56 protein-coding genes and 1 pseudogene (2 of these 57 cut by a window edge) are annotated in these 55,467 nt (G+C 72.9%); 28 read left to right on the top strand and 29 right to left on the bottom strand.

Features of this window, described 5'->3' with window-relative positions:
• On the top strand, positions 1-955 hold the 3' portion of the coding sequence (locus tag BMW85_RS19620; RefSeq protein ID WP_245774937.1) for a PP2C family protein-serine/threonine phosphatase. 347 nt of this gene lie to the left of the window's left edge; 955 of the gene's 1,302 nt are visible here — the last part of the coding sequence; its start codon lies beyond the left edge, outside the window; its stop codon occupies positions 953-955.
• A 22-nt stretch (positions 956-977) separates the two neighbouring features.
• Here BMW85_RS19620 and BMW85_RS19615 read toward each other — a convergent pair whose 3' ends face one another.
• From BMW85_RS19615 to BMW85_RS19590, 6 genes are all read right to left on the bottom strand, one after another.
• Positions 978-2,363, bottom strand: coding sequence for a xylan 1,4-beta-xylosidase (locus tag BMW85_RS19615; protein WP_245774936.1), 1,386 nt, complete (start codon positions 2,361-2,363; stop codon positions 978-980).
• 101 nt (positions 2,364-2,464) lie between these two features.
• On the bottom strand, positions 2,465-3,448 hold the full coding sequence (locus tag BMW85_RS19610) for an endonuclease/exonuclease/phosphatase family protein (protein WP_091083207.1): 984 nt from the start codon (positions 3,446-3,448) through the stop codon (positions 2,465-2,467).
• A gap of 72 nt (positions 3,449-3,520) precedes the next feature.
• Positions 3,521-6,148: a glycoside hydrolase family 78 protein gene (locus BMW85_RS19605; protein WP_091083204.1), complete on the bottom strand. Its 2,628-nt coding sequence runs from the start codon at positions 6,146-6,148 to the stop codon at positions 3,521-3,523.
• Position 6,149: 1 nt separating this feature from the next.
• Positions 6,150-6,980, bottom strand: a complete 831-nt coding sequence (locus BMW85_RS19600) for a carbohydrate ABC transporter permease (RefSeq protein WP_218155857.1) — start codon at positions 6,978-6,980, stop codon at positions 6,150-6,152.
• The gene (locus BMW85_RS19595) at positions 6,977-7,855 is read right to left on the bottom strand and encodes a carbohydrate ABC transporter permease (RefSeq protein ID WP_218155856.1); all 879 of its coding nucleotides are present in this window, start codon (positions 7,853-7,855) and stop codon (positions 6,977-6,979) included. The genes BMW85_RS19600 and BMW85_RS19595 overlap by 4 nt, the downstream gene beginning before the upstream one ends.
• Positions 7,849-9,156, bottom strand: coding sequence for an ABC transporter substrate-binding protein (locus BMW85_RS19590; RefSeq protein ID WP_218155855.1), 1,308 nt, complete (start codon positions 9,154-9,156; stop codon positions 7,849-7,851). The genes BMW85_RS19595 and BMW85_RS19590 overlap by 7 nt, the downstream gene beginning before the upstream one ends.
• A gap of 194 nt (positions 9,157-9,350) precedes the next feature.
• On the opposite strand from BMW85_RS19590, the gene BMW85_RS19585 reads away from it, so the two are divergent.
• Genes BMW85_RS19585 through BMW85_RS19575 form a run of 3 tightly spaced genes read left to right on the top strand, consistent with a single transcriptional unit; the run spans position 9,351 to position 12,608 of the window.
• Positions 9,351-10,403: a LacI family DNA-binding transcriptional regulator gene (locus tag BMW85_RS19585; protein WP_091083201.1), complete on the top strand. Its 1,053-nt coding sequence runs from the start codon at positions 9,351-9,353 to the stop codon at positions 10,401-10,403.
• 13 nt (positions 10,404-10,416) lie between these two features.
• A complete protein-coding gene (locus tag BMW85_RS19580; protein ID WP_091083198.1) occupies positions 10,417-11,133 on the top strand; it encodes a response regulator transcription factor in 717 nt (238 codons plus the stop codon).
• Positions 11,130-12,608 (top strand): sensor histidine kinase, encoded by a 1,479-nt coding sequence (locus BMW85_RS19575; protein WP_177240768.1) that lies wholly within the window; start codon positions 11,130-11,132, stop codon positions 12,606-12,608. Before BMW85_RS19580 ends, BMW85_RS19575 begins: the two co-directional genes overlap by 4 nt.
• 10 nt (positions 12,609-12,618) lie before the next feature.
• Here BMW85_RS19575 and BMW85_RS19570 read toward each other — a convergent pair whose 3' ends face one another.
• Complete coding sequence (locus BMW85_RS19570; RefSeq protein WP_091083194.1) at positions 12,619-14,064, bottom strand: amidohydrolase family protein; 1,446 nt, start codon at positions 14,062-14,064, stop codon at positions 12,619-12,621.
• 161 nt (positions 14,065-14,225) lie between these two features.
• On the opposite strand from BMW85_RS19570, the gene BMW85_RS19565 reads away from it, so the two are divergent.
• From BMW85_RS19565 to BMW85_RS19540, 7 genes are all read left to right on the top strand, one after another.
• Entirely contained in the window at positions 14,226-15,404 is a 1,179-nt protein-coding gene (locus BMW85_RS19565) for a CaiB/BaiF CoA transferase family protein (protein WP_177240767.1), read from the top strand.
• Positions 15,401-16,234: a citryl-CoA lyase gene (locus BMW85_RS19560; RefSeq protein WP_091083193.1), complete on the top strand. Its 834-nt coding sequence runs from the start codon at positions 15,401-15,403 to the stop codon at positions 16,232-16,234. Before BMW85_RS19565 ends, BMW85_RS19560 begins: the two co-directional genes overlap by 4 nt.
• Positions 16,227-17,093 carry a DODA-type extradiol aromatic ring-opening family dioxygenase gene (locus BMW85_RS19555; RefSeq protein ID WP_091083191.1) on the top strand — a complete coding sequence of 289 codons (867 nt, stop codon included), beginning with the start codon at positions 16,227-16,229 and terminating at the stop codon, positions 17,091-17,093. Before BMW85_RS19560 ends, BMW85_RS19555 begins: the two co-directional genes overlap by 8 nt.
• Entirely contained in the window at positions 17,090-17,452 is a 363-nt protein-coding gene (locus tag BMW85_RS19550; protein WP_091083189.1) for a hypothetical protein, read from the top strand. Before BMW85_RS19555 ends, BMW85_RS19550 begins: the two co-directional genes overlap by 4 nt.
• Positions 17,453-17,467: 15 nt before the next feature.
• Positions 17,468-18,457 carry a quinone oxidoreductase family protein gene (locus BMW85_RS19545; protein WP_091083186.1) on the top strand — a complete coding sequence of 330 codons (990 nt, stop codon included), beginning with the start codon at positions 17,468-17,470 and terminating at the stop codon, positions 18,455-18,457.
• Positions 18,458-18,849: 392 nt separating this feature from the next.
• A complete protein-coding gene (locus tag BMW85_RS48515; RefSeq protein WP_143082334.1) occupies positions 18,850-19,050 on the top strand; it encodes a hypothetical protein in 201 nt (66 codons plus the stop codon).
• 167 nt (positions 19,051-19,217) lie between these two features.
• Positions 19,218-19,685, top strand: coding sequence for an NUDIX hydrolase (locus BMW85_RS19540; RefSeq protein ID WP_091083185.1), 468 nt, complete (start codon positions 19,218-19,220; stop codon positions 19,683-19,685).
• On the opposite strand, the gene BMW85_RS19535 is transcribed toward BMW85_RS19540, so the two are convergent.
• From BMW85_RS19535 to BMW85_RS48510, 8 genes are all read right to left on the bottom strand, one after another.
• Complete coding sequence (locus tag BMW85_RS19535; RefSeq protein WP_091083182.1) at positions 19,673-20,503, bottom strand: aminoglycoside adenylyltransferase domain-containing protein; 831 nt, start codon at positions 20,501-20,503, stop codon at positions 19,673-19,675. The two genes, BMW85_RS19540 and BMW85_RS19535, sit on opposite strands and share 13 nt — an antisense overlap.
• On the bottom strand, positions 20,500-21,303 hold the full coding sequence (locus BMW85_RS19530; protein WP_091083180.1) for an IclR family transcriptional regulator domain-containing protein: 804 nt from the start codon (positions 21,301-21,303) through the stop codon (positions 20,500-20,502). The genes BMW85_RS19535 and BMW85_RS19530 overlap by 4 nt, the downstream gene beginning before the upstream one ends.
• A 184-nt stretch (positions 21,304-21,487) precedes the next feature.
• Complete coding sequence (locus BMW85_RS19525) at positions 21,488-23,131, bottom strand: GMC oxidoreductase (protein ID WP_177240766.1); 1,644 nt, start codon at positions 23,129-23,131, stop codon at positions 21,488-21,490.
• A gap of 10 nt (positions 23,132-23,141) precedes the next feature.
• Positions 23,142-23,657 (bottom strand): carboxymuconolactone decarboxylase family protein, encoded by a 516-nt coding sequence (locus tag BMW85_RS19520; protein ID WP_091083178.1) that lies wholly within the window; start codon positions 23,655-23,657, stop codon positions 23,142-23,144.
• Complete coding sequence (locus tag BMW85_RS51960) at positions 23,654-24,736, bottom strand: NAD(P)H-dependent amine dehydrogenase family protein (protein ID WP_091083175.1); 1,083 nt, start codon at positions 24,734-24,736, stop codon at positions 23,654-23,656. The genes BMW85_RS19520 and BMW85_RS51960 overlap by 4 nt, the downstream gene beginning before the upstream one ends.
• Before the next feature lie 308 nt (positions 24,737-25,044).
• Positions 25,045-25,551 (bottom strand): hypothetical protein, encoded by a 507-nt coding sequence (locus BMW85_RS19510; protein WP_091083173.1) that lies wholly within the window; start codon positions 25,549-25,551, stop codon positions 25,045-25,047.
• Positions 25,552-25,630: 79 nt separating this feature from the next.
• Entirely contained in the window at positions 25,631-25,897 is a 267-nt protein-coding gene (locus BMW85_RS51175; RefSeq protein WP_091083171.1) for a hypothetical protein, read from the bottom strand.
• Positions 25,858-26,463: an alpha/beta hydrolase family protein gene (locus tag BMW85_RS48510; protein WP_245774935.1), complete on the bottom strand. Its 606-nt coding sequence runs from the start codon at positions 26,461-26,463 to the stop codon at positions 25,858-25,860. The genes BMW85_RS51175 and BMW85_RS48510 overlap by 40 nt, the downstream gene beginning before the upstream one ends.
• Before the next feature lie 96 nt (positions 26,464-26,559).
• On the opposite strand from BMW85_RS48510, the gene BMW85_RS19495 reads away from it, so the two are divergent.
• Positions 26,560-27,036, top strand: coding sequence for an SRPBCC family protein (locus BMW85_RS19495; protein ID WP_091083166.1), 477 nt, complete (start codon positions 26,560-26,562; stop codon positions 27,034-27,036).
• A gap of 12 nt (positions 27,037-27,048) precedes the next feature.
• On the opposite strand, the gene BMW85_RS19490 is transcribed toward BMW85_RS19495, so the two are convergent.
• Positions 27,049-28,239 (bottom strand): CoA transferase, encoded by a 1,191-nt coding sequence (locus BMW85_RS19490; RefSeq protein ID WP_245774934.1) that lies wholly within the window; start codon positions 28,237-28,239, stop codon positions 27,049-27,051.
• Positions 28,240-28,392: 153 nt separating this feature from the next.
• On the opposite strand from BMW85_RS19490, the gene BMW85_RS19485 reads away from it, so the two are divergent.
• The 8 genes from BMW85_RS19485 to BMW85_RS19455 all read left to right on the top strand — a co-directional run bounded on the left by BMW85_RS19485 (position 28,393) and on the right by BMW85_RS19455 (position 36,159).
• Entirely contained in the window at positions 28,393-28,809 is a 417-nt protein-coding gene (locus BMW85_RS19485) for an STAS domain-containing protein (RefSeq protein WP_091083163.1), read from the top strand.
• 29 nt (positions 28,810-28,838) lie between these two features.
• Positions 28,839-29,387 (top strand): DUF2243 domain-containing protein, encoded by a 549-nt coding sequence (locus BMW85_RS19480; protein ID WP_091083160.1) that lies wholly within the window; start codon positions 28,839-28,841, stop codon positions 29,385-29,387.
• Entirely contained in the window at positions 29,351-30,151 is an 801-nt protein-coding gene (locus BMW85_RS19475; protein WP_245774933.1) for a cytochrome c oxidase assembly protein, read from the top strand. Before BMW85_RS19480 ends, BMW85_RS19475 begins: the two co-directional genes overlap by 37 nt.
• 71 nt (positions 30,152-30,222) lie before the next feature.
• Entirely contained in the window at positions 30,223-30,990 is a 768-nt protein-coding gene (locus BMW85_RS19470; protein WP_091083158.1) for an ABC transporter ATP-binding protein, read from the top strand.
• Positions 30,975-32,798, top strand: a complete 1,824-nt coding sequence (locus tag BMW85_RS49625) for a hypothetical protein (protein ID WP_177240765.1) — start codon at positions 30,975-30,977, stop codon at positions 32,796-32,798. Before BMW85_RS19470 ends, BMW85_RS49625 begins: the two co-directional genes overlap by 16 nt.
• A gap of 29 nt (positions 32,799-32,827) precedes the next feature.
• Positions 32,828-34,048 carry a sensor histidine kinase gene (locus tag BMW85_RS19465; RefSeq protein ID WP_177240764.1) on the top strand — a complete coding sequence of 407 codons (1,221 nt, stop codon included), beginning with the start codon at positions 32,828-32,830 and terminating at the stop codon, positions 34,046-34,048.
• Positions 34,045-34,665: a response regulator gene (locus BMW85_RS19460; protein WP_091083153.1), complete on the top strand. Its 621-nt coding sequence runs from the start codon at positions 34,045-34,047 to the stop codon at positions 34,663-34,665. Before BMW85_RS19465 ends, BMW85_RS19460 begins: the two co-directional genes overlap by 4 nt.
• A gap of 117 nt (positions 34,666-34,782) precedes the next feature.
• On the top strand, positions 34,783-36,159 hold the full coding sequence (locus tag BMW85_RS19455) for a glycoside hydrolase family 6 protein (RefSeq protein WP_091083150.1): 1,377 nt from the start codon (positions 34,783-34,785) through the stop codon (positions 36,157-36,159).
• A 34-nt stretch (positions 36,160-36,193) separates the two neighbouring features.
• Here the strand turns inward: BMW85_RS19455 and BMW85_RS19450 are convergent, their stop codons facing one another.
• Complete coding sequence (locus BMW85_RS19450) at positions 36,194-36,454, bottom strand: hypothetical protein (RefSeq protein ID WP_091083147.1); 261 nt, start codon at positions 36,452-36,454, stop codon at positions 36,194-36,196.
• A 187-nt stretch (positions 36,455-36,641) separates the two neighbouring features.
• Here BMW85_RS19450 and BMW85_RS19445 point away from each other — a divergent pair, with 187 nt between their 5' ends.
• Both BMW85_RS19445 and BMW85_RS19440 read left to right on the top strand, forming a co-directional pair.
• Positions 36,642-36,962 carry a helix-turn-helix transcriptional regulator gene (locus BMW85_RS19445; RefSeq protein WP_091083145.1) on the top strand — a complete coding sequence of 107 codons (321 nt, stop codon included), beginning with the start codon at positions 36,642-36,644 and terminating at the stop codon, positions 36,960-36,962.
• A gap of 248 nt (positions 36,963-37,210) precedes the next feature.
• Positions 37,211-37,981, top strand: a complete 771-nt coding sequence (locus BMW85_RS19440; RefSeq protein WP_020546016.1) for a SigB/SigF/SigG family RNA polymerase sigma factor — start codon at positions 37,211-37,213, stop codon at positions 37,979-37,981.
• Between the two features lie 47 nt (positions 37,982-38,028).
• On the opposite strand, the gene BMW85_RS19435 is transcribed toward BMW85_RS19440, so the two are convergent.
• A complete protein-coding gene (locus BMW85_RS19435) occupies positions 38,029-38,667 on the bottom strand; it encodes a DUF418 domain-containing protein (RefSeq protein WP_245774932.1) in 639 nt (212 codons plus the stop codon).
• Positions 38,668-38,820: 153 nt separating this feature from the next.
• Here BMW85_RS19435 and BMW85_RS19430 point away from each other — a divergent pair, with 153 nt between their 5' ends.
• Positions 38,821-39,444 (top strand): flavin reductase family protein, encoded by a 624-nt coding sequence (locus tag BMW85_RS19430; protein WP_091083141.1) that lies wholly within the window; start codon positions 38,821-38,823, stop codon positions 39,442-39,444.
• A gap of 4 nt (positions 39,445-39,448) precedes the next feature.
• Here the strand turns inward: BMW85_RS19430 and BMW85_RS19425 are convergent, their stop codons facing one another.
• The 5 genes and pseudogenes from BMW85_RS19425 to BMW85_RS19410 form a co-directional block, all read right to left on the bottom strand.
• On the bottom strand, positions 39,449-40,513 hold the full coding sequence (locus tag BMW85_RS19425; RefSeq protein WP_091083138.1) for a trypsin-like serine peptidase: 1,065 nt from the start codon (positions 40,511-40,513) through the stop codon (positions 39,449-39,451).
• Positions 40,514-40,575: 62 nt separating this feature from the next.
• Entirely contained in the window at positions 40,576-41,523 is a 948-nt protein-coding gene (locus tag BMW85_RS19420; RefSeq protein WP_245774984.1) for an FAD-dependent oxidoreductase, read from the bottom strand.
• A 92-nt stretch (positions 41,524-41,615) separates the two neighbouring features.
• Positions 41,616-41,825, bottom strand: a pseudogene (locus BMW85_RS51170) (NAD(P)-binding protein); the annotation flags it as partial.
• Positions 41,726-41,935 (bottom strand): hypothetical protein, encoded by a 210-nt coding sequence (locus tag BMW85_RS49620; RefSeq protein ID WP_177240759.1) that lies wholly within the window; start codon positions 41,933-41,935, stop codon positions 41,726-41,728. The gene BMW85_RS49620 and the pseudogene BMW85_RS51170, both read right to left, overlap by 100 nt.
• Before the next feature lie 105 nt (positions 41,936-42,040).
• Positions 42,041-42,673 (bottom strand): TetR/AcrR family transcriptional regulator, encoded by a 633-nt coding sequence (locus BMW85_RS19410; protein WP_245774931.1) that lies wholly within the window; start codon positions 42,671-42,673, stop codon positions 42,041-42,043.
• A gap of 245 nt (positions 42,674-42,918) precedes the next feature.
• Between BMW85_RS19410 and BMW85_RS19405 the strand changes: the two genes are divergently transcribed.
• Positions 42,919-43,140 carry a hypothetical protein gene (locus tag BMW85_RS19405; protein ID WP_091083130.1) on the top strand — a complete coding sequence of 74 codons (222 nt, stop codon included), beginning with the start codon at positions 42,919-42,921 and terminating at the stop codon, positions 43,138-43,140.
• A gap of 195 nt (positions 43,141-43,335) precedes the next feature.
• Positions 43,336-43,893, top strand: coding sequence for a calcium-binding protein (locus BMW85_RS19400; protein ID WP_091083128.1), 558 nt, complete (start codon positions 43,336-43,338; stop codon positions 43,891-43,893).
• 79 nt (positions 43,894-43,972) lie between these two features.
• On the opposite strand, the gene amaB is transcribed toward BMW85_RS19400, so the two are convergent.
• Genes amaB through BMW85_RS19385 form a run of 3 tightly spaced genes read right to left on the bottom strand, consistent with a single transcriptional unit; the run spans position 43,973 to position 49,479 of the window.
• Positions 43,973-45,499, bottom strand: a complete 1,527-nt coding sequence (gene amaB / locus BMW85_RS19395) for an L-piperidine-6-carboxylate dehydrogenase (RefSeq protein ID WP_218155854.1) — start codon at positions 45,497-45,499, stop codon at positions 43,973-43,975.
• Between the two features lie 20 nt (positions 45,500-45,519).
• Positions 45,520-46,674: an NAD(P)/FAD-dependent oxidoreductase gene (locus BMW85_RS19390; RefSeq protein WP_177240763.1), complete on the bottom strand. Its 1,155-nt coding sequence runs from the start codon at positions 46,672-46,674 to the stop codon at positions 45,520-45,522.
• 3 nt (positions 46,675-46,677) lie between these two features.
• Positions 46,678-49,479 carry an FAD-binding and (Fe-S)-binding domain-containing protein gene (locus BMW85_RS19385; protein ID WP_245774930.1) on the bottom strand — a complete coding sequence of 934 codons (2,802 nt, stop codon included), beginning with the start codon at positions 49,477-49,479 and terminating at the stop codon, positions 46,678-46,680.
• A gap of 63 nt (positions 49,480-49,542) precedes the next feature.
• On the opposite strand from BMW85_RS19385, the gene hglS reads away from it, so the two are divergent.
• Complete coding sequence (gene hglS / locus BMW85_RS19380; RefSeq protein ID WP_245774929.1) at positions 49,543-50,937, top strand: 2-oxoadipate dioxygenase/decarboxylase; 1,395 nt, start codon at positions 49,543-49,545, stop codon at positions 50,935-50,937.
• Here hglS and BMW85_RS19375 read toward each other — a convergent pair.
• Positions 50,934-51,731, bottom strand: coding sequence for a GntR family transcriptional regulator (locus tag BMW85_RS19375; RefSeq protein ID WP_091083123.1), 798 nt, complete (start codon positions 51,729-51,731; stop codon positions 50,934-50,936). The genes hglS and BMW85_RS19375 overlap by 4 nt on opposite strands.
• A gap of 175 nt (positions 51,732-51,906) precedes the next feature.
• On the opposite strand from BMW85_RS19375, the gene BMW85_RS19370 reads away from it, so the two are divergent.
• Positions 51,907-52,614 (top strand): hypothetical protein, encoded by a 708-nt coding sequence (locus tag BMW85_RS19370; RefSeq protein ID WP_143082332.1) that lies wholly within the window; start codon positions 51,907-51,909, stop codon positions 52,612-52,614.
• Between the two features lie 295 nt (positions 52,615-52,909).
• Positions 52,910-54,907, top strand: coding sequence for an FHA domain-containing protein (locus BMW85_RS19365; protein ID WP_091083118.1), 1,998 nt, complete (start codon positions 52,910-52,912; stop codon positions 54,905-54,907).
• A gap of 18 nt (positions 54,908-54,925) precedes the next feature.
• Here BMW85_RS19365 and BMW85_RS19360 read toward each other — a convergent pair whose 3' ends face one another.
• Together BMW85_RS19360 and BMW85_RS19355 are read right to left on the bottom strand one after the other, a co-directional pair.
• On the bottom strand, positions 54,926-55,345 hold the full coding sequence (locus tag BMW85_RS19360; protein ID WP_091083116.1) for a CoA-binding protein: 420 nt from the start codon (positions 55,343-55,345) through the stop codon (positions 54,926-54,928).
• Between the two features lie 38 nt (positions 55,346-55,383).
• Positions 55,384-55,467, bottom strand: partial view of an alpha/beta fold hydrolase gene (locus BMW85_RS19355; RefSeq protein ID WP_091083113.1) — the 3' end only. 777 nt of this gene lie beyond the right edge of the window; only the last 84 of its 861 coding nucleotides appear in the window; its start codon lies beyond the right edge, outside the window — the gene reads right to left on this strand; the stop codon is at positions 55,384-55,386.

The following is a 55,467-nucleotide window of genomic DNA, read 5'->3' as shown; positions in this document are numbered from 1 at the left end:
CGTCGCGGCCGAGCCCGCCGAGCCCGTCACGGAGGAGGGGCCGCGCCGGCTGTGGGCGCCGCTGCTCAGCGGCACCGAACGCCTCGGCGTGATCGGCGTGATCGTGCCGCACTCCGACGCGGACGTCCTCACGCGCCTCACCCGGCTGGCCGGCCTGGTCACCCTGCTCGTACAGAGCAAGCGCGCGTTCAGCGACGTCTACGCCCAGCTCGTCCGCACCCGGCCGATGGCCCTGTCCGCCGAGGTGCTGTGGAACCTGATGCCCGGCGGGACCTTCGCCAACGACCGGGTGGTGGTCAGCGCGGCGCTGGAGCCCGCGTACGAGGTGGGCGGCGACGCCTTCGACTTCGCGCTCAACGGCGACGTGCTCCGGCTGTCGATCTTCGACGCGATGGGCCACGACACCTCGGCCGGGCTGACCGCCACCATCGCGGTCGGCTGCTGGCGCAAGCACCGCCGCGAGGGCGCCGACGTGCTGGCCGCGGGGGAGGCCGTGGACGACGCCATCGCCCGGCAGTTCGTCACCACCCGCTTCGCGACCGGCGTCCTCGCCGACCTGGACACCCGGACGGGCCGGCTGGTGTGGGCCAACCGGGGGCATCCCCCGCCGGTGGTGCTGCGCCGCGGCCAGCTCGTCGCCACCCTCGACGCCGCGTTCGGCACCCCGATGGGGCTCGGCCTGGGCCTGCCCGCCGAACCGGGCCGCTACCAGCTCGAACCCGGCGACCGGCTGCTCCTCTACACCGACGGCGTCATCGAGGCCCAGGACCCGCAGGGGGAGCGGTTCGGGCTGGAGCGGTTCATCGACTTCGTCATCAAGCGCGAGGCCGACGGCGTGTCCGCGCCCGAGACCCTGCGCCGCCTGATCAACGCGATCCTCGACCACCAGCGCGGCTGGCTCCAGGACGACGCGACGGTCCTGCTCGTCGAGTGGCGCCCTCAGTCCCCGCCCTGACGTCCGCCGCGACCGCCGAAGGTCAGCGGGAGCTCCACCTGACCTCGTACGGCTTCAGCTCGTACTCCTTGCCGTCCACCTCCGTGGTGGCCGCCGCGTTCGAGGTGTTGACCAGCACCACCTGCTCCGGCTGGGCCAGCACCCGGACCTTCGGGTCGGAGGAGGCGACCTCGTCCAGCTTCGCCCCGGCGGGGAACCACTTCACGAAGTTCTCGACCAGCCGCTGCGTGGCGGACGGCGCGCCGGTGCGCGGGTCCCACAGGCAGCCGTTGCAGGCGGCGTCCTTGGTTTGCGGGTTCCAGTAGAGGGCGGTGGCGGCGCCGCTGCGCGCGAACTCCATCATCGAGGCGGCCTGCACGGCAAGGCGCTTGTTCTCCGGCCAGGTGGTGCCGTCCTCGGGCTGGAAGTACCACTCCGACCACCAGATCGGCATGTCGCCGGTCTTCTCGCGCAGCCAGGTGGTGACCGCGCTGAACTTGCTCAGCGCGCCGAACTCGTCGGGCATCAGCTCGTGGGCGTCGGTCGGGGAGGCGCCGTCCACGACGATGAAGTCGGCGCCCTTCTTGTGCTCGAACCAGTAGTTGAAGGCGTCGAGGACGTTCTGGTTGACCACGCCCCAGTCGCCGCGCAGCTCCGAGCGGCCGCCCTTGTTGCTGTCGAAGCCGAGGTACGGGCCGCCGACCTTGGCGTCGGGGCGGACCGCCTTCACCGCGTCGTAGACCTTGTTGTAGAGCTGCGTGTAGCCCTTGTAGTCGGCGGGCTTGGAGTGGTTCTTCCAGAAGCCCTTGAACTCGTTCCAGACCATGAAGTACTCGACGTCGCGGTAGCGCTCGGCGACCGTGGCGGCCAGTCTGGCGAAGTCGTCGAAGTGCTCCGGGTAGGGGGCGTCCTCCAGGTGCTCGGCCCAGCCCTCCTCGGAGGTCGGGCCCTCGGGGCCGCCCTTCATCCAGTCGGGGGCGCAGCACAGGGTGATGACCTGGGTGCCGCCGGACGCCTTCATGAAGCCCGTGCGGCTGTCCAGGTCCTCCCAGAAGAACTCCTGGCGGCGGGGCTGCGGGTTGAGCGCGCCGAAGCCCATGATGTGCTGGTTCTGCAGCATGGGGGTCTGCGAGAGCGAGCGGGCGACGGCCTGCTCGAAGCGCGGGTTGATGTTGTTGGCGCTGGTGCCGGTGTGGGTGAAGCCCCAGCGCGGCCAGCCCGGGTCCACCGCCGGCGGTTTGGCCTCGCCGGACGGTTGCGGGGGCGCGCTCGCCTCGGCGGTCGCTCCCGGCCTGGGCTGCCCGGTCTCGGGGGCCGCGCCGTCGCCGCCGTCGCCGGAGCCGCATCCGGCGACGATCACCGCCAGCGCGACCGCGGCGATCACCCCTGCCGGCCGCCTCCACATCGTCTTCCCGCTGTCCGCAGCCACCTAGATCCACCCGTTTCTGATGATTTGTCGTTGAGAGCATCGCACGGCGGAGCCCGTGCGGGGATCCCGGATCTGCTCGGCGGCACGCACCGGTGGGCGGCTCATCCGCGCACCCGCAGGTCCGCGAAGAGCGCACGGTGGTCGGAGCCGGGAAGATCGTGGATCCGTACGGCGACCGCCCCCGCGCGGCCGTCGGTGAGCACGTGGTCGATGGCCACGAGCGGCGGGATCCGGCGCATCGGCCAGGTCGGCACGAGCCCCTGGCCGGTCGCCGCGGCGGCGTCGGTGTAGCCGGTGTCCAGCAGCCCGCGGAACACCGCGTGGTCCAGCGTCGCGTTGAAGTCGCCGGCCAGGATGCGCGGCGGCCCGGTGGACGGCGCGGGCGGCAGCGTGGCCACCCCCGCGTGCCACTCGGGCACGGTCGAGGGGACCGGCGCGACCGGGTGCACGACGACCACCTCGACCGCCTGGCCGCCGGGCAGCGCCACCTCGGCCACCGGCATGTGGTGCCCGACCGGCTGGAACAGCCCGGTGCGCTCGCGCAGTGGGTAGCGGGCGTACAGGCCGCTGCCCACCGGCCCCCAGGTCGCCGGCCTGGCCACCTGGTACGGCAGCAGGCTCTCCAGCCCGGCCGCCCGCAGCCGCTCCTGCTCGGCGAAGGTGAGCTCCTGGAGGCTCAGCACGTCCACGTCATGGGCGCGGACCAGGCCGACGACCGTCTCGGCGTCGGCGCGTCCACCGTTGAGGTTGGCCGTCAGCAGCCGCAGCGGCCGCCCCTCCGCCGGCGCCGCCGACGCGACGGCGCGCGGGAGGACGCACCAGGCCAGGCAGACGCACACGGCCAGCATGACGGCGATCGCCGTCCTGCTCCGTACGGCCGCCGCCAGCCCCAGCGTCAGCAGCGCGGCCGGCGCGAAGTACGGCGTGAACGAGACCAGCGGCACCAGCAGCGCCCCGGACTCCAGGCCGCCGAGCCGCACGGCCGTCCCCGCCGCGAACACCAGGGACACCGCCGCGACCAGCCGTCCCGCCCACCGCCGGCGGGGCCGGGACGGCGCGGCGGCCCCGCCCGTCACCTCTTGCATTAACACAGGGACGCACTCTAAGCGGCCTTCATGAGATTTCCATGATGGGCGGGGCAGTGGGTGACGGGGTTTTTACGGCAGGCGGGCGGGCGGCGCGGGCGGCGCCGGGTCGTCGGCCGGATCGCGGAAGGCGCAGGAGAAGACGTGCTCGCCGGAGCCGACGACGATCGGCCCGCCCTCCTCGTCGTCCTCCGGGAGGTGGACGGTGGCGGTCGTGTTCGGGGGGACGACCACGCGCAGCTCCAGGCGGCCGGCCGCGCGGGACCAGCCGGCCTCGGCCCGCCCGTACGGCGTGTCCAGCGTGGCCCGCGCCCGCGACAGCCCGCCGCCCGGCTGGGGCCGCACCAGCAGCTCCCGGTAACCGGGCGCGCCCGGGGCGAGGCCGGCGACGGTGCGGTGCAGGAAGTCGGCGACCGCCCCCAGCGCGTAGTGGTTGAAGGAGGTCATCTCGCCCGGGTTGACCGATCCGTCGGGCAGCAGGCTGTCCCACCGCTCCCAGATCGTGGTCGCCCCCATCGTCACCGGGTACAACCACGACGGGCAGCTTCTCTGGAGGAGCAGCCCGTAAAGGCCGGCGTACGCGCCCACCGAGGCCAGCGCGTCGCAGATCAGCGGCGTCCCGACGAACCCGGTGCCGATCCGGTGGCCGTCGGCGGCGACCAGCTCGGCCAGCCGCCGCCCGGCCCGCTCCCGCTGCCCGGCCCCGTCGAGCAGGTCCAGGCGGAGGGCCAGGGCGTAGGCGGTCTGGGTGTCGCAGGCGAGCCGGCCCGACGGGGTGACGAACTCGCGGCGGAAGGCCGCCCGCACCTCCTCGGCCAGCTTCCCGTAGCGGTCGGCGTCGCCGTCGTGGCCGAGCAGCGCGGCCGTGTCCGCGACCACCCGCGCCGACCAGGCGTGGTACGCGGTCGCCACCAGCGCGTGGTCCGTGCGCGCCCGTCCCGGGTCGTCCGGCGGCGCGGCCGGGTCGAGCCAGTCGCCGAACTGGAAGCCCTCGTCCCACAGGTGGTCCTCGCCGGCGAGCCCGGTCACCTGGTCCACCCAGGCCGTCATGCTGGCGTATTGGGCGCGCAGCACGCCGAGGTCGCCGGTGCGCTCGTACAACGTCCACGGCACGAGCACCGCCGCGTCGCCCCAGGCGGCGGTGGGCTCGGGCGGGAACATCAGCGGCACCCACGGCACGTACGGCGGCACGGTGCCGTGCTCGGCCTGCTCGGCGGCGAGGTCGGCGAGCCAGGAGGACAGCGCCCCCGCGCAGTCGTAGAGGAAGGCGGCGGCCGGGGCGAAGACCTGGATGTCGCCGGTCCAGCCGAGCCGCTCGTCACGCTGCGGGCAGTCGGTGGGCAGGTCGACGTAGTTGCCGCGCATGCTCCAGCGCACGTTGGCGTGCAGCCGGTCGAGCAGCGGGTCCGAGCTGTCGAAGTCGCCGATGGGCCGCAGGTCGGTGTGGCAGACCACGGCCACGACGTCGCCCGGGTCCAGGTCGCCGGGCCAGCCGTCGATCTGCGCGTAGCGGAAGCCGTGGGTGGTGAAGCGCGGCTCCCACTCCTCGCCGCCGGCGTCGCCGCGCAGCGTGTAGCGGTCGAGGGCGGCGGCGTTGCGCAGCGGGCGCAGCGCGAGCGCGCCGTCCTCCAGCACCTCGGCGTGGCGCAGGGTGACGGTGTGCCCGGCCGGGCCCTGGACGCGGATGCGCAGCCGGCCGGCGAAGTTCTGGCCGAAGTCGAGGATGGTCTCGCCGGACGGGCCGGTCAGGACCTCGGCCGGGGCCAGCGTCTCGATGCGGCGCACGGGCGGGCCCGTGGGGGCGACCAGCAGCGAGGCGTCGTGGGGGAGCGCGTCGGCGGGCGTCCAGGCCGAGTCGTCGAAGCCGGGCCGCGACCAGCCGGCCGGCTCCAGGCGGGCGTCGTGGTGCTCGCCGTCGTACAGGCCGGCGGCGGTGACCGGGCCGGGCGCGCAGCGCCAGGAGCCGTCGGTGACCACGGTCTCCGTGCCGCCGCCCGCGTAGGTGATCTCCAGTTGGGCGATGAGGGCGGTGCGGTCGCCGTAGAGGCCGGTCCTGCCCTCGCGGAAGCCGACGCGCCCCCGGTACCAGCCGTCGGCGAGGGTGGCGCCGATGGCGTTGGGGCCCTCCTGGAGCAGGGCGGTGACGTCGTGCGTGCGGTAGCGCAGGCGGTGGCCGTAGCTGCTCCAGCCGGGGGCGAGCACGTCGTCGCCGATCACCTGGCCGTTGAGCTCGGCCTCGTACAGGCCGTGCGCGGTGACGTACAGGCGGGCCCGCTCGACCGGGCCGCGCAGGGTGAACTCGCGGCGCAGCAGCAGCGCGGGGCCGTCGGGCGGGCCCAGGAGCTCCGCCGGCGGCGCGGCGGCCGAGGCCCGCCAGTCGGCCGGCTCCAGCAGCCCGGCCTCCACGTACGACCACTCGCTCCATTCGCTGGCCGAGCCGTCCGCGCCGTGCACGCGCACCCGCGCGCCGCGCCGCTGCCGCGAGCCGAGCGCCGGCCCAGGCCAGGGCACCAGCACCGACTCCGCGGACTCGACGCGGCCGGTGGTGAAGCCGTCGCCGAGCTCGATCTCGTACGCCCGCTGGACCCAGTCCCGCAGGTCCGTGGTGACGGTCCAGGACAGGCGCGGCTCGGGCTCGCCGACGCCGAGCGGGTCGCGGTGGTGTTCGAAGGAAGGTGCGGAAACGTGCAGAGAGGTCATGTCATCCCTTGATGGCGCCGGCCGTCATGCCGGCGACGATCTTGCGGTTGAAGAAGACGAACAGCAGCAGCGGCGGGATCGTGATCAGCACGATGTCCATGAACAGCAGGTTCCACTGCGTGTTGTACTGGCTCTGGAAGTTGTAGAGGGTGACCTGCACGGTGGCGTTCTCGTCACCGGGCAGCAGGTAGAGCGGGTTGACGAAGTCGTTGAAGATGTTGACCGAGCTGACCAGGATCACGGTGATCGTCACCGGCCGCAGCAGCGGGAAGATCACCCGGAAGAAGAGCCGGAAGCCGGTGCAGCCGTCGATCTGGGCGGCCTCGTCCAGCTCGCGCGGGATCGCCGCGACGAACGCCCGGAACAGCAGCATCGCGAACGACAGGTGGAAGGCCACCTCGGCCAGGATCATCCCGGGCAGCGTCTTGAACAGGCCGAGCGCCTGCAGCAGCCAGATGGTCGGCACCACCGCGGGCGGGATGATCAGCCCGGACAGCACCAGGAAGTCGGCGGCCCTGGCGACCCTGCCCGGCCGGCGCTGCAGCACGAACGCGGCCATCGCGGCGAAGATCACCAGCAGCGTGACCGAGGCGACCGTGATGACGGTGCTGTTGACGTAGGCGCGCAGCAGCACGTAGTCGCGGGCCTCGACGACCGCCATGAAGTTCTCCACGACGGGCCAGCTCGTCGGCCAGGCGAAGTCGAGATCGACGGCCTGCGTCTGGTCCTTGACCGCGGTCAGCAGCATGAGCGCGAAGGGGATCAGGAAGATCACGGTGGCCGCGACCAGCACGACCGCCTCCACGCCGAGCCTGCGAATGCCCTCTCTCACATCGCCACCTGCCTCTTGCCGAGGTAGTGGTTCAGCGGCACGGCGATGGCCGTGACGATGAGGAACAGCAGCACGTTCCCGGCGGTGGACAGGCCGAAGAAGCCGGCCTGGTACTGCTTGTAGATGATCGAGGCGATGGTGTCGCTGGTGAAGCCGGGCCCGCCGCGGGTCATCGTCCAGATCAGGTCGAACGAGCGCAGCCCGCCGATGAACGACAGGATGATCACCGAGTAGGTGGCCGGCCAGCTCAGCGGCAGCGTGATGTGCCGGAAGCGGTGCCAGGCGCTGCCGCCGTCCACGGCGACGGCCTGGTAGAACTCGGTCGGGATGGACATGATGCCGGCGATGTAGATGACGGTCGCCAGGCCGACGCCCTTCCACACGTCCACCAGCGCCACCGACAGCAGCGCGGTGGCGGCGTCGCCGAGCCAGTCGCGCCCGTCGATCCCGACCAGGGCGAGGGCCTGGTTGACCAGGCCGGTCTGTGGCTTGAGCAGCATGCTGAAGGTGATGCCGACCGCGACCGTGGACACCAGCGTCGGGAAGAACACCACCGAGCGCAGGAAGCCGCGCAGCCGCAGCTTCGAGGTGAGCAGCACGCCTAGCAGCAGCCCGAGCACCACCTTCAGCCCGCTGGTGAGCACGGCGTAGACGAGGGTGTTGACGAAGCCGACGCGCAGGTTCTGCTCGGCGAGGAAGTCGCGGAAGTTGTCCAGGCCGACGAAGGTGCTGTCGAACAGGGTCCAGCGGGTCAGCGCGAAGTAGAACGCCATCACCGTCGGCACCAGGAAGATCACCAGGAACACGACGGCGGCCGGCAGGTACAGCGCGTACGGATACGCCGACCTGCGCCTGGCGGCCTGTCCCGTCACCACCCCGCGAGCCCCAACTGCTTGGCCTGCTTCTCGACGTCCTTGTCGTACTGGGCGGCGCCCTCCTCGGGCGTGGTCAGCCCGGAGCCGACGGCGACGGTGATCTGCTCCAGCGACGGGCCCTTCACCGGGGAGACGAACTCCAGGGCGGGCGCGGTGCGGCCCTCGTCCACGTACGTCTGGAGGTCCTTGGCCACCTGGATGGCGTCGTCGGGCAGCTTGGCGCCCTCGATCCGGTAGGGCCCGGCCGGCTGGACGGCCTTGTTCATCGCCTCGGCGGCGGCCGGCGAGGCCACGAAGGCCAGGAACTTCTTGGCCGCGTCCAGCTTCTCGGTGGTCTTCGGGATGTAGACGCCGGCCGGCTCCCAGAGCGTGGCGCCGTTCTTGGCGGCGTCGGCGCCGGGGATGCCGAAGAAGCCGATGTCGGTGGCGGCGGCCGGCGTGGTGGCCACCAGCGGCGGGACCTGCGCGCTCAGCATCGGGTAGTGCGCGCCCTTGCCTTCCACCAGCAGCTTCATGCCCTGGTCGGCGGTGGCCGAGCCGAAGCCCTCCTGGAGGAGGCCCTTGGCGTGCACCTCGGCCAGGTGGTCGAAGCCCGCGCGGGCGGCCGGCGTGGTGGCGAACTTGGCCTTGTTGGCCGTGTAGTCCTGCGCGAAGGCCGGCGCGGCGGCCTGCACGTTGTAGTAGTCGCCGAGCACGAAGAGCTGCGAGGTCCAGGTGTCCTTGAACGTGGAGATCACCGGCGCGATCCCGGCGGCCTTGATCTTGTCGTTGTTGGCCATGAAGTCGGCCCAGGTCTTGGGCACCTCCAGGCCGAGCTTGTCGTAGACCTTGCGGTTGTAGAGGATGCCGCCGCCCATGGCGGTGCCGGCGGGCACGCCGTACGCCTTGCCGTCCTGGCTCACGACGGGCAGGAAGTCCTTCTGCACGTTGGCGAGCGCCGGGTCGCCGGTCAGGTCGACCAGGGTCTGGCCGGGGTTGAGCGCCTGGAGGAGCGAGCCGGAGTTGTACCAGAACACATCCGACATGTCGCCCGTGGAGAGCCGGGTCTTGATGATGTTGTCGCCCTCGCTGCCTCCGGGGCGGATCTCCGTCTCGATCTTGATCGTGGGGTCGGCCCGCATGAAGGCGTCGGTGAGCGCCTTGGCGGTGCTCACGGTGGCCTGGCTGTTGTCGACGAGGAACTTCAGCGTGACCGTGCCGTCGGCGGACGGGCCGGCGTCCGAGCCCGAGCCGCAGGAGGTCAGGGCCGCGATCGTGAGAACGGTCAGCGCCGCTCCCATGGTGCGGTGAGAGGTCTTCACAACGCCCCTCCGGGTTCGTTGAAACGTTTTAACAACCCCCGATGCGAGTTAACGTAGGCGTCATCCGCCGACGTCGTCAAGGGCGATTTTGGGGAACGATCCTCAATCGTGATCCTGCGAGGGGCCGGGAGATCGGCACAATCGGACCAAGGAATGGGTAACGTTACCCACGACTGCGGAGGGGAGGGGATCACATGGTCGCAGCCGGTGGCCGCGGACGCCGGGTGACGATCGCCGACGTCGCCGACCACGCCCAGGTCTCCACCACCTCGGTGTCGAAGGTCCTGCGCAACGCCTACGGCGTCAGCCCCGCCATGCGCCTGCGCGTCCAGGCCGCCATCGACGAGCTCGGCTACCGGCCGCACAACGCGGCGCGGGCGATGCGCGGGCGCACGTTCACCATCGGCGTGCTGCTGCCGCACATCAGCAACCCGTTCTTCGCCGAGATCCTCGACGGGCTCACCGAGCAGCTCGGCGGCACCGACTACCAGGCGATCATCATCCAGGGCGGCCTGGACGACGCCTCCGAGCGCCGCGCCGTGGACGCCCTGGTCGACCGGCAGGTGGACGGCATCCTCATGGTCGCGCCGCTCAGCTCCAAGTCGCGCCTGGAGGAGGTGGCCGCCGGCACGCCCACCGTCGTGCTCGGCCCGCACGAGCGCTCGACCGTCTACGACTCGGTGAACGACGACGACGAGGCGGGCACCGAGCTCGTCGTCGAGCACCTGATCAGGCTCGGCCACCGCCGGGTCGCGCACATCGCCCAGCGGGACCTCGGCCGCGGCCGGCCGGCCACGACGCTGCACGTCATCAGGGAACGCACCTACCGGCGGGTCATGACCGAGCACGGCCTGGCCGACGGGATCGCCGTCGCCACCACCTCCTACACCGAGGACGGCGGCCACCGGGGCGCGTACGAGCTGCTGGCCCGCGACCCGCGGCCCACCGCCATCTTCGCCGGCGCCGACCTCGCGGCCTTCGGCGCGCTCGCCGCGCTGCACGAGGCGGGCCTGGCCGTCCCCGCCGACGTCTCGCTCGCCGGCTACGACAACACCCGCTCGGCCGGGCTCGCGCACATCGCGCTCACCACCGTCGACCAGGACGGCGTCATGATGGGCCGCACCGCCGGACGGCTGCTGCTCGAACGCATCGGTGGCCGTACGTCGTCGGTGCGCTTCTCCGTCACGCCGGCCCTGATCGTCCGCCGTACGACGGCGCCGCCCTCAGATTCGTCTCAGGTGACCTGAGTACAACAGAGGCATGAGCCGAGCCGTCCCCGCCGCGAAGGTGCTGGTCGTCGACGACGAGCCGAACATCCGTGACCTGCTGTCCGAGGCGCTGGAGCTGAACGGCTTCGCCGTCCGCACCGCCGCCTGCGGCCGGCAGGCGCTGGAGGCGGTGGCGCGTGAGCGGCCCGACCTGCTCGTGCTCGACGTGATGCTGCCCGACCTGGACGGCTTCGCCGTGGCCCGGCGGCTGCGCGCGGCGGCCGACGGGCCGCTGGTGCTGTTCCTGACCGCGAAGGACGCCGTCTCCGACCGCATCGCCGGGCTGACCGCGGGCGGCGACGACTACGTCACCAAGCCGTTCAGCCTGGAGGAGGTGGTGCTGCGCATCCGGGCCATCCTGCGCCGCGCCCGCCCGCCGGAGGAGCAGGCAGGCGACGGCGTGCTCCGCTACGCCGACCTGGAGCTGGACGAGGAGGCCCACCTCGTGCGGCGGGCCGGGCGGCAGATCCACCTCTCGCCCACCGAGTTCAGCCTGCTCCGCTACCTGATGATCAACGCCGAGCGGGTGGTCAGCAAGGCGCAGATCCTCGACCGGGTGTGGGAGCACTCCTTCGACGGCGACAGCCGCATCGTCGAGTCCTACATCAGCTACCTGCGCCGCAAGATCGATCAGGACGGCCCGCCGCTCATCCACACGCTGCGCGGCGTCGGCTACCGCCTCCAAGAGGCTTCGCGGGGGGCGTCGTGAGGGCGGCGGGCGCGCGGGGCGCCTGGCCGTTGCGGCACCGGCTGCTGGCCGCGCTGCTGGGGTTGTGCGCGGCCGGGCTGGCGGTGTTCGCGGTGGCCGGGGTGCTGCTGCTCGACCGGTCGCTGCTGTCACGGGTGGACGCGCAGCTCGCCGAGACCGTCCGGTCCTTCGCCTTCCGCCCGCCGCCCGCGCCGCCGCCGGTGCCGCCGTCCGGCCGTCCCGGCGAGGTGGAGCTGCCCACCCAGTTCAGGATCGGCTTCTACGCCCCCTCGGGGCTGCTCCTCCGCGAGCTGCCCGGCGGGGTCGCCGACCGGCCGGACGTCCCCGCCGGGCTGGTCGCGCGGGCGCCGGCGGGCGCGGTCACCGTCGCGGGGCGGGACGGGAGCGGCGACTGGCGGGTGCTCGTCAGGGCCCTGCCGGACGGCGGCCGGGTGACGGTGGCCATGTCGCTGGAGCCCGGCCGGACCACGGTGCGGCAGTTCCTCGTCATCGAGCTGGTCGCGGGCGTGCTGGTGCTGGCCCTGCTCGGCGCGGTCGCGCTGGCCGTCGTACGGCTCGGGCTGCGCCCGCTGACCAGGATGGAGCGGACCGCCGAGGCCATCGCCGCCGGGGAGATCGACCGCCGGGTCGGCGACACCGACCCGCGCACCGAGACCGGCCGGCTCGGCCGCGCGCTCAACACCATGCTCGAACGCCTGGCCAGCGCCCTGCGCGAGCGCGAGGGTTCGGAAGAGCGGCTGCGCCGCTTCGTCGCCGACGCCTCCCACGAGCTGCGCACTCCGCTCACCTCGATCCGCGGCTTCGCCGAGCTCTACCAGCACGGCCAGGCGCCGCGCGACCCGGCCGTCGAGCGGCTGCTGCGCCGCATCGAGGGCGAGGCCGGGCGGATGGGCGTTCTGGTCGAGGACATGCTGCTGCTGGCCCGCCTGGACCGCGAGCCCGCGCTGGAGCCGGCCGCCGTGGACCTGCGCGTGCTGGCCGGGGACGTGGTGCACGCGGCGCAGGCGCGCGAGCGCGACCGGCCGATCCGGCTCGCCGTCTCCGAGGAGCCGGTGTTCGTGCTGGGCGACGAGCACCGGCTGCACCAGGTCATCGCGAACCTGGTCGGCAACGCCATGACCCACACCGCCGCCGGCACGCCGGTCCTGGTGCGGGTCGAGCGGCGGGACGCGGCCGGGCCGCCGCCGCCGGGCGTGGCGCGCTCGGGCGACGGCCCCGCGCCCGACGCCGAGGCCGCGCTGGTCGAGGTGCGCGACGAGGGCCGGGGCATCGACCCCGAGCACCTGCCGTACGTGTTCGACCGGTTCTACCGCGCCGACCCCGGCCGGGCGCGGCACCACGGCGGCACCGGCCTGGGCCTGGCCATCGCCGCCGCGCTGGTGAGCGCCCACCGGGGCCGGATCGAGGCCGGCGGCGCGCCGGGCGGGGGGACGACGTTCCGCGTGCTGCTGCCGCTGCACCACCCCGACGACTGAGGGGCTCCCGTCAGAGGCGGTGGGTGGCGTCGCTGCGGTAGTCCGTGTACGTGTACGGGTTGTCCAGGATCTTCGTCTCCGGGATGTCCGGGTTCATGCCCTGCCGCCACGCCTCCTCGCCCATGTCGGCCCGCAGATAGGCGACGGTGTCCTCGACCTGGCGGCGGGCGGCGGCGAGGTCGATCCCGACCAGCTCGTGCTCGTGCTTGACCACCCGCCCGTTCACCAGGACGGTGTGCACGTCGCCGCGCTGCGCCTGGAACACCACGTGCCCGAACGGGTTGAGCACCGGGAACGACACCGGCGAGCGGTCGTTCTTGATCAGCACGAGGTCGGCCTTCTTGCCCGCGGCCACCACGCCGAGGTCGTCGCGGCCGAGCGCCCGGGCGCCGCCCCTGGTGGCCCACTCCACGACCTGGTCGGCGCGCAGGCCGGCGTGGGTGACGGTGCCGCCCTCGGCGTGCGCCTCCAGGTGCTCGCGCGAGCGGTCGGCGCCGAGCGTGGCGCGCATCGCGGAGAACAGGTCGCCGCTCCACCACACGCTGGTGTCCATGGACAGCGAGACCGGGATGCCGTGCGCGCGCAGCGCCCACGTGGGCGGGTAGCCCTGGCCCGCGCTCTGCTCGCTCTCCGTCGAGACCGACACCGAGCCGCCGGTGGCCGCGATGCGGTGGTAGGAGTCGGCCGACAGCGAGGCGGCGTGCACGTAGATCGTCTCTGGGGTCATGAAGCCGTGCTCGTGCATGAGCCTGATGCCCTCGTCGCTGGTCGCGCCCCACACGCCGGCGTGGGTGCTGACCGGGACGCCGAGCTCGCGGGCCACCTCGAAGGCGGCCTTCTCCGGGAAGGCCGGGTCGCCCAGCACGTCGAAGGCGAGCTGGAAGCCCAGCAGGTCGTCGCCGGTGATCCGGCGGCGGACGAAGTCGCGGAACTCGGGGGCGGAGGCCCACTCGGCGGGCGGCTGCTGGATGTTGCCGTAGGCGAGCACGTAGCGGCCCGGCACCGAGCGCAGCGCGTCCACGGCGGCGTCGGCGTGCTCCACCGTGCGCAGCCCGTGCGACCAGTCGACGACCGTGGTGACGCCGGCGTCCAGCGCCTCGATGGCGGCCAGCACGTTGCCCGCGTGCACGTCCTGCGGCCGGAACAGCTTGCCGTGATCCAGGTAGAACCAGACGAAGTACTGGGTGAGCGTCCAGTCGGCGCCGTAGCCGCGCAGCGCGGTCTGCCACATGTGCCGGTGGGTGTCGATCATGCCGGGCAGCACGATGCCGCCGGTCGCGTCGATGACCAGGGCGTCGTCCGGCGCCCGCAGGCCCGGGCCGACCTCGGCGATCCGGTCGCCGGTCACCAGGACGTCGGTGTCCTCCAGCACCGTGCGGACGCCCTCCATCGGCAGCACGGTGCCGCCGCGCAGCAGTACGGGCCGTCCGGCCCCGGCTTCGTTCCGCTCGCTCATCCTGGGCTCCTAGATCTTCCGAACGGTTGTCCGCTACACGGTCATGCTGTTCGCCGTAACTCTACGATCGCGCGTTCGGCTGTCAAGGGCCTATGCCGCGTCGGCCCGGATGTGCCAGAATCCCCGTTACGGACAACTGTCCGCACAACGGAGGGAGACTGATGGTGGACGACGGAGTCGGACCGCTCGACGGCGTGCTGGTCGCCGACTTCTCCCGCGTCCTGGCCGGGCCCTACGCCACGATGCTGCTGGCCGACCTGGGCGCCGACGTCGTCAAGGTCGAAGGCCCCCAGGGCGACGACACCCGGAGCTGGACGCCGCCGGTGCGGGGCGAGGTCTCGACGTACTATCTGGGCGTCAACCGCGGCAAGCGCTCCATCGCGCTCGACCTGCGCGACCCGGACGACGCCGCCGCGGCCCGCGAGCTGGCCCGGCGCGCCGACGTCCTCATCGAGAACTTCCGGCCCGGCGGGCTGGCGAAGTACGGCCTCGACCACGCCTCCGTGCGCGCCGCCAACCCCGGTGTCGTCTACGCCTCCATCAGCGGCTTCGGCTCCGGCCCCGGCGCCCGCGTGCCCGGCTACGACCTCATGGTGCAGGCCATGTCCGGCCTGATGAGCCTTACCGGCGAGCCCGACGGGCCGCCCTACCGGGCCGGGATCTCCGTCTTCGACGTCATGGCGGGCAACCACGCGGTGATCGGCATCCTCGCCGCGCTCCGCCACCGCGAGGCCACGGGGGAGGGGCAGCACGTCGAGGTCAACCTGCTGTCCTCGGCCCTCACGGGGCTGGTCAACCACAGCTCCGCGTACGTGGCGGGCGGCGTCGTGCCGTACCGGATGGGCAACGCGCACCCGAGCGTGTTCCCGTACGAGCCGCTGCCGACCGCCGACGACGACCTCATCGTGGCCGCCGCCAACGACGGCCAGTTCCGGAAGCTGTGCGAGGTGCTCGGCATCCCGGAGACCGCCGACGACCCGCGCTTCGCCCGCAACGCCGACCGCACCGCCCGCCGCGAGGAGCTCCGGCCGATCCTGGTCGCGGCGCTGGCCGCCAAGGGCGCGGTCGAGTGGTTCGAGCTGCTGGTCGAGGCCGGGGTGCCGAGCGGGCCGATCCAGACCATCGACGGCGGCTTCGCCATGGCCGAGCGGTTCGGGCTGGACCCTGTCGTCGAGGTGGGCGAGGGCGAGCGGGCGGTGCCGACCACCCGCCACCCCATCCGCTTCTCCGCCACGCCGGCCCGCTACCCGCTGCCGCCGCCCGAGCTGGACGAGCACGGCGCGGAGCTGCGTGCCTGGCTGGCCGGCCCGGACCGGCCGCTCGGAGAGGAGAAGCCGTGAGCGACCACGATCACGCGAGTGGGCGCGACTATCCGACGGCGCTCGGGGCGTCCTCGCCGACCACCATCACCCTGCTCGGGCAGGACCTCGCCGCGGACGTCATGGGCCAGGTGGGCTTCGGCGAGCTGGCGTTCTGGCTGGCCGCGCAGCGCAGGCCCACGGCGGGCGAGGCCCGCGTGTTCGAGGCGGTGCTCGCCGCGCTGGCCGACCACGGGTTCACGCCGACCGCGATCGTGACGCGGCTGACGTACCTGTCGGCGCCGGACTCCGTGCAGGGGGCGCTGGCGGCCGGGCTGCTCGGCGGCGGCTCGCGCTTCCTCGGCGTCACCGAGGACTGCGGCCGCTTCCTCGCCGACGTGCTGCGTGCCCGCGAAGGGCCGCTGCCTGCCGACGACGCCGGGTGGGACGCGCTCGCGCTGGAGACCGTACGCGCCCGCAGGGAGCGCCGCGAGCTCATCCCCGGCCTCGGCCACCACGTGCACAAGGACGGCGACCCGCGTACGCCCCGGCTGTTCGCCATCGCCGCGGAGGAGGGACTGGTGGGCCCGCACCTGTCGCTGTTCGCCGCCGTCGGCCGGGTCCACCCCCAGGTGCTCGGCCGGACGCTGCCGCTGAACGGCGCCGGGGTGTGCGGGGCCGCGCTCGCCGACCTCGGCCTGCCGCTGGAGCTGCTGCGCGCCTTCGCCCTGCTGGCGCGGACCGCCGGGCTCATCGGGCAGCTCGCCGAGGAGCTGCGCCACCCCGTGGCCAACGACATCTTTTTGTCCGTGGACCTCAACAACCGGTCCATCCCCCCCGAGCCGTACGCCGACGGAGGTCTGCATGGCTGAGCTCGTCGCGGTCATCGCGTCCACCCACCATCCCTTCTACTACCGGGCGTCCACGGCGACCGGCGCCGACCGGCCGCCGTTCGCCGACGAGTGGGTGCGCAAGGTCATGGCCTTCCGCGAGACCCTGACCAGGGCGAACCCGGACGTGCTCGTCATGGTGGGCTCCGACCACTTCCACCAGCTGTGGCTGGACAACATGCCGCAGTTCCTGGTCGGCAAGGCCCCCTTCTACGACGCCAACTGGTACAACGAGGAACGCGAGTTCGGCCTGCCCCGGATGACCTGCCAGGGCGAGGAGGACCTGTCGGCCCACCTCCTGCGCGGCGGCCTCGACCTCGGCTTCGACCTGGCCTTCTCCAACGAGCTGCGGATCGACCACTCGATCACGTGCCCGATCATCACCCTGCGCCCGCAGAACGACCTGCCGATCGTGCCCGTCTACACCAACATCTTCGCCCCGCCGCTGCCGCAGCCCAAGCGCTTCGTGCAGCTCGGGCAGGCCATCAGGGAGCTGATCGAGTCGTGGCCGGACGACCGCAGGGTCGCCGTCATCGGCACCGGCCACCTGTCGCTGGAGCTCGGCGGGCCGCGCCAGTTCGGGCCGCACGGCCCCGACCCCGAGTTCGACCGCAGGGCCGTCGAGTGGATCTCCACGGGCGACCTGGAGGGCTGCCTGTCGGAGGTCACCCTCGACAGCCTGTGGAACCCCGGCAACGCCACCCACGGCTTCATGGACTTCATGCTGATGATGGGGGTCGCGGGTGAGGGCCGCAAGGCCGACTACACCGACACCTACGACCTGTTCCACACCATGGAGGCGTACTTCACCTGGTATCCGGACGGAGGCGGCCGCGCATGAGCAAGTATCTGCTCGACAAGTTCCTGTTCACCGTCGATCGCGATCCCGAGCTGGTCGAACGTTACCGCGAGGAGCCGCGGGCCACCGTCGAGTGGTGGGAGGCCGAGGAGGCGGGCCGCATCCTCGGCTCGCACCTCGACGAGCGCTCGACCTGGCTGAGCTTCGACGACGCCGAACGGGAGGCGCTGGCCACGCACGACTACCCGAAGCTGTTCGAGCTGGGGGCGCATCCGTTCCTGACGCTGACGCTGTTCATCGCGATGTTCGAGCGGGACTACGCGGAACCGCTGGGATTCCAGCTGGAGTATGCCCAGCGGTTGTCCGGGTACAGCCTCCCGTATCCCGACATATCCACCTGAGCGAGAGGACGCGCTATGCGAGCCGCGCGGATCGTGACGTGCGGCGAGCCGCCCGTCGTCGCCGAGTGCCCCGACCCCGAACCGGGTCCCGACGAGCCGCTGGTGCGGGTGCTCGCCGCGCCCATCACCCCGCTCGACCTGCTCTGCGCGAGCGGGACGTCGTACTTCGGGACGCCGGCGACGCCGTACGTGCCCGGCGTCCAGGGCGTCGGCAGGGTCGCCGGCGCCTCGGACGTCGGCACGGTCGCCGACGACGGGCGGCTCGTGTGGTTCCCGACGCGGGCCGGGATGGCGCCCGGCGACGGCAGCATGGCGGAGCTGGCCCGCGTGCCGGCCGCTGACCTGGTCGAGCTGCCCGCCGGGGCCGACCCGGTCGCGGTGGCCGCGCTCGGGCTGTCGGCCGTGGCCGCGTACCAGGCGCTGACCTGGCGGGGCGAGCTCGCGGCGGGGGAGCAGGTGCTCGTCCTGGGGGCCGGGGGCGCGGTCGGGCAGGCGGCCGTGCAACTGGCCCGCATGCACGGGGCCCGCCGCGTCGTCGCCGCCGCGCGCTCGGCCGCCGCCCGCGAACGCGCCGCCGAGGCGGGGGCGGACGCCGTCGTAGCGCTGGAGCCGGGCGACGACGTCGCCGGACTGGCCACCCGCCTCACCGCCGCCTGCGACGGACCCGTGGACCTGGTCCTCGACCCGCTGTACGGCATCCCGGCCGCGGCCGCCGCCCGTACGCTGCGGCCCGGCGGGCGGCTGGTCAACCTGGGCGGCTCGGCGGGGGAGACGTCCCCGCTCGACTCCTCGACCCTGCGCGGCCGGTCCCTGCGGATCCTCGGCTACACCAACAACGAGCTGACGGGCGAGCAACGGGCGGCGGCGATGGGCCACGTGGCGTCACTGGCGCTGGAGGGCCGCCTCCACGTCGCCCACGAACGCGTCCCCCTGACCGACGCCCCCGCCGCCTGGCACCGCCAGTCCACCGGCACCACCTCCGGCCGCCTGGTCCTCACCCCCTGACGGGTTCCTCTGCCGTGGCTGAACCTGTCACCGCGCACGCGTGGCGAGTGCGGGTGCGAACCGCGCAGTTCCGCGTACCGCAGGGCGATACGTCGTGCTGCTCTCCCTGGCCCCAGCCGATGCGCCACCAGAAGCCGTCGTGGTGACACCAGACGACGAGCCCGATCCATACGGAGACGAGCGCGATGCCGTAGCCGTCGTGGACGTCGCGTGGCTTCGGTGCTGGTAGGCCCAAGTGAAGCCAGGTGGACGGGACCTTTGAACTTCGCCGCATCCCGTTGTCGGGACGTGTTGTGCTACTCAGAAACGTCCCAAGACGGTCTTGAAACGTCCCGGACGTTCACGTCCACTGGAATGCGTGAACGAGCGCCTACGCACAGCGATGCTCCGTCATGGTGTGGCCCTGGAAGACCTCGCCGAGACGTGTGGTCATTCCCGACCGCGCCAGCGTGCCCCGCGAGCTGTGGCTACGGCTCCTGACGGATGCCCAGGAGCGGATGGACGTCCTGGTCTTCTCGGGGACGTTCTACGCCCCGACGCAGCCGAAGATCGCTCGGTTGCTGCCCGAGCTGGACGTTCCGCTACGACGATGACCTTCTGGTCAATCCGCATGCGTACGGGGAGCCGGCCTCGGCCAACCCGACCTTCCACTTCCGCCGTCTCGACGGCCGGACGATCGCCGAGCATTACATGTCGTCGTTCGAGCGCGTCTGGGCCGAGGCGGTTCCGTGGTCCGGGGCTGAGATATGAGGGGCACTTCATGGGACGAGTGGAGTACTGGAACGACCCCGGCGCCCCCAAGGCGAACAGCCTGGTGCCGGCCTGCGGGACGGCCACCGTGGACGACGCGGGCCGCATCCTCATGCAGCGCCGTCGCGACACCGGCCAGTGGGCGCTGCCCATGGGCAAGATGGAGATCGGTGAGACGCCGTCCCAGTGTGCCGTGCGGGAGACCGAGGAGGAGACCGGCGTGCGGGTCGAGCCGGTGGGCATTCTCGGGATCTACTCGGACCCCGGTCATGTCGTCGCCTACTCCGACGGGGAGATCCGCCAGGAGTACGAGGTCATGCTGATCGCCCGTCCGGTCGGCGGGCGGCCGGAGGCGAACGACGAGGCGAGCGACGTGCGGTGGGTCGAGCCGGGCGAGCTGCGCACGCTGGACATCCACCCGACGCAGTGGCGGCAGCTCGACGACTATCTGGAGCGACGGCATCCTCACGTCGACTGAGGGACGGTGGCGATCACCTCCTGGATGAACTCGCCGGTCAGGCGGGGGACCTCGGACGGGTCGAGGGCGGGGCCGGGGGTGCCGCGGCGGTGGGCGAGGGCGAGCTGGATGAGGGGGTGCCAGCGGGTGTCGAAGGTGTCCAGCGCGTACGCCCCCGCCGCCTCCTTCGAGATCACCTCGCCGGTCACCACCGTACGGTGCAGCCGGGGCGGCGACAGCGCGTACGCCAGCGCCAGCCCGTACGGCGACTGCAGCCGCCTGCGCGGCGGCCGGGCGGAGAGCGCCCGCGAGGCGTAGCGGGCCCAGTGGCCGCGGAGCTGGTCGAGGGTCCAGGAACGGAGCAGCGAAGGCTCCGGGTCGAGACCCAGCGTGGCCGGGGCGGGCCCGCGCACCGGGATGCCGCGTTCGCGGAGCACGGTCCACATCACCGGGTTGACGTCGAAGCCCTGCCCGCGCCGGAACGACGGCCCGCTGTGCGAGGCCACCGGCCGGATCCTGGTCACCGGCTCGCCCAGGTCGCCGGCGGCGACGAAGACGGCGTTGACCGTGCCGGGCAGGTGCGGCTGCCGGCGCGCGAGCGCACGCCCGGCGGCCCGCAGGTTGCCCAGCTTGTGCAGCAGCGACAGCCGCCGCAGCTCCCGTTCGCCGGCCGCCCGGCCCACGACGGCGACCACGTCGATGTCGCTCACTTCGGGCCGCCAGTCGCCGAGCGCGGCCGAGCCGACGACGTAGCAGCCGGTGACCAGCCCAGGAGCCAGGCGGTCGGCGACGGACAGGTAGTGCGTCACCGCCCGCGACAGCTCCGCGGGCGGCGTCACGAGGTGACCGTGACGTGCGGGACCGTCTCGTACGCCGCCCAGTCGGCGCTGATCGCGCTCGCCGTCCGCAGCAGCAGCGGCAGGTGCTCGTCGGACAGGCGTTCCACCGAGGTCTCGGCGGCGTGGGCGTTGACGTTGAGCGCCGCGATGACGTTGCCGAGCCCGTCGCGCAGCGGCGCGGCCACGCTGCGGATGCCGAGGGCCAGCTCCTCGTCGGTGATCGCCCAGCCCTTGGCGCGGACCTCGCGCAGCGCGGCGTCCCGCTCGGCGGGGCCGGGCCGCCAGCGCGGCTCGACGCCGGACCGGCTCGGCTCGGCCAGCACCCGGTCCACCTGGTCGGGCGGCAGCGCGGCCAGCAGGACCTTGCCCAGGGACGTCTGCAGGGCCGGGAAGCGGGTGCCGATCTGCACGGACAGGGTGACGATCTTGGGGACGGCGACGCGGGCGACGTACACGATGTCGGAGCCGTCGAGCTGGGCGATCGAGCAGGACTCGCGGGTCTGCGCCACCAGCCGCTCCATGTGCGGCCTGGCCACCTCCCACAGGCCCATCGAGCGTACGTAGGAGACGCCGAGCTCCAGCACGCGGGGCGTGAGCGCGTAGCCGCCCGCCTCGCTGCGCGCGTAGCCGAGCTCCTGGAGGGTGAGCAGGATGCGGCGGGCGGTGGGCCGGGCGAGGCCGGCCGCGGTGGCCACCTCGGTCAGGGACATGACCGGCCGGCCCGGCTGGAACGCCCTGATCACGTCGAGGCCGCGGGCCAGCGCCTCGATGAAGTCGGGGCCGGTGTCAGCACGTGCCATGGAACGCCTCCCTGCTCGGATCCCGCCGCTCCGACTCTAGACCTTCGGGGCGGGTTGTCCGCACAGCGGCGGAAGGGACGGGCGGGGAGTCGCCCGTCCCAGCCGCGGTTACGGGGTACGGCGAGCAGGGGGCATCCCTACGGTGTCTCCGTTCGGTCGGTCTACGGACGTCTGTCCGTGGTCGTCACAGGTCCGTGGCGATGATGCGTTCGATGTTGCGCTCGGCCAGCGCCGTGATGGTGACGAACGGGTTGACCGTCGTGTTGCCCGGGATCAGCGCCCCGTCGATGACGTAGAGGCCGGGATGGCCGGCCAGGCGGCCGTAGTTGTCGGTGGCCCGGCCGAGGACGGCGCCGCCCAGCGGATGGTACGTCAGGTGATCCCCCCAGATCTTGTAGACGCCGAACAGGTCGGTGCGGTAGATCGTTCCTTCCTTGGAGTTGATCCGGTCGAAGATCGTCTTGGCCATGTCGATGGACGGCTGCTTCCACGCCGTCTGCCAGCTCAGGTCCACCCGGCCGGCCGCGGCGTTCCAGGTGAACTCGGCGCGGTTCGGGTTGCGGGTGATCGACAGGTAGAAGGAGGCGAACGTCTCGATCCCCGTCGGCAGCGGCGCGACCTCGGCGAACGCGCCCCCGGCCGTCCAGTTGTCGATGCCCGCGCACGGGATCGCCGACTGCTGGGCGCCGGTCGGGTCCCACAGGTGGTTCGCCCGGCCGCACATGACGTTGCCGTTGTCGCCCCAGCCCTTGCCGACCTCGCCGTTCAGGCCCGGCAGCACACCGGTGGCCTTCAGCTTGACCAGCAGCTTGCTGGTGCCGACGCTGCCCGCGGCGAAGAAGACCCGGTCGGCGGTGACCGTCTTGGTGGCGGTGACCGCGCCGGAGGTGCCGAGCTGCTCGATCGTCACCGCGTACCGGCCGGAGCCGGCCGGGGCGACCGAGGTGACGCGGTGCAGCGGTGAGATCGCCACCCGGCCGGTGGCCTTCGCCTGCGCCAGGTACGTCTTCTGCAGCGACTTCTTGCCCGCGTTGTTGCCGTAGAGGATCTCGGCGGCCAGCGCCGACTTGGGCACGGTGCCGGCCTCCTCCTGCTTCATGTAGTCCCAGTCGTAGACGTCCGGGACGAAGACGAACGGGAACCCGGACCGCTGGGCGTGCTTCCTGCCGACCCGGGCGTACTGGTAGTAGGCGGTCGACTCGAACCAGGCCGGGTCGACGGTGCCGACGCCGAGCGTGGCGTTGGCGCGCGGGTAGTAGACGTCGTACATCTCGGCCGCGTTCACCGTGGGGAGCACGGAGGCGAAGTTCTCCCGCTTGGGGGTGACCGCCATGCCGCCGTTCACCAGCGAGCCGCCGCCGACGCCGCGACCCTGGTAGACGGTGATCCCGGCGAACTCCTCGGCGTCGAGGACACCCGTGTAGCGGGGGATGTCGCGGTCGATGGGGAAGCCGAGGAAGTAGTTGAGCGGCGCCTTCGTACGGGTGCGCAGCCAGTACGACCGGTAGTCCGGCTCGCGCGTGTTGCAGAAGATCTTGCCGTCGGTGCCCGGCGTGTCCCAGGCCATGCCCATCTCCACCATGTGGACGTCCACGCCGGCCTGGGCCAGGCGGAGCGCGGCGACCGCGCCGCCGTAGCCGGTGCCGATGACCAGGACAGGGACGTGCGCCCCGTCCGCGATCGGTCCGGCCGCGGCGGCCGCCCGCGCGGGGGCGGTCCCGCCCAGGACGACCGCGGCGCCGGTCCCGGCGATGAACCCGCGTCGGGTCAGCCGAAGGTCGGAGGAGGGGTGTGAGGGGGAGGGGCCTAAGGAGGAGGTGTCGTTCATGGGGGGTTCCTCACTTGTCTCGACGACGCTCGCCGGCGGGGGACCGTCCGGCGCCGGGCAGCACGCACGCGGTGTCCAGGCCGAGCACCCTGTTGAGCCGGCCGAAGGCCCACCAGGAGCCGATGCACATGCTCAGCTCGACGATCTCGGCCTGGCTGTAACGGCCCGTCATCCGCGCCCAGAACTCCTCGTCCAGGCCGTGGTGGTCGAGGGCGTAGCGCTCGGCGTACTCGGTGGCCAGGCGGGTGCGCTCGTCGAAGGCGTCCGTGGTGCGCCACTCGGCCAGCGCGTCCAGGAAGCCGTCCTCGACCTTCTCTCCGTCCCGCTCGGTCCGCCAGTCCAGGCAGAACGCGCACCCGTTGAGCTGGGCGATCCGCAGCCTGGCCGCCTCGAACTCGCGCAGGCCCAGCGTGGTGTGCGCGTACACGGCCAGGGAGAAGCCCGCGGCGGCGGGGCCGATGCCGGGGACCATCTCGCCCCACACGTACGCGATCGGGTCCTTGTCCTCGGGAACGTCGACGATCACGGGTGCTTCCTTCCGAGTCGGCCCGTCGCGGGGCGGAGCGGCACGTCCAGGGCGTCGTACAGGCCGGGCTCGGCCGACGCCAGCCAGTCGATGGCGTTCACCAGGCGGCCGGCGGCGGTCGCGTTGCCGCCCGCGGCGCGGTTGCCGCCCTCGTCGGTGGCCTCCACCGTCACCTCGATGCGCGGGCTGCCCTCGATGATCACCCGGTGGGCGCCGTCGCCGCCCGGCGGGGGCGCGGGCCAGTCGGGGGCGCAGGAGGGATGGATGCGGGTGACGTGCTCGACGACGATGCGCGCCTCGCCCTCCACCACGCCCTGCACCTCGAAGCGGAGCGCGCCCTGCGTGCCCGCCTCGAACACGCCCATGGCGGGCGTCGTGACGCTCGCGTCGAGGGGGCGGCGCTCGACGCTCTCGCGGATCTCGTCCAACTCGACGCCGAGGGCGCGGGCCATCAGCCTTACCTGGCCGCCCCACACCATGGTCGGGACGGTGGTGGCGATCATCGGCGGCTCGTAGTCCATCGGCTGGCCCATGCCGACGAGGTAGCGGACGGAGTCGGGCTGGTCGTAGGCGGTGTAGTCGAAGATCTCCTGGCAGCGTACGGCGTCCACGGTGGCGCCGAGGCCGCTGATCAGCAGCGGCAGGACGTCGTTGCCCCAGCCGGGGTCCACCCCCGACACGAACAGCGAGCCGCCGCCCTCCTCGACCGCGGCCAGCACCCGCGCGCGCAGCTCGGGCGGGGCGTTGCGCTGGTCGTACAGGGCGTAGAGGGACGGGGTGACGACGACGGCGCCGGCGCGGACCGCGCGCAGGACGTCGGCCAGCGCGTCGTCGGGGCGGATGTCGCCGGAGGCGGCGTAGACGACCGCGCGGGGGGCGGCGGCGAGGACGGCGTCCACGTCGGTGGTCGCCGCCACGCCGAGGTCGTGGCCGAGGCCGCTCAGGGGGCCGGCGTCGCGGCCGGCCTTGGCGGGGTCGTGGACGAGAACGGCGGCCAGCTCAAGGCCGGGATGCGCCTCGACGGCGCGGATGGCGGCGCGGCCGACGTTGCCGGTCCCCCAGATGACGGTGGGCACCATGGGCGGAGCGTAGCAAGCGCTTGGTTAACTGTATAGATGGCTTCACACCACTACGTGGGCGATGGTGAGAGGGGGGTGGTTCCGCGAGCGGTGGCGCAGGGGCAGGGTGTGGCGGGGCGGGTGTGCGCGCCCCGCAGCCGGCGCGGACCTCGCCTCGCGTGACCTGCCCCTGCGACCGGCCGCCGTCCCCCCGTGACGTTCGTGCCGAGCCGCCGTCCCGACCTCCGTGGCGCTGACCGGGCCGTGGCTGGTCGCCCGAGTTTGCGGCCTTCCGCCGGAGAAGTCAATGCGCGGCGGCGTGAGGAGGGTCAGGAGGTGGGCGAGGCCATCGGAGTGCCGGTGCTGCCGGGCGGCGGCGTCAGGCGGGCGAACCATCCGGCCCGCTGCATGACCGGCACCTGGAGCCGCACCGGCGCGGCCCCGGTGAAGGTGAACGTCATCGGCACCGTGCCGCCGCTGACCCCGGAGACCGTGGCGATGGGCTGCTCGCCGGTGCCGGCGGGCTGGTTGGGGTGCACGGTGATGGGCGCGGACAACCGCACCGTGCCGCCCCCTTCCGGGGTGATCTGTTCGAGCTGGGCCGGTTTGTGCCCGTTGTTGATGAGCACTCCGAACAGGAAGTTCTCCTGGGAGGGCACGGACGGGTCGGCGGCGCCGAGCAGGAACACGTTGCGCAGGTGGAGGGTCTGGCTCGCGTCGGCGTTGGCGCCGTCGTTCTGGGGCGCGTGCTGCGCGGTGTCGATGGTCGTCACCGTGCATCCGGCGGTCAGGGCCGCCAGGGCCACCACGGACACGGCGACGGCGATGGAACGCATCGCTGGGGCCCCCTCTCGGCACGTGTTCACGTTCCGCAACTACCCGCACACTCAGCGTTGAATCAGCCTGAAGCCGACGTCATCCGAGCCGCCGGTCGAGGAAGCCGATCAGCGTGCGGGCCAGCGCCACCCGCTGGTCGGCGAGGGCGTGGTCGGTGTCGAGAACGTGGTGTTCGAGCAGGCTGCCGGGCTGGGCCGCGTACGCCTCGACCAGGGGGAGATGATGGACCTCGGGCGGGGCGACGGTGTCCAGGCCCGCGCCGACGAGCAGGACCGGGCGCCCGGCCAGCCGGTCTGCGAGGCCGGTCAGGCGGTAGGCGTCGCCGGCCGCCAGCATCTCGGCCACCAGGTCCTCGGCGCTGGTGCCGGCGAGCGGCAGTAGCTCGTCCCGCCACGCCTCGACGTAGGTGGTGGCGAGGGCGGGGTCGGCGCGGCAGGCGGCGGCCACCGCCCCGAAGTCGAAGCCCGCGATCGACCGGCGGCGGCCACCGACGGCAGCGCGGCCGCGGTCATGAGCGCGGCGAACCCGCCCGCGCTGTGCCCGACCACGGCCAGCCGGTCGGGGTCCAGGCGCCAGGCGGCGACGGTCGCGGGGTCGCGCGTCGCCGTCACGGCCGCCGCCGCGTCCTCCAGCACGTGCGCCCAGGACCACGATCCGCCCGCGCCCCACGAGCCGCGGTAGTGGAACACCAGGGACGCGTACCCGGCCCGGCGGGCGGCGTGCGCCAGGTCGAAGTTGCGCTCGTTGCCGGGGAAGCCGTGCAGCAGGATCAGTACGGGGTGCGGGCCGGGCCCGGCGGGCACGTGCAGGACGCCGGGCAGCGGCGTGCCGGCGCTGCCAATGGTCAGCGGGACCGTGGCCGCGCGCGGGCCGGGAAGGTCGAGGGGGTCGGTGATGAGGGGGTCTGCCACGGTTGCTCCCTGGATGGTACCGATCGGTTCGAAGGGGAGCGTAGCATCGCCGGGGGGCGCTCCCGTCTGAAGCGGGCGAAACGTAGCATCTGGGGCGTGGCATCGCGCTTCGAGGTCGTGACCCTCATCCACGCCCCGCCCGAGCTCGTCTTCGACACCTCGCTGTCGGTCGAGCTCCACACCGCCTCCATGGCCGCCTCCCGCGAACGGGCGGTCGCTGGCGTCACCTCCGGCCTGCTCGGCCCCGGCGACCGGGTGACCTGGCGGGCCAGGCACTTCGGCGTCCCCTGGCGGATGACGTCGCTGATCAGCGGCTACGACCGGCCCGCGTACTTCATGGACGAGCAGGTCGCGGGCCCGTTCCGGCGGTGGCGGCACGCGCACCACTTCGTCCTCGCGCCCGACGAGGAGGGCACCGTCATGCGGGACGTGGTCGACTTCGCCGCGCCCGCCTGGCCGCTCGGCGTCGCGGCGGAGGTCCTGGTGCTGCGCCGCTACCTGGCCCGGCTCATCCTGCTCCGCAACGCCCACCTCAAGCGCATCACCGAGGAGGCCGCCACCCCGCACGACTGACGGCCGTGGTGCTCAGCCGATGATGCCGTCCGCGCGGAGGGTCGCGACCTCCGACCGTGGCAGGTCCAGCAGGTCGCCCAGCACCGTCTCCGCGTCGGCCCCCAGCTCGGGGGCGGGCTCCGGCGGCGCCTGGCGGCCGTCCAGCACGAGCGGCGACCCGGGCGCGAGGTGCGGGCCGACGCCCGGCTGTGCCAGCTCGGCCATCAGCGGGTGCCGCGCCAGGTCCGTCGCCGCCTCGCCGAACGTCCGGTAGTGCGACCACAGCACCGACGTGCCCGCCAGTGCCTTGCCTGCCTCCGCGGCCGTCCGCGCCGCGAACCACGGCGCGAGCAGCCCGGCCAGCGCCTCCCGGTGCGTGTAACGGTCGCGGTCGCGGCCGAAGTCGGCCGGCAGCGCCTCCTCCAGCGCCGCAATCACCCGCCCGAGCCCGGTGACGGACACCAGGTCGCGCCAGTGCCGCGCGGTGAGCGTGACGACCATGACGCGCCGCCCGTCGGCGGTGGCGAAGTCGCGGCCGAAGTCGCCGTACAGGTCGTTGCCGATGCGCGGCCGGGCCTCGCCGAGCTGGGCCTGCGCCAGGTAGCCGAGGTTGCCGGCGGTGGCGAGGGCCACGTCGTGCAGGGCCAGCTCGACGTGCCGGCCCTCTCCGGTCGCCGCCCGCCGCCGGTCGGCCGCCAGCAGGCCGATCGCCAGGTAGAGGCCGCACGCCACGTCCCAGGCGGGCAGCACGTGGTTGACCGGCCCGTCGTGCCGCTCCGGGCCGGTCGCGTACGGGAAGCCCAGCTCGGCGTTGACCGTGTAGTCCACGGCGCTGCGGCCGTCGCGGTGGCCGAGCAGCCGCGCGTACACCAGGTCGGGCCGCCGCTCCCGCAGCTCCTCGTACGTCAGCCCCGGCCGCGGCGGCGCGTTGGTCACCAGCGTGCCGGCCGCGGCGGCGAGCCCGGCGACCAGCTCCCGGCCACGGGCCGAGCGCAGGTCCACGGTGAGCGAGCGCTTGCCCTTGTTGAGCCCCGTCCAGTAGAGGCTGCGGCCGGAGGGCGCGAGCGGCCAGCGCCCGATGTCCGGGCCGCCGCCGATCGGATCCACCCGTACGACGTCCGCCCCGAGCTGAGCCAGCGTCATCCCGCCGAGCGGCGCCGCGACGAAGCTCGACAGCTCGACCACCCGCAGCCCGGCCAGCGGCGCGGTCCGATCATCGATCACGCCCCAGACCCTACGCCGGGGCGGCCTTCCCGGGCCACCGGCCGCCATCAGCGAAGATTTTCTACGGAAAAGTAATTCGTGTATTGTTCGTCGCAGTTACCGTGGAACCGCCGGGCGTCCCCCCGGTCCTACGACGCGGGCGAGGAGGCAGTGATGACGCAGGTGCTGCATCCGCTCCGGGCGCACATGCGGCGGGGCGCGACCGGGCACGGCGGCCATGGCGGGCATGGCGACGTCGTCGCCGAGCACCTGCTCCACGTCGATCCCCTTCTCCGCGTCACCTGCGCCGTCCGGCCCGGCCCCTCGCTGGTCAGGGTCGCCGGCGAGATCGACCGCGGCAACGCCGCCGACCTGCTGCGCACGCTGGAGCAGGCCCGTCGGATCGACGACGAGCTCGTCGTGGACGTCGGCGAGGTGAGCTTCACCGACGTCGCCGGCCTGCGCGCGCTCGCGGCCTTCGCCGCCTCCGGCCGCGCGGTCGTCCGCGACGTCCCGCACCAGATGCGCCGGCTGATGGACCTCGCCGGGATGCCCGCGTTCGGCGAGCCGGTCGAGCCGCCCGTGGCGTGAGCCGCCGCCCGCGGGGTAGGCGGGGCGCCATGGCAGAGGAGACAAGGGCCGGTGACGACCGGCGGCGCATCGCGCTGCCCGGCGTGGTGCTCGGCATCGGGCTCGGCGGGTTCGTCGACGGGATCCTGTTGCACCAGATCCTGCAGTGGCACCACATGCTGAGCAGCACGGACACCGACAACATCGGCGTGCGCGACTATCCGGTGACCACCGTGCCCGGACTCCAGATGAACACCCTCTGGGACGGCCTGTTCCACACCTTCACCTGGATCGCGGTGCTGACCGGCATCGGCCTGTTGTACTCCCGCGTCACCGCCTCGCGCGGGCGGGTGTGGCGCTCGCGGGCGCTGTGGGGCTGGGTCCTCGTCGGGTGGGGGCTGTTCAACCTGGTGGAGGGCGTCGTGGACCACCATTTGCTGGGGATCCACCACGTACGGACCGGGCCGGGACAGCTCGCGTGGGACGTCGGGTTCCTGCTGTTCGGCGCGCTGCTCGTGGGGGCCGGCTGGGGTCTGCAGCGCGGGGCGCCGGTCGTGGACCTGTGCGAGCCGCGTACGGCGGGCGGCCCCCGGCGGTGACCCACCACCACGAGCACGCCGCCGCCGTCTTCGCGGTGCTGCTCGCCGGTGGCTATCTCGCGGCGGCGGCGCGTACGCCGGGCTGGAGCCGGTGGCGGGCGGCGGCGTTCATCGGAGGGGTGGCGCTCGCCGCGTTCGCGCTCATCGGGCCGCTCGCCGCGTACGCCGCGGCCGACTTCCGCGGCCACATGACGCAGCACCTGCTGGTGGCCATGCTCGCGCCGCTGGGCCTGGTGCTCGGCGCGCCGGTGACCCTGCTCCTGCGCGCGCTGCCCCGCCCGTACGCGCGCCGTCTCGGCGGGCTGCTGCGTGCCCGCGTGCCGCACCTGCTGGCGCACCCGGTCACCGCGCTCGTGCTGAGCACCGGCGGGATGATCGTGCTCTACTGCACGCCGCTCTACCGGGCGGCCATGGTCACGCCGTGGCTGCACGAGCTGGTGCACGTGCACTTCCTGCTGTCGGGGTGCCTGTTCGCGTGGTCGATCGCCGGACCGGACCCCGCGCCGCGCCGTCCCTCGGTGCCGGCGCGGCTGGTCGTGCTGGGCGTGGCCGTCGCGGCCCACGCCGGGCTCTCGCAGCTCATGTACGCCGGGCTCTGGGTGGACCTGCCGGTGCCCGCCGCGCAGCGGACCGGCGCCGCCGAGATCATGTACTACGGCGGCGACCTGGCCGAGCTCCTGCTGGCCGCCGTCCTGGTGGCAAGTTGGCGGCCGGGGAGGCGGCCCGCGCCGGCCGCCCACGCCCGGCATCAACCGATCGGTTGATATCGAAATCCACCATCTCGCTTCCCACCCGGACGATCCGTCACCCCCGGCGCCCGCGCGATTCTCTAGGCATGCCAACACACCAGGAGCCCGCCCTCCGCACCACCGGACTCCGCAAAGCCTTCGGCGAACACGTGGCCGTGGACGACATCGACCTCACCGTCCCCGCCGGGTCCTTCTACGGACTGGTCGGCCCCAACGGCGCCGGCAAGACCACCACCCTGGCCATGGCCGTCGGCCTGCTCCGCCCCGACGCCGGCAGCGCCGAGATCTTCGGCGTGGACGTCTGGCGCGACACCGTACGGGCCAAGGGGCTGATCGGGGTGCTCCCCGACGGCAACGCCATGCCGGAACGGCTGACCGGCCGCGAGGTCCTCACCTACCTCGGCCTGCTGCGCGGCCTCCAACCCGACGTCGTCGCCGAGCGCACCGAGGAGCTCCTCCAGATCCTGGAGCTCGACTCGGCGGAGCGGACCCTGGTCATCGAGTACTCCACGGGCATGCGCAAGAAGATCGGCCTGGCCGTCGCCCTCCTGCACGCGCCCCGCCTGCTCGTCCTGGACGAACCCTTCGAGGCCGTCGACCCCGTCTCCGCGGCCACGATCAGGACGATCCTGCGCAGGTTCGCGGCCAACGGCGGCTCGGTGATCATTTCCAGCCACGTCATGGCCCTCGTCGAGCAGCTCTGCGACCACGTGGGCGTCATCTCCGACGGCCGGGTCGTAGCGGCGGGGCCGCTGGCCGACGTACGTGGCTCCGGAACCCTGGAGGACGCCTTCATCGACCTCGTCGGCGCCCGCGCCGGTGGAACGGAGGGGCTGGCATGGCTCACCTCGTGACCCCGGGCCCGGCCGCCCTGGCACAGCACATGGTCCGCATGCGGCTGGCCCTCATGCGCAACTCGCTGCGCGGCGACAACGCCTCCAACCTCTACACCGGCGTCTCGCTCGGGCTGATCCTGGCCTTCGGGACGATCGCGGTCGCCGTCCTGTGGCCCGCCTACCTCCCCATCACCCTGGCCGTGTGGCTCTCCGGCTGGATCTTCGGCCCCATCTTCATCGGGGGCGGCAACGAGGCCCTGCGCCCCGAGTACTTCTCCATGCTCCCGGCCACGCCGGGCCGGATCGCGATGGCACTGCTCGCCGGAGCCTTCGCGGGCCCCGCACCCGTGGTCAATCTCGTCGCCCTGCTGTCCCTGCCCGTGTACGGCTGGCGCTTCGGCCCGGCCGGAGTGCTCATCGGCCTGGTCGCGGCGGTCGCCACGCTCGTCACCATGGTGATGGTCTCCCGCGTCATCGTGGCGCTCATCGGCCTGTTCGTCAGGTCCCGCGCCACCGCGGCGGCCGTCGGCATCCTGACCGGCACCGCCATCGGCCTGTGCAGCAACGGCTGGGCACTCCTCGTGGCCCTGGGCGGCTCCGACACCGCCGTCTGGTCCGAGGTCCTCGTCCGTGCCCTGCCCTCCGGGTGGGGCGTGGCCGCCGTCGAGGCGTCCTGGCCGCTCGCGCTCGCCATCCTCGCCGGCAACGCCGGCGTGATCGCCCTCCTCCTCGCCGCCTGGTCCGCCCTGCTGTCGCGGCGCGTCGTCTCGGCCGCGCGCGGCGGTGTGCCGCCCCGGCGCGGCACGCCCCGCCCGTTCCCCGCCACCAGTGGCGCCCGCGTGGCCGCCGCCAAGGAACTGCGCGCCTGGTGGCGTGACCTCGTCCGCATCCAGCTCCTCGCCACCGCCTTCGCCTACGCCGTCGTCACCCCGCTCCTGCTCGTCACGATCGACGTCTGGGTGATGTTCCCCTTCGCGGGGCTCATCGCGATCGTGATGGCCGCGGCGTCCTCGGCCAACCTCTACGGCGCCGACGGGACCGCCCTGTGGCTCACCCTCATGACCCCGGGGGCGGAGCGGGCCGACGTACGCGGCCGGCAACTGGCGTGGTTCCTCATCGTCGGCCCGGCCGCCGTCGCGCTCTCCCTGGCCGGCACCTTCGTCAGCGGCGAGACCTGGGCCTGGCCGTGGGTGCTCGGCCTGCTCCCCGCCCTTCTCGGCGGCGGCGCCGGCGTCATCGTCCTGCTCGCCGTCACCTCGCTCGTCCCCGGCACCGACCCCCACAAGCGCGGCGGCAACCCGCTCAGCACCGGCGCCGACGAGACCGCCGAGACCAGTCTCGCCTGGCTCGTGCTCGTCGCGGTCCCCGCGACCGCCCTGCCCACGGCCGGCGCCATCCTCCTCGACCCCTGGGCCGGCATCGCCACCGGTGTGCTGACCGGCGTGCTCTGCGCCTGGGGATTCGGCAGGATCGCCTACCGCAGGCTGGAGAGCCACGGGATCGAGCTGCTCAACCTCATGAAGCACGGCCCGGCGCCCAAGGCCGACAAACCGACCACCGCGGACCTCCCCATCCAGCACCGCATCGGCGTCACGGTCTGCTACACCATCGCCTGGCTTCCCCTGTTCCCCCAGGGGCTCGTGCCCATGGTCATGAAGATCATCGGCATCCAGGACCGCTCATGGTTCCTCGCCCTCCATCTCCCGCCGATCTGGCAATGGCCCACCATCATCTTCATGATCGCCCTAGGGCTGCTCATGTACGGCTACGCCGTCCTGATCCCGATGCGCCTAAGCTCGTCCTCGTCGGCCGCCACCACCAGGTGAGATCATTCGAGAGAAGGGGCACCTCCCGCATGAACGACCCCTTCCCTCCCTCCACCTGGGAACGCCGTTTCGAGCGCGCCGCCGAGATCGTCCCCTACATCACCCTCGCCGCCTCCCTCGCCCTCAGCCTGGCCTCACCGGACCGGCCGGAGGGCGAGATCCCCCGTACGTTCGCGCTCACCGCGCTGGCCCTCGCCTGGCTGCTCGGCACCCGCCCCCTGCTCCCCGCCGCCGTGCGCAGGCGGAGGCTCACCGTCACCGTGCACTTCGCGGGCGTCCTGGCCACCGCCGGGCTGCTGGGCCTCCATGACCCCGCCTTCGTCATCTACTGCATCTCCGGCTTCTTCCTCGCCGCCAACTTCGCCCCCTCCAAGTGGACCTTCGCCGCCGTCGCCGCCACCTCCGTCGTCCTGTACGGAACCACGCTCGACTGGACCCAGGCCACCCCCCAGCTCATCCTCTTCCACCTGGCGATCGTCGTCGTGCAGACCGTCGCCATCGGCGGCGGCCACATCGCCGGCATCAGGATCGAGGACCGGCAGCGCAAATACCGCAAGGCGGTCAGCGACCTGCAGACCGCCATGAAGGAGAACGCCGACCTGCACGCCCAGCTCCTCACCCAGGCCCACCAGGCCGGCATCCTCGACGAACGCCAGCGCATGGCCCGCGAGATCCACGACACCCTCGCCCAGGGCCTCACCGGCATCATCACCCAGCTGCGCGCCGCCCAGCGCGTCGAGGACTCAGGCACCCACCTCGAACTCGCGCTCGACCTCGCCCAGGACAGCCTCACCGAGGCCCGCCGCTCGGTCGCCGCCCTCCAGCCCCACCAGCTGGAGGACGCCCACCTGCCCGAAGCCATGACCACCCTCGCCCGCAACTGGACCGAGACCACCGGCGTGGACTTGCACGTCGAGGTGACCGGCGACCGCGTCCCGCTCAGCCCCGCCATCGAGGTCACCCTGTTCCGCGTCGCCCAGGAAGCCCTCGCCAACGTCGCCAAACACGCGGGCGCCACCCGCGCCGGCCTCACCCTCTCCTACACCGGCGCCGTCGTGCTGCTCGACATCCGCGACGACGGCACCGGCATCGACAACCCAGGCAGTGACAATCCCGGGGGCGGGTTCGGTCTCAGCAGCATGAGACAACGCCTGCGCGGCGTCGGCGGCACCCTTGAGGTCGAGAGCACGCCCGGCGAGGGCACCGCCGTCAGCGCCACCGTCCCCGCGCTCCAAGGAAACCCCCGGTGATCCGCCTCCTCATCGTCGACGACCACCCCATCGTCCGCCACGGCCTGCACGCCACCTTCGACGCCGAGCCCGACATCCACGTCGCCGGCGAGGCCGCCAACGGCCGCGAGGCCATCGACCGGGCCGTCGCGCTCCAGGTCGACGTCGTCCTCATGGACCTGCGCATGCCCGAGATGGACGGCGTCACCGCCATCACCGCCCTGCGGAACTCCCATCCCCACATCAAGGTCCTCGTCCTGACCACCTTCGACGGCGACTCCGACGTCCTGCCCGCCATCGAGGCAGGCGCCTCCGGCTATCTCCTCAAGGACGCCCCCACGGACGAGCTCCTGCGCGCCGTGCGCGCCGCGGCGGCCGGCGAGCCGGTCCTGTCGCCCTCCATCGCCGGTCGCCTCATGGGCCAGGTGCGCAAACCGGTCAAGGCCGCCCTCACCGACCGCGAACTCCAGGTTCTCGCCCTCGTCGCCGGCGGAGCCTCCAACCGCCAGGCGGCCGCCAAGCTCTTCATCAGCGAGGCCAGCATCAAGACCCACCTGCTGCACATCTACGACAAACTCGGCGTCCGCGACCGCGCCGCGGCCGTGGGCGAGGGGTACCGGCGCGGGTTGCTCAGCTAGCCGGACAAGGGCGCCGCCGGGCCAGCGCATGGTGACTTTTCCCGATCTGTCACGGAATTTGCTGATCTCTGTGATCCTGGGCTCGCGACATTCAGGACGCCCAGAAGGGACTACTTCGTGCGACTGTTAACCCGCCTGATCGCGGTGGCCACGACCGTGACCGCCGTATCGGCAGCCCCCGCCGCCGCCGCACCCCAGCTGGTGGTCAACGGCACGTTCGCGGCCGGCACCGCACCCTGGTGGAACTCGGCGAACACCTCGATGGCCGTGGACGCGGGCCGGCTCCGGGTCAACGTGACCGGCGGCACCGCCAACCCGTGGGACGCCATGGTGGCCCAGAACGACATCCCCCTGGCCCAGGGCAAGTCGTACACCCTCTCGTTCGACGCCTCGGCCTCGGCGTCGGTCACCGCGGTCACGACCGTGCAGCTCGCGAACGCCCCTTACACCAACACGCTGACGCAGTCGCTCTCGCTCTCCACGACGAGCAAGCGCTTCAGCTTCCCCTTCACCTCCGGCATCGGCACCACGGCCGGGCAGGTGTCGTTCCAGCTCGGCAAGAACGCCGCCTTCAGCTTCTACCTGGACAACGTCTCGCTGACCGAGCAGACCCCGTCGGGGCCGATCGCCATGACCAACGGCTTCTACGTCGACCCCGGCTCCAACCCGGCGACCTGGGTGCGGAACAACTCCGGCGACTCCCGGGCCGCGCGCATCCAGTCGGCGATCGCGTCCAAGCCGATGGCCCGCTGGATCGGCGGCTGGAGCGGCGACGTCGGGGCCGCCGTGTCCTCGTACGTGGCCGCGGCGGACGCGGCCGACAAGCTCCCCGTCCTGGTCGCGTACAACATTCCCGGCCGTGACGCGTGCGGCGGGCACTCCGGGGGAGGGGCCGGCAGCGAGGCCGAGTACAAGACCTGGATCTCCGCGTTCGCGTCCGGCATCGGCGGCCGGCCCGCGGTCGTGATCATCGAGCCCGACTCCCTTGGCGACTTCGCCTGCATGGACGACGCCGCCGTGCAGGCGCGCAACCGCATGCTGACGTACGCGACCCAGCAGTTCCGCGACAAGGCGCCCAACACCTGGGCCTACCTGGACGCGGGCAACGCCGGCTGGGTCGCGGCCGGGACGATGGCCACGCGGCTGAGCAACGCCGGCGTGGGCAACATCCGCGGCTTCGCCGTGAACGTCTCCAACTACTACCCGACCGCCCAGTCGGCCACCTACGCGTCCTCGGTCAACGGCGCGCTCGGCGGCGGGGCGAAGTGGGTGATCGACACCAGCCGCAACGGCAAGGGCACCAACGGCGAGTGGTGCAACCCCGCCGGCCGCCAGCTCGGCACGCCCGCCCAGGTCGGTGGCGAGGGCGGCACGGAGATGCTGCTGTGGGTGAAGGTCCCCGGCGACTCCGACGGCAACTGCGGCATCGCGCCGGAGACGCCGGCCGGTCAGTTCAGCCCGGCCATCGCCATCCGCCTGGTCGACGGCACCTGATCATCTCGCGGGGGTCCGCCCCGGACCCCCGCACCTAGCCGGGGCGGCGGTGCTCGCCCACCAGATGGCCGTTGTGGCGGATGCGCGCGGCCGCGTACGGGCTGGGGGAACGGGAGACGAACGACTCGGCGATGCTGTCGGCATGCCGGCGGTCCACGCCCCAGCCGATCGTGTGCCAGTCGCCCTGGTCGTCGCCGTCGGTGAGGTCGAGCACGGTGATCTCGAAGAGCTGGTCGGCCGGAGCAGGGGTGCAGGAAACGTGCCTGGTGCCCGTGTCGGTAGCCGGTCGCTCCATGCGGCACTCCTTTCGGTTCCGGAAGAAGGTGTTACCGCGCTGCGGCCACGGAAACCTCTCCGGTCCCGGCAGGCCCGGTGTCGAGCTGATACCGGAACGATTGTTCGTTATAGGATCTTCTGGAGAAGCGCCTCAAGCCTCGTCGCACAGGGCTGGGGCACCGCCCGAGCCGGGAGCATGAGATCAGGTGAGCGCCTCGCAGGAACGTCCCTCCACCTGGACCTTCCTCACCCATCACGCCCGGGTCCTGCTGGAGATCGCGCGGGACCCGGAGGCACGGCTGCGTGACATCGCCGCCACCATCGGCATCACCGAGCGGGCGGTGCAGGGCATCGTGTCAGACCTGCACGACGCCGGCTACCTGTCGCGCGAGCGCGTGGGCCGGCGCAACCACTACAGCCTCAACCTCGATCAGGCGTTCCGCTATCCGACCGAGGCCAACCTGCCGGTCCGCCTGCTCATCGACATGTTCACCCAGCACGACCTGCCGCGCCAGAACACCCCTTAGCGGGATCTTTCGGGCCCCGGACTTGCCCGTCCTTGGCGTGCCGGGGGTAGAGTGGGGCCGGTACCAAGAAAGACGAGATCGGTTGTGATGGTTTCGTTACCTGGAACCGTGATAAAAAAGAACTGATTGGGAATCTCCTTTCACGAAGTCCAGCAGAGGGCTTCAGCTCACGCGAAAACGTGGTGTGCCTCTGCCTGGGCTTTTTTGCCGTCCGCAGGGGCGCCTCAGATCTACTCTCGGAGTATCAGATGGCAGTCCTGGACATCGCACTCGAAGAGATGACGGCCGAGCAGCTCCTGGTCGAGATGAACCGGCCCGAGACCTCCGACCTGCACCAGGTGCGGATCCGCGAGCGTCTGGTCGACATGTACAGCGGCCTGGTCAACGAGGTGACCCGCCGCTACTACCACCGCGGTGAGCCCATGGAGGACCTGCGCCAGGCCGCGTACGTCGGCCTGATGAAGGCCATCAACGGATTCGACCCCGAGCTCGGGCACGAGTTCCGCGGCTACGCGATGATCACCATGGTCGGCGAGGTCAAGCGCCACTTCCGTGACCGCACGTGGGCCATCCGGGTCCCGCGTGTCTACCAGGAGCGCCGGCTTGAGCTGAACAAGGCCACCGCCGAGCTGACCCAGACCCTCGGCCACTCGCCGACCGTCGCCGAGCTGGCCGCGAAGATGGGCATCTCCGAGGAGGACGTGCTGCTCACGCTCGACGCGTCGTCGGCGTACAACACGCTGTCGCTGGACGCGCCGGTCGGCGGCGAGGAGGACGCGGCCGACCTGGGCGACTTCATCCCCGCCCAGGACGACGCGCTGGACAACATGCTGGGCGCGCACGCGGTCAAGCCGCTCATCGACGCCCTGCCGGAGCGGGAGCGCAACATCCTGCTGATGCGCTTCTACGGCAACATGACCCAGTCCGAGATCGCGGCCGAGTTCGGGATCTCCCAGATGCACGTCTCCCGCATCCTGCGCGCCGTGCTGGCCAAGCTGCGCAAGGCCCTGCAGGACTGACCCGCCGGTCTCCGGCCCCCTCAGGCGGGGCCGGGGCCGCGGAGGGCTCAGAGGGGTGGGCGGCGGGCCCAGGTGGCCCAGCGCCAGAGCCACTCGACGGGGCCGTAGCGGTGACGGCCCACCCAGCAGGCGGAGAACAGCCACTGAGCGGTGAGGACGAAAGCGGCGATCAGCACCACCGTCGTCGAGGACCATTCGCCCGGCCGGCCGCCGATCAGGTGACCGGCCGCGAGGACCAGAAGTGTGGCGGTCAGATAGTTGGTCAGCGCCATGCGACCGAGCGGCGCCTCCGCCAGGAGGGCGGGCTCGCGGGCGGACCGGTCGATCCTGTCGATCACGCCGTACCGGACCAGCGCCGAGCCCAGCAGGAACAGCGCGGGGACCATCGCGTAGAAGCCGCCGACGACCAGTGACGTCGCCAGGAGCGCGGCGGAGAGCCCGGCCACGGCCCAGCGCGGCAGCCAGGTCGAGGGCAGCAGGACCAGCAGGCCGAGGACGGCGTACACGGTCAGGATCTCGCCCTGCCACAGGAGCACGTAGTGCGCCAGGCCGATCGCGAGCAACGTGACGAGCCGGCGCAGCAGGAGCCTGCTCTTCGGCATCGGCTTCGCCCTGCTCATGGAGTCCGCCGCGGCCCGCGGCGCCTCCCCGCGGCTGGAGAAGATCGGGAAGAAGGGCAGGTCCATCCATGCCCTTCCGGTGACGACGTCGATGCCGCCGACGATCGGCTGGATGTTGGCGAGCAGGATGCCTTTCGGCTGATCGGGCGTCTGCCGCTCGTGACGGGTGGCGGGGACGTTTCGGTCGGGGCTTGAACGTCGCCTTTCTAGGCTGCGCCCATGACCGCACCCCATATCGCCATCAACCCCAGCATCCTGTACTTCGGCACCCCGGTCGTGCTCCTGACGACCGAGAACGCGGACGGCTCGGCCAACCTCGCGCCGATCTCCTCGGCGTGGGCGCTCGGCCAGGTGGTGGTGCTCGGGCTCGGCGCGGAGGGCCAGAGCGCGCGCAATCTCGCCGAGCGCGCCGGCCTGGTGATCAACCTGCCCGCCCCGCACCAGTGGGAGGCGGTGGAGCGCCTCGCCCCGCTCACCGGCCGTGACCCGGTGCCGGCGAGCAAGCCCGCCGGCTGCCGCTTCGAGCCCGACAAGTTCGGCGCGGCGGGGCTGCGGGCCGAACCGTCGCACACGGTACGGCCGCCGCGCGTGGCCGAGTGCCCCATCCAGCTGGAGGCCAGGGCCGAGCGGGTGGGGGAGGCCGTCTCGGGCGAGTTCGTCATCGTCGAGGCCGCGGTCGGCAAGGTGCACGCCGATCCGCGCCTCGTCGTCCCCGGCACCGACCATGTGGACCCGGCCGCGTGGAGCCCGCTCATCTACAACTTCCGCCACTACTTCGGGCTCGGCGCGGAGCTGGGCCACTCCTACCGCAGCCAGACGCCGCGGGAGGCGGTCGCCGGGTGAGCGGTCACTGGGCGCCGACGTTCTGGGCCGCCCGGTAGACGGCCATCGCCTCGTTGCCGAAGAACGGGCCGAACATGAAGTTCGGCGCGAAGTCGTACTTGAAGCTGTTGACCGAGTTGAGCCAGCCCTGCCCGGTGGAGGCGTTGAAACCGGCGAACCACGGGCCGCCGCTGGACCCGCCGGTCATGTCGCAGCGCAGCCCCAGGTCCCTGGTCTGCACGGTGTCGTCGATGGCCCGCCCGCTGCAGTAGATGAGCCGCGAGCCGTCGAACGGAGCCGCCGCCGGATAGCCGAAGGAGAACATCTGCCGTCTCCTCGGCTGGTTGAACGCCACGCCCTGCCCGCCCACGACGTCCGTGAGCGAACGTCCTTGGAGCGGCGCGACCACGGCGGCGGCGACGTCGAAGTTGATGTTCTCGTTGGCGTTCCACTGCTGGGTGGTCAGCAGCGTGGTCGCCACCCAGGTCCCGAACGGGCGGCGGCCGCTGTCGAAGCCGGGCACGAACACCCAGTTGCGGTGCGCGGCCCCGTTGAGCTTCACGCAGTGCCCCGCGGTCATCACGACGCTCTCGTTGGCGCTGGTGACCGCGGTGCCGGAGCAGGCGGAGTTGCGGCCGTCGGCCGTGGTGAAGAAGACCCGCCCGACGGTGCGGGTCACCGCGCCGCCGTCGGTCCAGCGTAGGCCAGGGCTGTTCTGCAGCACCTCGGCCGTCCGCTGGGCCGACACCGGGCGAACCGCGTACGAGCGGCCCTGCGTCGGGGTGGACGACGCGCCGCGGGTCGCCCACGGGGTCCCCTCGGTGGGCCCGGACCCGCCGGAGCGGCGGATCCGGGGCGTGTCCAGCGGCTGCGCCGCCAGCATGCGCTGGGGCGTCCAGTACGACAGGACGGTCCTGCGTTCCGAGGACGAGTCCGCGCCCGCCCAGCCGACGGGGTTACGGTCGAATCCGCTGGTGGTGCCGTTGGTGGTGCCGGTGGTGGTGCTGGACGCCTGGGCCGAGGCCGCCGGGACGAGGGCGCCGGCCACGGCGACCGCGGCGGCGGAGAGCAGGGCGACTCTGCGGTGCATGACGTACCTCCTGAAACCGAATAGCTGCCGTTTGGAGGTACGTACGAGAAAGAGCAAGTGCCTCAAGACATGCCGAGATGGATATGGATCCCGGCCTTCGGGATCGCGGTCGTGGCGTTCGGGCGGTTGGACCAGGACGAGGTGCTGTTGATGAGCAGCGGCTCGTCGTTGGCCACGGCCGGGGTGCCCTCGCCGGTGATCGCCGGGTCCACGAACCACGAGTGCACGATCGAGTCGGGCAGCAGCGCCGCGCCGTTGGGCAGGGCCGAGCGCACCTGGGCCAGCACCTCCTGGACGATCTGTGGCCGGGTGCACTGCTTGGCGGTCTTGCCGAACAGGATGCCGGGGGTGTTCCAGTCCGACAGGTCGAGCGACAGGCAGTCGGCGGCCGTGCCGTCGCCGTAGGTCGCCGCGAAGTTCGTGGTCCAGAACTGCGCCTGACTGATCGAGGTGAGCGCCCAGGGCGTGGCCGCGTCGATGAGGTGGCCCTCGGCGATCGGCCTGGGCTGCTTGAGGTAGATCATCACCCCGTTCATCCAGTCGGTCTGCAGGCGGTCGAGCCGGGCCAGCGCCGGGTCCGCCGTCTTCATGGCGGACGACAGCAGCGGCCGGATCCGTTCGACCGGCATGGCGGCCACGTAGTGGTCGGCCGTGACGGTGGAGGCGGCACCGGTGGGGCCGGTCACCTGGGCGTCGGTGACGCGTCCGCCGGAGTAGGTGAAGCCGGTCGCGGTCCAGCCGAGCTTGAACTGCACGCCCATGGCCGTGAGGTGGTCGATCCAGGGGGTGAGCCACACGTCGCTGGAGGGGCCGTTCAGCACCATGTCCGGCGGCCCGTACGGGCCGAGGCCGAGCCCGCTGTAGATGAGGGCCTCGAACATCAGGCCCATGGTGCGGGTGTTGGCGAGGTCCGGCTGTGCGGCGACCAGCGAGGCGGTGAACATGCGCACCAGCAGGTCCTGGTACTGCTGCGACATCTGGCTCGCCTTGATGAAGCCGGAGAAGCCCATGTTCTCCCACTGGCCGAGCCGCCGCCGCGGGCCGCTGGGTGGTAGAAGCCGGGGAAGAACCGGAAGCCGTGCTCGCCGGCCAGGTCCTTCCGGCCGCCCGCGGCGGTGCCGGGGACGGGGATGCTCCTCGATTTGCCGCCGAGGGCCTTGCGTTCGTACACGGTGACCTGGAAGCCGCGCTCGGCCAGCTCGTGGGCGGCGCTCAGGCCGCGCCCATGTCGGCGCCGAAGATCGCTACGTTCTTGCCCGCCGCGGCGCTCACCAGGGCCGGGGCGGCGGCCCTCGCGCCCGGCATGCCCCATAGCGGGCCGGTCGCCGCGCCGACCGCGGTGGCCATCGTCCCCGTCACCAACCGCCGCCGCCCGATGCCGTCCCGGCTCTGCTGTTGCTCCGTGGCCGTTCCCTTTCGCACCCGCTGACCGACACTGCTGTTGGTTCAGCTAGGCGTGACGATGAACGCCCGGATCACACCTGTCAAGGGTGCGGTGTGCGCCGGGGCGGAGCGGGGCGAGAGGGGTCAGCGGGCCTCGGGCTCGGGCTCGGGCAGTGTGGACAGACCGTTCCACAGCACGAGCATGGCCGCCTCGACGAGCCGGTCGCGCGGCACCGACGGATGCCGCTCCCACCACTGGGCCAGGCCGTCGGTGCCGGAGATCAGCAGCTCGACCACCGCCTGGGCGACCTCGCTGTCCGGGTCGAGGCCGAGACTGCGCAGGTCGCGGCTCAGCATGACGGCCACCGAGCGGGTGCGGGCCTCCCTGATGCCCCAGCGCACCGCCTTGATCTCGGGGTCGTCCTCGTCGGTGTGGTCGAACAGCAGCCGGCGGGCGGCCGGGCGGTCCTGGGCGAAGCTGAAGTAGGCGTCCAGCGTGGCGCGCAGCCGCCTGCCCGGCGAGCCGCTGCCCGTGATGCGGGCGCCGACGTGGGCCACGAGCCCGGCGTTCTGCTCCTGCAGGACCGTGATCAGCAGCACCCGCTTGGACGGGAAGTGGTCGTAGAGCACCGACCGGGTCACCCCGGCGGCCGACGCGATCTCCTCCATGGCGGTCGCGTGGTAGCCGCGCGCGGCGAAGACGTCCAGTGCCGCCTCGATGATCCTGGCCCGGCGGGCCGTGCCCGGCATGCGCTTCTTCGGCTCGCTGGTCGCCATGTCCCGCACCCTACCGTCCGTGAGGCGTTGACTCCGTCCCGGGAGCGCTTACGTTCCTCGTAACCGACACTCCAGTCGGTTAATGGCTGTCCGCCGGGAGGGTCCGATGGCCGAGCAGGCCGACGTCGTCATCGCCGGAGCACGCTGCGCGGGCGCGGTGGCCGCCGCGACCCTGGCCCGCCAGCGGCTGCGGGTGATCGCCGTGGACCCGGCGCGGTTCCCGTCCACCACCGTCTCCACTGCGGGTGCTCACCGGCGGCCCCGGCGGGGTGCGGCGCGTCCTCGACGTCTACTCCCGGCCGCGTGCCCCGCGGGAGATCCTCGCCCTGCCCGGCCTGCTCCGTGCCACGGTCGGCGCCCTCGCGCACGGGGCGGGGGAGCGGCCGGCCATCCTGCGCAGCGCCACGGAGGCGCTGCGGGAGCTGGCCGGCAACCGCCGCGAGGCCCGGCGGCTGATCCTCCCCTGACCCCCGGACCCTGACCCCGGACCCTGACCCCCGGGCCCTGACCGGTGGGCCCTGACCGGTGGGCGCAATGCCGCAACGCACCCCCGTACCGGGTATTGCGCCACAGAACCGACAGGACGCGGCGCGCTCTAATCGGCGAGGGCGGAAGACCGCCCTCCCCGCCAAAGGGGACGTCCTGTCACAGGGGGAACCATCATGCGAAACCGCATCGGAGCCGTCCGCGCCATGGGGCTGCGCGCGCTTGTCGTCGGCGCGGCGGCGGCCGGGCCGCTGTTCGCCGTCGCCGGGCCCGCGCACGCCGCCGGCACCGTCGACAACTCGGGCGGACGTCTGGTCATCAGCTCGACGACCACCAACAACGCCGTCACCGTGAGCGTGTCCGGCACGAACCTCGTCGTGGTCGACACGCTCACCACGCTCTCCGCCGGAGGGTCGTGCACGCAGGTCGACGCCCACACCGTGCGGTGCCCGTCGGCGGGCGTCGCCGACATGAGCGCCGTACTCGGCCCGGGCAGCGACGTCTTCACCAACAACACCGTCCTGCCGTCGCTGGTCTTCCTCGGCGACGGCGCGGACTTCTTCCAGGGCGGCTCGGCGCGCGACCAGGTCAGCGGCGGCGGCGGGAACGACCGCATGAGCGGCAACGGCGGCGACGACACGCTGCTGGGCGGCGCCGGCACCACCGACCGCGCCTCCGGCGGGTCCGGCGCCGACGCCTGCACCGCCGAGATCGAGGACACCTGCGAGTCCTGACCGGCGGACGGCCAGGTCAGGCGGCCGGGTCAGGCGGTCGGGTCAGGCGCCGGGTCAGGCGCCGGGTCAGGCGGCCGGGTCAGACGGTGAACTCGACGCCCTGGGCCAGGGGCAGCTCACCGGAGTAGTTGATGGTGTTCGTGGCGCGGCGCATGTAGCCGCGCCACGCGTCCGACCCCGACTCCCGGCCGCCCCCGGTCTCCTTCTCGCCGCCGAACGCCCCGCCGATCTCCGCGCCCGAGGTGCCGATGTTGACGTTGACGATCCCGCAGTCGGAGCCCTCGGCCGACAGGAACAGCTCGGCCTCGCCCTGGTCGCGGGTGAAGATGCTGGACGACAGCCCCTGCGGCACCGCGTTGTTGAGTGCGACGGCCTCCTCCAGCTCCTCGTACGGCAGCACGTACAGGATGGGGGCGAACGTCTCGCGCGTCACGACCGGGACCTGCCCGCCGACCCGGACCAGCGCCGGCTCGGCGTAGTAGGCGCCGGGCGCCTGGTCGGCGAGGCGCCGGCCGCCCCCGGCCACCAGCGTGCCGCCCTGCTCGCCCGCCTCCCGCAGCGCCTCCCGCATGGCGTCGTACGCCCGCCCCGAGATGAGCGGCCCCACGAGCGTGCCGGCGGCGAGCGGGTTGCCGATCGGCAGCCGCGCGTAGGCGCCGGCCAGCCGCTCGGTCAGGGCGTCCACGACGGAGCTGTGCGCGATGACCCGCCGCATCGTGGTGCACCGCTGGCCCGCCGTGCCCGCCGCCGAGAACACGATGCCCCGTACGGCGAGATCCAGGTCGGCCGACGGGCACACCACGGCGGCGTTGTTGCCGCCGAGCTCCAGCAGCGAGCGGCCGAACCTGGCGGCCACGCGCGGCCCCACCTCGCGGCCCATCCGGGTCGAGCCGGTGGCGCTGACCAGCGCGATCCCCGGATGGTCGACCAGCGCCTCGCCGAGGTCGGGCCCGCCGAGCAGGACCTGGCCGAGGTGCGCGGGCGCGCCCTGCTCGGCGGCGGCCCGGTCGAGCAGCGCCGCGCAGGCGAGCGCGGTCAGCGGCGCCAGCTCGGACGGCTTCCAGATGACGGGGTCGCCGCAGACCAGGGCGATCGCGGTGTTCCACGACCACACGGCGGCGGGGAAGTTGAAGGCGCTGATGACGCCGACCACGCCCAGCGGATGCCAGGTCTCCATGAGCCGGTGGCCGGGCCGCTCCGAGCTGATCGTGCGGCCGTAGAGCTGGCGGGACAGGCCCACGGCGAAGTCGCAGATGTCGATCATCTCCTGGATCTCGCCCAGCGCCTCGGAGGTGATCTTGCCGACCTCCAGGCTGACCAGCGTCGCCAGGTCGGCCTTGTGCGCCGTCAGCAGCTCGCCGAACCGCTTCACCAGCGCGCCGCGCACCGGCGCGGGCACCACCCGCCAGGCCAGGAACGCGGCCCGCGCCCGCGCGACGGCCTCGTCCACCGCCTCGGGTCCGGCCCAGCCGACGCGGGCCAGCGCCCCTCCGTTGATCGGCGAGGTCGTGGTGACGCCGTCGCCCAGCGCGTCCACGTCCACCCCGCAGCGTTTCGCGGTCTCCCGCGCCGTCGCGGCCAGCTCGGCAGCGCTCGGCAGCATCATGAAAGGCTCCTTGTCCACGATCAGACGATGTTGAGCTCGGGACGGGCCGCGGACCGCTCGAAGCGGCGCGCGTCGAAGCCGGACACGTCCGTGAACGGCTCCCGTCCCAGGTAGAGGTCGCGCATGACCTCGCCGACCGCCGGGCCCATGAGGAAGCCGTGGCCGGAGAAGCCGGTGGCGTAGAGGAACCGCTCGACGCCGGAGGCGGCGCCGATGAGCGCGTTGTGGTCGGGCGTCACCTCGTACAGGCCGGCCCAGCCGGTGGCGACGCCGGTCTCCATGAGCGCGGGCGCGCGGCGGGCCATGGCCTCGCCGAGCCGCGGCAGCCAGGCGTCGGAGCGGTCGAGCTTGAAGCCGGGCGTCTCGTCCGGGTCGGACATGCCGAGCAGCAGCCCCGGCCCCTCCCGGTGGAAGTAGAAGGTGGTGCCGAAGTCGATGGTGAACGCGGTCGGCGGCAGGTCGGGCACCGGCTCGGTCACCAGGATCTGCCGGCGCAGCGGCGTCACCGGCAGGTCCACGCCCGCCCAGGCCCCCACCTCGCGCGACCAGGCCCCGGCCGCGCAGATCACGGTGTCGGTCTCGATCCGGCCGCCCTCGGTCAGCACCGCGGCGACGGACCTGTCCGCGAGCTCGATGCCGGTCGCCGCGCAGCCGGGCAGCAGCCGGGCGCCGAGCCGCCGGGCCGCGCCCGCGTAGCCGAGCACCACGGACTCGGGGGTGCAGTGGCCGTCGGAGGGGGAGAAGGCGGCGGCGAGCAGCCCGTCGGTGGAGATGAGCGGCGACAGCGCGGCGGCCTCGCGCACCGAGATCATCCGGCTGGGCACGCCGAGGTCGTTCTGCACGGCGACGTTGCGCTCGAACTCCGCGACCGCCTCCGGCGCGTCCAGCAGGAACAGGTAGCCGGGCCGGTGCAGGTCGATCTCCTGCCCGAAGCGCTCGGCGAAGTGCTCGAACGTCTCCAGGCTGCGTACGGCCAGCTCGATGTTGACCCGGTCGGAGAACTGCGCCCGTACGCCGCCGGCCGCCTTGCAGGTGGAGCCGGAGCCGAGCGGCCCCTTGTCGAGCAGCACCACGTCGCGCACCCCGGCCGCGGCCAGCTCGTACGCGATGGCGACCCCCATGACGCCGCCGCCGATGACGACCACCGCGGCCCGCCGGGGCAGGTCTCGTCCCATGGATCAGTTCCCTTCTGGCGTGAGCCGGTCGGCCAGGAGCTGGGCCAGGTGGACGCCGCGCCTGGGGGACAGGTCGGCGATCTGGGTGCGGCAGGAGAAGCCGTCGGCGAGCACGGCCGCGTCCGGCGCGGCCTCCTCCAGCGCGGGCAGGAGCTGCTGCCCGGCGACCGCCGCCGACACCTCGTAGTGGCCCTTCTCGACGCCGAAGTTGCCGGCCAGGCCGCAGCAGCCGCCGAGCCTGCGCACCTCGGCGCCGGCCTCGCGCAGCAGCCGCAGGTCCGGCTCCCAGCCCATGACGGCGTGGTGGTGGCAGTGCGGCTGGGCCACCACACGCACGCCGTCGAGCGGCGGCGGACGCCAGCCGGGGGTGGCGGCGAGCAGCTCGGCGAGGGTCCTGGTGGCGTGGGCGACCGGGGCGGCGGTGGCCTCGTCCAGCAGCTCCAGGGCGTCCGAGCGCAGGACCGCCGTGCAGGACGGCTCCAGGCCCACGATCGGCACGCCGTCACCGGCCGCCGCGGCGAGGTCGCGCACGGTCCGGCCGAGTATGCGACGGGCCTGGTCGAGCTGGCCGGTGGAGATCCAGGTCAGCGCGCAGCAGCCGCGGCGCGCGGTGACGCGGGGCGCGTACCCGGCGGCCTCCAGCACGGCGACGGCGGCCCGGCCGATCTCGGGCGCGAAGTGGTCGGTGAAGGTGTCCACGAACAGCAGCACGGGCTCGCCCGCCGCCGGCCGTGGCCGGCGCGCGAACCAGGAGCGGAACGTGCGCGGCGCGAACGCGGGCAGCGTGCGCCGCGCGTCCACCCCGGCCAGCGCGAGCGCCGGGCGGCGCAGCGCGGGCGCGCGCAGGGCCGCGTTGGCCGCGCGCGGCATCCGGGACGCCAGCCGCGCCCACAGCGGCAGCCGCCCCAGCGCGTAGTGCGAGGCCGGGCGGAGCCGCCCCCGGTAGCTCTGGTGCAGCACCTCCGCCTTGTACGCCGCCATGTCCACGCCGGTCGGGCAGTCGGAGGCGCAGCCCTTGCACGCCAGGCACAGGTCAAGTGCCTCGTGCACCTCGGGCGAACGCCACCCGCCCGACACGTCGCCGCCGTTGAGCATCTCCTGGAGGGCCCGCGCCCGGCCCCGGGTGGAGTCCTTCTCCTCCCTGGTCGCCAGGTAGGAGGGGCACATGACGCCGCCGGTCCCGGTGTTGTCGGCCCGGCACTTGCCCACGCCGGTGCAGCGGTGCACCGCCTGGCCGAAGTCGCCGCCGTCGTGCCGGTAGGCCAGGGCGAGCGGGCCGGGGGCCGGGCGGGCGGCGGGGACGCGCAGGTCGGCGTCGAACGGGCGGGGCCGGACCAGCACGCCGGGATTGAGCGTGCCGGCCGGGTCGAAGACGCCCTTCACCTGCTCGAACAGGCCGATCGCCGCGGGGGAGTACATGAGCGGCAGCAGCTCGCTCCTGGCGCGGCCGTCGCCGTGCTCGCCGGACAGCGAGCCGCCGTAGCCGGCGACGAGCGTGGCGGCGGCGACCAGGAACTCGCGCAGCACCTGAGTCCCCCCGGGCCGGTCCAGCGGCAGGTCGATCCTGATGTGCAGGCAGCCGTCGCCGAAGTGCCCGTACGGCAGGCCGGTGAGCCGGTGACCGGCCAGCAGCTCCTCGAAGTCGCGCAGGTAGCGGCCGAGCATCGCGGGCGGCACCGCGGCGTCCTCCCAGCCCGCGTGCGCCGGCCGCCCGGCCGGGCTGCGGCCGGACAGGCCCGCGCCGTCCTCCCTGATCCGCCAGAGCGCCGCGGCCTTCGCCGGGTCGGTGACGACGAGCGCGTCCGGGTGTCCCGCGGCCAGGCGGCCGGCCCGCTCGCGCACCTCGGCCTCGTCGTCGCCGGCGATCTCGGCGAACAGCCAGGCGGCCCCGCCCGGCAGCGGCGGGACCGCGCCGGGGCCGCGGCGGGCGCGCACCACGTCCACGATGCGGGCGTCGAGGCCCTCGCACGCGGTGGGCCGGAAGGCGAGCAGGCCGGGCGCGGCATCCCCTGCCTCGGCGATGTCGGCGTAGCCGAGCACGACCAGCGCGCGGTGCGCGGGATCGGCGACCAGCCGCACCGTCGCCTCGGTGAGCACGGCGAGCGTGCCCTCGCTGCCGACGAGCAGCCGGGTCACGTCGAAGCCGTTCTCCGGCAGCAGGTGCTCCAGCGCGTAGCCGGACACCTGGCGGCCGAACCTGCCGAACTCGGTGCGGATCGTCGCCAGGTTCGCCGCCACGAGGTCGCGCAGCGCGGCCGGCCCGGCCCGCTCGGGCAGGTCCAGATGGGTGCCGTCGCCGGCGACGGCCTTGAGTCCCGTCACGTTGTCGGAGGTGCGGCCGTAGCCGAGCGCGCGGGAGCCGCAGGCGTTGTTGCCGATCATCCCGCCGATGGTGCAGCGGGTGTGGCTGGACGGGTCGGGGCCGAAGCGCAGCCCGTACGGGGCCGCCGCCCGCTGCAGCGCCGCCTGGACCACGCCGGGCTGGACCACCGCCGTACGGGCCTCGGGATCGAGTGCGAGCACCCGGTCCATGTGCCGGCTGAAGTCGAGCACCAGGCCGGGGCCGACGGCGTTGCCGGCGATCGAGGTGCCCGCGCCGCGCGCGGTCAGCGGGACCTCGTGCCGGGCGCACAGCTCGACGGCGGCGTGGACGTCCTCGGCGGTCCTGGGCCGGGCGACCAGCAGCGGCGGCACCCGGTAGAGGGAGGCGTCGGAGGAGTGGACCGCGCGCGTGGTGCCGTCGGTCAGCACGTCGGCCACGCCGCGCCGGCGCAGGTCGCTCGCGAGAGCCGCGGCTCGGTCCATACGTAGCATGTTACATGCGACCCCTGTACCATGCCAGCCACCAGGACCACGAGAAGGGACGGCATGATGGTGGACGCGACCGCGCTGCGGGCGGCCTTCGCCCGGCGCCTGTCGGCCATGTACGGCACCGAGGTCCCCGCCTACACCACGCTCGTCGAGGTCGCCCAGGAGGTGAACCGCGAGGTCCTGGACCGCATGGGCGCGGACGCCGAACGGCTCGGCTCGATCGGCCGGGTCACCGCCGAGCGGCACGGCGCGATCCGCGTCGGCACCCCCCGCGAGCTGGCCCAGGTCGCGCGGATCTTCGGCGCGATGGGGATGTACCCGGTCGGCTTCTACGACCTGCGGGAGGCGGCGAGCAGCTCGGTGCCGGTCGTCTCGACGGCGTTCCGGCCCGTGGACGCCGGTGAGCTGGCCGCGAACCCGTTCCGCGTCTTCACCTCCATGCTGGTCACGGGCGACCGGCGGTTCTTCGGCGAGGACCTGCGGCGCAGGCTGGAGGCGTTCCTGGACGCCCGGCGGCTGTTCCCGCCGCGGCTGCTGGAGCTGGCCGACCGGGCCGAGGCCGAGGGCGGGCTGGACGACGCGGCGGCCGAGGAGTTCCTGACGCTCGCCACGCGCTCGTTCGAGCTGTCCCGCGAGCCGGTCTCGCGCGGCTGGTACGCCGAGCTGGAGCGGGTCTCCGCCGTGGCCGCCGACATCGGCGGCGTCCCGAGCACGCACGTCAACCACCTGACCCCGCGCGTGCTCGACATCGACGCCCTCTACGCCCGTATGTCCGGGCGCGGCATCACCATGATCGACGCCATCCAGGGACCGCCCCGCTGGTCCGGCCCCGACCTGCTGCTGCGCCAGACCTCCTTCCGCGCGCTCGCCGAGCCCCGGCTGTTCCGCGAGGACGACGGCCGGGTGGTCGAGGACGACCTGCGGGTGCGCTTCGGCGAGGTCGAGGCGCGGGGGATCGCGGTGACCCCGGCCGGGCGGGCGCTCTACGACGAGCTGGCCGCCGCCCTGGACGACGCCCTCGCCGGGCGGCGGGTGGACGCGGAGGAGCGCAACGCCGTGGCCGCCGCGCTGTGGGAGGCGCGGGTGCCGGGCACGGAGGCGGAGCTGGCCGCGCGGGACCTGGCGTACTTCACCTTCCACGCCGCAAAGGACCGGCCCGCTGGAGCGCCCCCGGCCGGCCTCGCCGAGCTGCTGGCCGGCGGCTGGGTGAGCGCCCGGCCCATCGTGTACGAGGACTTCCTGCCCCGCTCGGCGGCCGGCATCTTCCAGTCGAACCTCACCTCCGACGGCGCCAAGGACGTCACGGAGGCCGGCGCCGACCTCGGCCCCGAGGAGCTGGCGGGGGTGCTCGGGCGGACCCTGCACGACCCGTACGAGCTGTACGCCGCGATCCGCGCCGAGTCGCTGGCCCGCGCACGGGAGGAGCTGGGCCTGCCCGGCGAGGTCGGTTAGCCGGCGGGCTCCTCGACGACGGGCTCCTCGACGGCGGGCTCCTCGACGACGGGCTCATCGACGACGGCGGCCCAGAGCGCGGCCACGTCCACCGGCTCGCCCTGGGCGCGGGCCGCCTGCGCGGCGAGGATGAGCCCGGTGTTGGTCAGGTGGGCGCGCATGGCCCGCACCGCGCCTCCGGCGTCGCCCGCGGCCACCGCCGCCACGATCGGCTCGTGCTCCTCGTGCACCTGCCGCAGCGTGCGCGAGGCATCGTCGGTGGAGGAGCCGAGGATGCGCATGGTGTCGCGCAGGCCGCCGACGATCGCGCGGGCCCGCCCGTTGCCCGCGGCCACCAGCATGCGGTCGTGCAGCGCCTGGTCGAGGTGGAAGAACAGCTCCTCGTCGCCGGCCGAGACCGCCGCCGCCATCCGCTCCATGGTCTCCCGCAGCGCCGCGCCCAGCCCGGCGGGCCCCGCCCCCGCCGCGCGCCGCACGGCGGGCAGCTCCAGCGCGAGCCGGACCCCGAAGATCTCGACGATCTCGCGCGGGTGCGGCAGCACGACCCGGAACCCTCGGTTGCGCTCGACCTGCACCAGCCCGGCCTCCACCAGGCGCAGCATGGCCTCGCGGACCGGGCTGCGGGAGACGTTGAGCTGCTCGGCGATCTGGTAGACGGAGTAGAGCCGGCCCGGGACCATCGCGCCGGAGTGCACCGCCCGGCGCACCTCGGAGATCACCTGCTCGGCCAGCGACCGGCCCGCCTGCGGCAGCGGCTGCAGCTTCAGCTCGGCGTGTTCGCGGGTGGGCGGCATGGAGGCATGCTACCCGTACGGGTGCGCCATAGGTTCTTCACCAATTCTTGCCTGGTACGGGATATTCACGTTCGGTGTGGCGGTCGGGTGTGATTCGTGCCTCCTGCAAGCATCGTGAAGCAGGCAATTCCGAAAGGAACAGCACATGTTCGCGCCCATTCACCTTCACCGCGGAATGCGGAAGGCCGCCGCGTGCGGCACGCTCTCGCTCGTCCTCGCCACCACGCTGGCTCCGGCGTGGGCGGACAACCGGACGGACAGCCGGACGAACGACCGGAGGGACAACCGCACGGACGACGACGACAACGACACCGTCAACGACGAGGAGGAGGTCGTCAACGACGAGGAGAACGTCGACGAGCGCCGCCGGCACCGCACCCGCATCATCAAGGACCACGACCACAGCGTGTGCACGCCACGGATCTTCTACAAGCGCGGACACATCTCACCGCGCAACTTCTTCGTCCCGCGCACCCGCTTCACCGACGGCCCCGGCGGCTCGATGACGGTGTCGGTGACGAGGGAGCACGAGGTGCTCGCGTTCCTGGAGACGGAGAAGGAGTGGACCAGGACCACCAACCCCATCGAGCCCGGAGAGGTGATCCGCGCGCTGCGCAAGAACGGCATCCCGCACCTGGAGGAGCGGCACATGGTGTTCACGGGGCACGAGTACACGCGCGAGATCAGCGACGGGATGTACGGCAACATGTGGTACCGGGTGTTCGGCTACCGCATCGGCTGGTCGGCGTGGTCGGTCCTTTCCACGTGCCGGCAGGTGGAGATCGCTACGGGCATCGCCAACGTGCCGGCCCGCTTCGAGGGCTGGCGGTACTGGGAGACCAAGCACCCCTCGTACAAGGGGAGAAGACTTCCCTGGAAGTGACCCCGGCGGGTCAACGGCGGCGGCGACGGCGGCGACGCCGGCTCTGGTCGGCGGCTTCGTCCGGGCCAGGTGACGGGCCGGGCAGGCCGGGCAGCGCCAGGCTTGCCCGGATTGCCGTGAGACGGCGCAATACGATCATGACGCGACTCCCCTTCTGGATTCCGACCCCTCGGCCTACCCGCCTCAAACGTACGGATTCTCTTGTATGAGTAATTTTCACTGGTAAATAGGTTCATCCCGTCCCATGCTGTAGCGGCACGGCTCCAATCCATTGGCTAGGGAATGGGAGTTACCTATGCCGCCGGTGATCGTGGGGCGCGAGGGCCCTCAGTCCGGAAGACGGTTCCCGCTCGGCGAGCGGCCGCTGACGTTCGGCCGCAGGAGCGACAGCGGCGTGGTCATCGCCGGCGGCCGGGCCTCGCGCTCGCACGCCGAGGTGCGCCACGAGGAGGGCCGCTACATCCTGCGCGACCTGGGCAGCCGCAACGGCACCCTGGTCAACGGCGCCCGCGTGGACACGCACGTGCTGCGCCCCGGCGACCTGATCACCATCGACGACGAGGTCTTCTGCTTCGAGCTCGCGGGCGAGGACGACGAGACCATCATGGGCACCGGGACGGTGCGGAGCGCCGTACGGACGGTGGACCCCGGGCAGGTCCTGCGCGTCACGATCAGCGGCGGCGGCCCCGTCGGGCTCAGCCTCGCCCTGCTCCTCGACCAGCTCATGGGCGAGCGGGTCGCGATCACCGTGTACGACGGCCGCTGGAGGAGCGACGGCGCCCGGGTCGTGTGGAAGGGCAGGGAGGAGGGCAACATCCGGCGGCAGCAGGTCGTCACCGTCCAGAGCCGCCAGTACCTCAACCTGCCCGAACGGGCGCAGGCCCGGCTGTTCGCGCCCGGCGCGTACACCGAGATGTGGCCCACCGGACCCGACTCCATCCGCGGCCAGGGCCCGCGCAACCTGCGCATCGCCTACATCGAGGACACGCTCCTGGAGCTGGCGAACGAACGCCCCGACCGGATCCGGCTGGTCCCCGGGCGGTTCTCGCCCGACGAGCACCGCGAGGCCACCGCCCGCGACCATGTCCTCGCCATCTGCGAGGGCGGGCGCTCACGCACCCGCGCCCACTTCGCGGCCAAGTTCGGCAACGCCGACACCTCGATCTACTCCCTCGACGGCCACCACCTCCAGGACGTCGTCCTCGGGCTGCGCGTCAAGTCCGACCTGCCGGACCCGATGACCGTGCTGCTCACCGTCGCCCAGAACCGCTTCCTGCTGAACGCCCTGCGCGGCGAGGGCTTCCTCAACATGCGGCTGACCGACGAGGAGGCCAAGGAGGTCATCGGCATCGACCCGGTCCGGCACGTGTTCGAGCAGTGCGTCGCCGCCAGTCCCTGCCTCATGGACCGGACCGAGCACGGCGAGTTCCACTGCTCCACGCACGGCACGCTGTTCCTGCCCGCGCTGGTCAGGGGCTCGCGGCTGTGGACGCGGGTGCGGGAAGGGCTGCGCTTCTTCGGCGTCGCCGAGGAGAACCTGAGCGCGGTGACCGCGTTCCGGCTCGACATGGTCCAGCGGCCGCGCTTCACCGCCCAGCTCCACCCGCCGACCGCCGGGACGCCCGGCACGTACGGGTTCCTGCTCGGCGACGCCGCCAACGCCATCCACTTCTGGCCGGGGCGCGGGCTGAACAGCGGGCTGGCCTCGGCCATCTCGCTGGCGCGTACGCTCAGCCAGAGCTGGCGCGGCCGGCCGTTCCGCGACGCCGACTTCATCCGGCACGAGGCGGCCATGTCGATGCTGCAGTACCGGCACAAGAGCCGCGCGTGGAAGGCGATGGTGGCCACGGACGGCGACGGCGTCACCCGGGCCGTCAAGGACCTGATCGCCGACGGCCTCACGCCACCCGAGGCCGGCGCCGCCGCGGACGGGTCCAGGGAGGCCGATCTGGACGCGTTCATGGACCGGCTCCGGCAGATCCGCGACCGGCTGGCCTCCCGCATCCCCGGCCTGCCCGACGACGCCGCGCTCCGGGCCCACCTGCGCTGCCTCAGCCCCGAGGCGCTGCGCGCGTTCCTCGCCAGTGGGGCTTGGGACACGCTGGTCATGGGCGGCGAGGAGGTGGACATCGACATCTTCTACCGGCAGGACCCGCCGGACCTGCTGGTGTCCACCCCGCCGCCGTCCCCGCCGCCGTCCCCGCCGCTGTCACCGTCCCCGTCCCCGCCCCCCGACGACCGCCGCCAGGCCACCCGCGTGATCCGCAGGGGACCGAGCGGCCAGATGGTCTGACCCCGGCGCAGGGCCGGGTCAGCGGGTGCGGCGGAGGGCCCATTCGACGCCGGGGCAGCGGTCCATCACCACGTCGAGCCCGGCCTCCCGCGCCCGCCGCGCGGCGGCCTCGTCGACGACGCCGAGCGGCAGCCACACCGCCCCGGCGCCGATCGCGACGGCCTCGTCCACGGCCTGCCCGGCGTGCTCGGCGCGCCGGTAGATCGCGACCACGTCCACTTTCTCCCGCACCTCGGCGAGTGAGGCGTGCCCCGGCTCGCCGTGCACCGTCTCGGCGGCCGGATGGACCGGGATGATCCGCTTGCCGCGCGTCTGCAGCAGGCCCGCCTGGTCGTACGCCGTGCGGTGGGGGTTGTCCGACAGCCCGACGAAGGCCCACGTCCGCGTCTCGGTGAGGAGCCGGCGGATGACGTTCTCGTCCGCGTAAGCATTGCCCATGTCCGGGCAACACGGCCGCCCCGCCGGGAATTTCCGCCTCAGCGCTTCATGAACGCCAGTAAGGCGGAGGCCAGCTCCTCGGGAGCCTCCTCGGCCATGTGGTGGCCGCTGTCGATCGGATG

The sequence above is a fragment of the Nonomuraea wenchangensis genome (genome assembly GCF_900111685.1).
GTDB lineage: Bacteria > Actinomycetota > Actinomycetes > Streptosporangiales > Streptosporangiaceae > Nonomuraea > Nonomuraea wenchangensis.
The sequence above is the reverse complement of the archived record's forward strand: the minus strand, read 5'-3'. Positions and strand labels throughout refer to the sequence as shown.

Excerpts from the sequence above, each read along its gene's own strand:
- BMW85_RS19565 (WP_177240767.1), top strand. The coding sequence starts at position 14,226 with ATGGTGGACGACGGAGTCGGACCGCTCGACGGCGTGCTGGTCGCCGAC.
- BMW85_RS19375 (WP_091083123.1), bottom strand. The coding sequence starts at position 51,731 with ATGCCGCCCACCCGCGAACACGCCGAGCTGAAGCTGCAGCCGCTGCCG.
- BMW85_RS19435 (WP_245774932.1), bottom strand. The coding sequence starts at position 38,667 with ATGGACCTGCCCTTCTTCCCGATCTTCTCCAGCCGCGGGGAGGCGCCG.
- BMW85_RS19585 (WP_091083201.1), top strand. The coding sequence starts at position 9,351 with ATGGTCGCAGCCGGTGGCCGCGGACGCCGGGTGACGATCGCCGACGTC.
- hglS (WP_245774929.1), top strand. The coding sequence starts at position 49,543 with ATGATGGTGGACGCGACCGCGCTGCGGGCGGCCTTCGCCCGGCGCCTG.
- BMW85_RS19425 (WP_091083138.1), bottom strand. The coding sequence starts at position 40,513 with ATGCACCGCAGAGTCGCCCTGCTCTCCGCCGCCGCGGTCGCCGTGGCC.
- BMW85_RS19410 (WP_245774931.1), bottom strand. The coding sequence starts at position 42,673 with ATGGCGACCAGCGAGCCGAAGAAGCGCATGCCGGGCACGGCCCGCCGG.
- BMW85_RS19605 (WP_091083204.1), bottom strand. The coding sequence starts at position 6,148 with ATGACCTCTCTGCACGTTTCCGCACCTTCCTTCGAACACCACCGCGAC.
- BMW85_RS19430 (WP_091083141.1), top strand. The coding sequence starts at position 38,821 with ATGACCGCACCCCATATCGCCATCAACCCCAGCATCCTGTACTTCGGC.
- BMW85_RS19530 (WP_091083180.1), bottom strand. The coding sequence starts at position 21,303 with ATGGCACGTGCTGACACCGGCCCCGACTTCATCGAGGCGCTGGCCCGC.
- BMW85_RS19360 (WP_091083116.1), bottom strand. The coding sequence starts at position 55,345 with ATGGGCAATGCTTACGCGGACGAGAACGTCATCCGCCGGCTCCTCACC.
- BMW85_RS49625 (WP_177240765.1), top strand. The coding sequence starts at position 30,975 with ATGGCTCACCTCGTGACCCCGGGCCCGGCCGCCCTGGCACAGCACATG.
- BMW85_RS19400 (WP_091083128.1), top strand. The coding sequence starts at position 43,336 with ATGCGAAACCGCATCGGAGCCGTCCGCGCCATGGGGCTGCGCGCGCTT.
- BMW85_RS19525 (WP_177240766.1), bottom strand. The coding sequence starts at position 23,131 with ATGAACGACACCTCCTCCTTAGGCCCCTCCCCCTCACACCCCTCCTCC.
- BMW85_RS19580 (WP_091083198.1), top strand. The coding sequence starts at position 10,417 with ATGAGCCGAGCCGTCCCCGCCGCGAAGGTGCTGGTCGTCGACGACGAG.
- BMW85_RS19570 (WP_091083194.1), bottom strand. The coding sequence starts at position 14,064 with ATGAGCGAGCGGAACGAAGCCGGGGCCGGACGGCCCGTACTGCTGCGC.
- BMW85_RS19365 (WP_091083118.1), top strand. The coding sequence starts at position 52,910 with ATGCCGCCGGTGATCGTGGGGCGCGAGGGCCCTCAGTCCGGAAGACGG.
- BMW85_RS19370 (WP_143082332.1), top strand. The coding sequence starts at position 51,907 with ATGCGGAAGGCCGCCGCGTGCGGCACGCTCTCGCTCGTCCTCGCCACC.
- BMW85_RS19465 (WP_177240764.1), top strand. The coding sequence starts at position 32,828 with ATGAACGACCCCTTCCCTCCCTCCACCTGGGAACGCCGTTTCGAGCGC.
- BMW85_RS19545 (WP_091083186.1), top strand. The coding sequence starts at position 17,468 with ATGCGAGCCGCGCGGATCGTGACGTGCGGCGAGCCGCCCGTCGTCGCC.
- BMW85_RS19390 (WP_177240763.1), bottom strand. The coding sequence starts at position 46,674 with ATGGGACGAGACCTGCCCCGGCGGGCCGCGGTGGTCGTCATCGGCGGC.
- BMW85_RS19450 (WP_091083147.1), bottom strand. The coding sequence starts at position 36,454 with ATGGAGCGACCGGCTACCGACACGGGCACCAGGCACGTTTCCTGCACC.
- BMW85_RS51960 (WP_091083175.1), bottom strand. The coding sequence starts at position 24,736 with ATGGTGCCCACCGTCATCTGGGGGACCGGCAACGTCGGCCGCGCCGCC.
- BMW85_RS19550 (WP_091083189.1), top strand. The coding sequence starts at position 17,090 with ATGAGCAAGTATCTGCTCGACAAGTTCCTGTTCACCGTCGATCGCGAT.
- BMW85_RS19540 (WP_091083185.1), top strand. The coding sequence starts at position 19,218 with ATGGGACGAGTGGAGTACTGGAACGACCCCGGCGCCCCCAAGGCGAAC.
- BMW85_RS48515 (WP_143082334.1), top strand. The coding sequence starts at position 18,850 with ATGGTGTGGCCCTGGAAGACCTCGCCGAGACGTGTGGTCATTCCCGAC.
- BMW85_RS19420 (WP_245774984.1), bottom strand. The coding sequence starts at position 41,523 with ATGGGCTTCTCCGGCTTCATCAAGGCGAGCCAGATGTCGCAGCAGTAC.
- BMW85_RS19555 (WP_091083191.1), top strand. The coding sequence starts at position 16,227 with ATGGCTGAGCTCGTCGCGGTCATCGCGTCCACCCACCATCCCTTCTAC.
- BMW85_RS19440 (WP_020546016.1), top strand. The coding sequence starts at position 37,211 with ATGGCAGTCCTGGACATCGCACTCGAAGAGATGACGGCCGAGCAGCTC.
- BMW85_RS19510 (WP_091083173.1), bottom strand. The coding sequence starts at position 25,551 with ATGCGTTCCATCGCCGTCGCCGTGTCCGTGGTGGCCCTGGCGGCCCTG.
- BMW85_RS19480 (WP_091083160.1), top strand. The coding sequence starts at position 28,839 with ATGGCAGAGGAGACAAGGGCCGGTGACGACCGGCGGCGCATCGCGCTG.
- BMW85_RS19385 (WP_245774930.1), bottom strand. The coding sequence starts at position 49,479 with ATGGACCGAGCCGCGGCTCTCGCGAGCGACCTGCGCCGGCGCGGCGTG.
- BMW85_RS19610 (WP_091083207.1), bottom strand. The coding sequence starts at position 3,448 with ATGCAAGAGGTGACGGGCGGGGCCGCCGCGCCGTCCCGGCCCCGCCGG.
- BMW85_RS19470 (WP_091083158.1), top strand. The coding sequence starts at position 30,223 with ATGCCAACACACCAGGAGCCCGCCCTCCGCACCACCGGACTCCGCAAA.
- amaB (WP_218155854.1), bottom strand. The coding sequence starts at position 45,499 with ATGATGCTGCCGAGCGCTGCCGAGCTGGCCGCGACGGCGCGGGAGACC.
- BMW85_RS19485 (WP_091083163.1), top strand. The coding sequence starts at position 28,393 with ATGACGCAGGTGCTGCATCCGCTCCGGGCGCACATGCGGCGGGGCGCG.